General features: G+C 67.8%; 48 protein-coding genes and 1 pseudogene (1 of these 49 cut by a window edge). 17 read left to right on the forward strand and 32 right to left on the reverse strand.

What is annotated here, in order from left to right:
• From cofG to selA, 9 genes are all read right to left on the reverse strand, one after another.
• Window positions 1-1,486, reverse strand: a 1,486-nt coding sequence (gene cofG, locus M622_RS33435; protein ID WP_021250039.1) for a 7,8-didemethyl-8-hydroxy-5-deazariboflavin synthase CofG, incomplete at its 3' end; no start/stop codon positions are given.
• Window positions 1,483-2,547 (reverse strand): phosphotransferase family protein, encoded by a 1,065-nt coding sequence (locus M622_RS33440; RefSeq protein ID WP_021250040.1) that lies wholly within the window; start codon window positions 2,545-2,547, stop codon window positions 1,483-1,485. The genes M622_RS33440 and cofG, both read right to left, overlap by 4 nt.
• Before the next feature lie 20 nt (window positions 2,548-2,567).
• The gene (locus M622_RS33445) at window positions 2,568-4,184 is read right to left on the reverse strand and encodes an AMP-binding protein (protein ID WP_021250041.1); all 1,617 of its coding nucleotides are present in this window, start codon (window positions 4,182-4,184) and stop codon (window positions 2,568-2,570) included.
• Window positions 4,185-4,195: 11 nt separating this feature from the next.
• Window positions 4,196-5,395, reverse strand: a complete 1,200-nt coding sequence (locus M622_RS33450; protein ID WP_021250042.1) for a thiolase family protein — start codon at window positions 5,393-5,395, stop codon at window positions 4,196-4,198.
• Window positions 5,396-5,415: 20 nt separating this feature from the next.
• Window positions 5,416-6,204: a nitroreductase family protein gene (locus M622_RS33455; protein WP_021250043.1), complete on the reverse strand. Its 789-nt coding sequence runs from the start codon at window positions 6,202-6,204 to the stop codon at window positions 5,416-5,418.
• An 82-nt stretch (window positions 6,205-6,286) separates the two neighbouring features.
• Window positions 6,287-7,501, reverse strand: coding sequence for an acyl-CoA dehydrogenase family protein (locus tag M622_RS33460; RefSeq protein WP_021250044.1), 1,215 nt, complete (start codon window positions 7,499-7,501; stop codon window positions 6,287-6,289).
• Between the two features lie 155 nt (window positions 7,502-7,656).
• Window positions 7,657-8,250, reverse strand: coding sequence for a TetR/AcrR family transcriptional regulator (locus tag M622_RS39405; RefSeq protein WP_021250045.1), 594 nt, complete (start codon window positions 8,248-8,250; stop codon window positions 7,657-7,659).
• A gap of 167 nt (window positions 8,251-8,417) precedes the next feature.
• Window positions 8,418-8,540: a hypothetical protein gene (locus M622_RS40730; protein ID WP_021250046.1), complete on the reverse strand. Its 123-nt coding sequence runs from the start codon at window positions 8,538-8,540 to the stop codon at window positions 8,418-8,420.
• Window positions 8,537-9,946, reverse strand: a complete 1,410-nt coding sequence (selA, locus tag M622_RS33470) for an L-seryl-tRNA(Sec) selenium transferase (protein ID WP_052028727.1) — start codon at window positions 9,944-9,946, stop codon at window positions 8,537-8,539. Before selA ends, M622_RS40730 begins: the two co-directional genes overlap by 4 nt.
• A 314-nt stretch (window positions 9,947-10,260) precedes the next feature.
• Here selA and M622_RS33475 point away from each other — a divergent pair, with 314 nt between their 5' ends.
• Genes M622_RS33475 through M622_RS33485 form a run of 3 tightly spaced genes read left to right on the forward strand, consistent with a single transcriptional unit; the run spans window position 10,261 to window position 13,387 of the window.
• A complete protein-coding gene (locus M622_RS33475) occupies window positions 10,261-11,415 on the forward strand; it encodes a DUF1214 domain-containing protein (protein ID WP_052028731.1) in 1,155 nt (384 codons plus the stop codon).
• Window positions 11,399-12,565, forward strand: coding sequence for a sulfotransferase family protein (locus M622_RS33480; protein WP_021250050.1), 1,167 nt, complete (start codon window positions 11,399-11,401; stop codon window positions 12,563-12,565). Before M622_RS33475 ends, M622_RS33480 begins: the two co-directional genes overlap by 17 nt.
• 33 nt (window positions 12,566-12,598) lie before the next feature.
• Window positions 12,599-13,387 carry an SDR family oxidoreductase gene (locus M622_RS33485; protein ID WP_021250051.1) on the forward strand — a complete coding sequence of 263 codons (789 nt, stop codon included), beginning with the start codon at window positions 12,599-12,601 and terminating at the stop codon, window positions 13,385-13,387.
• Window positions 13,388-13,489: 102 nt separating this feature from the next.
• Here M622_RS33485 and M622_RS33490 read toward each other — a convergent pair whose 3' ends face one another.
• From M622_RS33490 to M622_RS33510, 5 genes are all read right to left on the reverse strand, one after another.
• Window positions 13,490-15,118 carry a DUF1302 domain-containing protein gene (locus M622_RS33490; RefSeq protein ID WP_021250052.1) on the reverse strand — a complete coding sequence of 543 codons (1,629 nt, stop codon included), beginning with the start codon at window positions 15,116-15,118 and terminating at the stop codon, window positions 13,490-13,492.
• Between the two features lie 25 nt (window positions 15,119-15,143).
• Window positions 15,144-16,526 (reverse strand): DUF1329 domain-containing protein, encoded by a 1,383-nt coding sequence (locus M622_RS33495; RefSeq protein WP_031347159.1) that lies wholly within the window; start codon window positions 16,524-16,526, stop codon window positions 15,144-15,146.
• Between the two features lie 186 nt (window positions 16,527-16,712).
• Window positions 16,713-17,045: a 4a-hydroxytetrahydrobiopterin dehydratase gene (locus M622_RS33500; protein ID WP_021250054.1), complete on the reverse strand. Its 333-nt coding sequence runs from the start codon at window positions 17,043-17,045 to the stop codon at window positions 16,713-16,715.
• A 46-nt stretch (window positions 17,046-17,091) separates the two neighbouring features.
• A complete protein-coding gene (locus tag M622_RS33505) occupies window positions 17,092-18,792 on the reverse strand; it encodes a class I adenylate-forming enzyme family protein (RefSeq protein WP_021250055.1) in 1,701 nt (566 codons plus the stop codon).
• Window positions 18,793-18,808: 16 nt separating this feature from the next.
• The gene (locus tag M622_RS33510) at window positions 18,809-19,882 is read right to left on the reverse strand and encodes an MBL fold metallo-hydrolase (RefSeq protein WP_021250056.1); all 1,074 of its coding nucleotides are present in this window, start codon (window positions 19,880-19,882) and stop codon (window positions 18,809-18,811) included.
• Between the two features lie 246 nt (window positions 19,883-20,128).
• Between M622_RS33510 and M622_RS33515 the strand changes: the two genes are divergently transcribed.
• Both M622_RS33515 and M622_RS33520 read left to right on the forward strand, forming a co-directional pair.
• A complete protein-coding gene (locus tag M622_RS33515; protein WP_021250057.1) occupies window positions 20,129-21,238 on the forward strand; it encodes an aromatic ring-hydroxylating dioxygenase subunit alpha in 1,110 nt (369 codons plus the stop codon).
• A 138-nt stretch (window positions 21,239-21,376) separates the two neighbouring features.
• Window positions 21,377-21,670, forward strand: coding sequence for a hypothetical protein (locus tag M622_RS33520; protein ID WP_021250058.1), 294 nt, complete (start codon window positions 21,377-21,379; stop codon window positions 21,668-21,670).
• Between the two features lie 47 nt (window positions 21,671-21,717).
• On the opposite strand, the gene M622_RS33525 is transcribed toward M622_RS33520, so the two are convergent.
• The 5 genes from M622_RS33525 to M622_RS33545 all read right to left on the reverse strand — a co-directional run bounded on the left by M622_RS33525 (window position 21,718) and on the right by M622_RS33545 (window position 27,350).
• On the reverse strand, window positions 21,718-23,148 hold the full coding sequence (locus tag M622_RS33525; protein WP_031347165.1) for an aldehyde dehydrogenase family protein: 1,431 nt from the start codon (window positions 23,146-23,148) through the stop codon (window positions 21,718-21,720).
• A 37-nt stretch (window positions 23,149-23,185) separates the two neighbouring features.
• The gene (locus M622_RS33530; protein WP_021250060.1) at window positions 23,186-24,790 is read right to left on the reverse strand and encodes a GMC family oxidoreductase; all 1,605 of its coding nucleotides are present in this window, start codon (window positions 24,788-24,790) and stop codon (window positions 23,186-23,188) included.
• A gap of 1 nt (window position 24,791) precedes the next feature.
• Window positions 24,792-25,478 carry a nitroreductase gene (locus tag M622_RS33535; RefSeq protein WP_021250061.1) on the reverse strand — a complete coding sequence of 229 codons (687 nt, stop codon included), beginning with the start codon at window positions 25,476-25,478 and terminating at the stop codon, window positions 24,792-24,794.
• 71 nt (window positions 25,479-25,549) lie between these two features.
• Window positions 25,550-26,341, reverse strand: a complete 792-nt coding sequence (locus M622_RS33540; protein ID WP_021250062.1) for an enoyl-CoA hydratase-related protein — start codon at window positions 26,339-26,341, stop codon at window positions 25,550-25,552.
• 298 nt (window positions 26,342-26,639) lie between these two features.
• Window positions 26,640-27,350 carry a TetR/AcrR family transcriptional regulator gene (locus M622_RS33545; RefSeq protein ID WP_084520757.1) on the reverse strand — a complete coding sequence of 237 codons (711 nt, stop codon included), beginning with the start codon at window positions 27,348-27,350 and terminating at the stop codon, window positions 26,640-26,642.
• A 204-nt stretch (window positions 27,351-27,554) separates the two neighbouring features.
• Here M622_RS33545 and M622_RS33550 point away from each other — a divergent pair, with 204 nt between their 5' ends.
• From M622_RS33550 to M622_RS33590, 10 genes are all read left to right on the forward strand, one after another.
• Window positions 27,555-28,832, forward strand: coding sequence for an anaerobic sulfatase maturase (locus M622_RS33550; RefSeq protein WP_021250065.1), 1,278 nt, complete (start codon window positions 27,555-27,557; stop codon window positions 28,830-28,832).
• Window positions 28,833-28,919: 87 nt separating this feature from the next.
• Window positions 28,920-30,479 (forward strand): arylsulfatase, encoded by a 1,560-nt coding sequence (locus tag M622_RS33555; protein ID WP_021250066.1) that lies wholly within the window; start codon window positions 28,920-28,922, stop codon window positions 30,477-30,479.
• Window positions 30,476-31,528, forward strand: coding sequence for an AAA family ATPase (locus M622_RS33560; RefSeq protein ID WP_021250067.1), 1,053 nt, complete (start codon window positions 30,476-30,478; stop codon window positions 31,526-31,528). The genes M622_RS33555 and M622_RS33560 overlap by 4 nt, the downstream gene beginning before the upstream one ends.
• Before the next feature lie 62 nt (window positions 31,529-31,590).
• Window positions 31,591-32,601 (forward strand): DUF58 domain-containing protein, encoded by a 1,011-nt coding sequence (locus M622_RS33565; RefSeq protein ID WP_169375142.1) that lies wholly within the window; start codon window positions 31,591-31,593, stop codon window positions 32,599-32,601.
• Window positions 32,591-33,220, forward strand: coding sequence for a DUF4381 domain-containing protein (locus M622_RS39780; RefSeq protein WP_157282072.1), 630 nt, complete (start codon window positions 32,591-32,593; stop codon window positions 33,218-33,220). Before M622_RS33565 ends, M622_RS39780 begins: the two co-directional genes overlap by 11 nt.
• Entirely contained in the window at window positions 33,220-34,293 is a 1,074-nt protein-coding gene (locus tag M622_RS33570; protein WP_021250070.1) for a VWA domain-containing protein, read from the forward strand. The genes M622_RS39780 and M622_RS33570 overlap by 1 nt, the downstream gene beginning before the upstream one ends.
• The gene (locus M622_RS33575) at window positions 34,286-35,992 is read left to right on the forward strand and encodes a VWA domain-containing protein (protein WP_021250071.1); all 1,707 of its coding nucleotides are present in this window, start codon (window positions 34,286-34,288) and stop codon (window positions 35,990-35,992) included. Before M622_RS33570 ends, M622_RS33575 begins: the two co-directional genes overlap by 8 nt.
• Window positions 35,989-37,455, forward strand: coding sequence for a BatD family protein (locus M622_RS33580; RefSeq protein ID WP_021250072.1), 1,467 nt, complete (start codon window positions 35,989-35,991; stop codon window positions 37,453-37,455). Before M622_RS33575 ends, M622_RS33580 begins: the two co-directional genes overlap by 4 nt.
• 189 nt (window positions 37,456-37,644) lie before the next feature.
• On the forward strand, window positions 37,645-38,325 hold the full coding sequence (locus M622_RS33585) for a chromate transporter (protein ID WP_021250073.1): 681 nt from the start codon (window positions 37,645-37,647) through the stop codon (window positions 38,323-38,325).
• Between the two features lie 33 nt (window positions 38,326-38,358).
• Entirely contained in the window at window positions 38,359-38,907 is a 549-nt protein-coding gene (locus tag M622_RS33590) for a chromate transporter (RefSeq protein WP_021250074.1), read from the forward strand.
• 30 nt (window positions 38,908-38,937) lie between these two features.
• Here M622_RS33590 and M622_RS33595 read toward each other — a convergent pair whose 3' ends face one another.
• The 5 genes from M622_RS33595 to M622_RS33615 all read right to left on the reverse strand — a co-directional run bounded on the left by M622_RS33595 (window position 38,938) and on the right by M622_RS33615 (window position 45,523).
• The gene (locus M622_RS33595) at window positions 38,938-40,278 is read right to left on the reverse strand and encodes a sigma-54-dependent transcriptional regulator (RefSeq protein WP_021250075.1); all 1,341 of its coding nucleotides are present in this window, start codon (window positions 40,276-40,278) and stop codon (window positions 38,938-38,940) included.
• Window positions 40,275-42,074 carry a sensor histidine kinase gene (locus tag M622_RS33600; protein ID WP_021250076.1) on the reverse strand — a complete coding sequence of 600 codons (1,800 nt, stop codon included), beginning with the start codon at window positions 42,072-42,074 and terminating at the stop codon, window positions 40,275-40,277. The genes M622_RS33595 and M622_RS33600 overlap by 4 nt, the downstream gene beginning before the upstream one ends.
• Window positions 42,075-42,084: 10 nt before the next feature.
• Window positions 42,085-42,468 (reverse strand): DUF1850 domain-containing protein, encoded by a 384-nt coding sequence (locus M622_RS33605; RefSeq protein WP_021250077.1) that lies wholly within the window; start codon window positions 42,466-42,468, stop codon window positions 42,085-42,087.
• The gene (locus M622_RS33610; protein WP_021250078.1) at window positions 42,465-44,498 is read right to left on the reverse strand and encodes a TRAP transporter permease; all 2,034 of its coding nucleotides are present in this window, start codon (window positions 44,496-44,498) and stop codon (window positions 42,465-42,467) included. The genes M622_RS33605 and M622_RS33610 overlap by 4 nt, the downstream gene beginning before the upstream one ends.
• 74 nt (window positions 44,499-44,572) lie before the next feature.
• Complete coding sequence (locus M622_RS33615) at window positions 44,573-45,523, reverse strand: TAXI family TRAP transporter solute-binding subunit (protein WP_021250079.1); 951 nt, start codon at window positions 45,521-45,523, stop codon at window positions 44,573-44,575.
• Between the two features lie 335 nt (window positions 45,524-45,858).
• Here M622_RS33615 and M622_RS33620 point away from each other — a divergent pair, with 335 nt between their 5' ends.
• Complete coding sequence (locus tag M622_RS33620; RefSeq protein ID WP_031347181.1) at window positions 45,859-46,971, forward strand: NAD(P)/FAD-dependent oxidoreductase; 1,113 nt, start codon at window positions 45,859-45,861, stop codon at window positions 46,969-46,971.
• 38 nt (window positions 46,972-47,009) lie between these two features.
• On the opposite strand, the gene gabT is transcribed toward M622_RS33620, so the two are convergent.
• The 6 genes from gabT to M622_RS33650 form a co-directional block, all read right to left on the reverse strand.
• On the reverse strand, window positions 47,010-48,311 hold the full coding sequence (gabT, locus tag M622_RS33625) for a 4-aminobutyrate--2-oxoglutarate transaminase (RefSeq protein ID WP_021250081.1): 1,302 nt from the start codon (window positions 48,309-48,311) through the stop codon (window positions 47,010-47,012).
• A gap of 37 nt (window positions 48,312-48,348) precedes the next feature.
• Complete coding sequence (gabD, locus tag M622_RS33630) at window positions 48,349-49,809, reverse strand: NADP-dependent succinate-semialdehyde dehydrogenase (RefSeq protein WP_021250082.1); 1,461 nt, start codon at window positions 49,807-49,809, stop codon at window positions 48,349-48,351.
• Window positions 49,810-49,885: 76 nt separating this feature from the next.
• Window positions 49,886-50,710: an ABC transporter permease gene (locus M622_RS33635; protein WP_021250083.1), complete on the reverse strand. Its 825-nt coding sequence runs from the start codon at window positions 50,708-50,710 to the stop codon at window positions 49,886-49,888.
• Between the two features lie 11 nt (window positions 50,711-50,721).
• The gene (locus M622_RS33640; RefSeq protein ID WP_031347183.1) at window positions 50,722-51,996 is read right to left on the reverse strand and encodes an ABC transporter permease; all 1,275 of its coding nucleotides are present in this window, start codon (window positions 51,994-51,996) and stop codon (window positions 50,722-50,724) included.
• 105 nt (window positions 51,997-52,101) lie between these two features.
• Window positions 52,102-53,142, reverse strand: a complete 1,041-nt coding sequence (locus tag M622_RS33645) for an ABC transporter substrate-binding protein (RefSeq protein WP_021250085.1) — start codon at window positions 53,140-53,142, stop codon at window positions 52,102-52,104.
• Between the two features lie 84 nt (window positions 53,143-53,226).
• Complete coding sequence (locus tag M622_RS33650; RefSeq protein ID WP_021250086.1) at window positions 53,227-54,333, reverse strand: ABC transporter ATP-binding protein; 1,107 nt, start codon at window positions 54,331-54,333, stop codon at window positions 53,227-53,229.
• Between the two features lie 120 nt (window positions 54,334-54,453).
• Between M622_RS33650 and pdxR the strand changes: the two genes are divergently transcribed.
• Entirely contained in the window at window positions 54,454-55,938 is a 1,485-nt protein-coding gene (gene pdxR, locus M622_RS33655; RefSeq protein WP_021250087.1) for a MocR-like pyridoxine biosynthesis transcription factor PdxR, read from the forward strand.
• A 72-nt stretch (window positions 55,939-56,010) separates the two neighbouring features.
• Here the strand turns inward: pdxR and M622_RS39785 are convergent.
• Window positions 56,011-56,118 (reverse strand): annotated as a pseudogene (locus M622_RS39785) (electron transfer flavoprotein subunit alpha/FixB family protein); the annotation flags it as partial.
• Window positions 56,119-56,158: 40 nt separating this feature from the next.
• A protein-coding gene (locus M622_RS33660) for a CaiB/BaiF CoA transferase family protein (protein WP_021250089.1) crosses the window boundary here: on the reverse strand, window positions 56,159-57,304 show its 3' portion. The gene runs 78 nt beyond the window's last position; the window shows 1,146 of its 1,224 coding nt (coding positions 79-1,224); its start codon lies off the right edge, out of view; the stop codon is at window positions 56,159-56,161.

Below are 57,304 nucleotides of genomic sequence, written 5' to 3' on the forward strand. Positions count from 1 at the left end.
CCACGGCGCGCTCCACGGTGCTGCGCAAGCCGGGCGACAGGCCCTGCGCGCGCGCCGGTCGCCACGCCGCCGCTGCGGTGGGCAGCGCCTGGGCGGCGCCGGCAAACCAGCCGTCGGCGCGCACGCGGCCAAAGCTGTCGAGCTGGCGCAGTACCGCGGGGCACAGGCTGGCGTCCACCCAGCGCTCGGCCTGCTGGGCGTGGCGCGGCGCGATGGCCAGGCGCTCGGCCAGGTGGCGGCCGGCCGCGCGGGTCTGTTCGGCCAGCGCGTCCAGGTGCGGCCAGGGGGCCTCGGGGTTGACGTGGTCGGGCGTGACCGGCGACACGCCGCCCCAGTCGTTGACACCGGCCTCGATCAGCGCCGCCAGCTGCCCCTGCTGCAGGTTCGGCGGCGCCTGGATCGACATCCCGGCGCCGAAGATCAGCCGCGCCGCCGCGATCGTCCACTGGTGGTCTTCCACGCTCGGCTCGGGCGAGTCGGCCATGCGCGTGCCCGGCTTGGCGCGGAAGTTCTGCACGATGATTTCCTGCAGGTGGCCGAACTCGTCGTGCAGCTCGCGCAGCGCGAGCAGCGCCTCGATGCGTTCGCGCCGCGTCTCGCCGATGCCGATCAGCAGGCCGCTGGTGAAGGGCACCGCCCGTTCGCCGGCCGCACGCAGCGTAGCCAGGCGGGCTGCGGGGTGCTTGTCGGGCGAGCCCCAGTGCGGGCCGGACTTCTCGCATAGCCGCGGCGAGGCCGACTCCAGCATGATGCCCATCGACACCGACACCCGGCGCAGCCGGGCCAGGTCCTCGGCGGCCATCAGGCCGGGGTTCAGGTGCGGCAACAGGCCGGTCTCCTGCCACACGAGGCGAGCCATCGCCTCCAGGTAGCGCAGCGTGCTGTCGTAGCCCATGGCGTCGAGCGCAGCGCGGGCGGCGGGGTAACGCGCCTCGGGCTGGTCGCCCAGCGTGAACAGCGCCTCGCGGCAACCGGCGGCCTGCCCGGCGCGGGCGATGCTCAGCACCTGCTCGGGGCTCAGGTAGGGCGCGGCAAGGCCGCGCGGCGCCTGGGCGAAGGTACAGTAGTGGCAGACGTCGCGGCACAACTGCGTGAGCGGAATGAACACCTTGCGCGAGTAAGTGACGATGCGCCCGTGCCCGGCGAGGGTGAGGTCCTGGGCGCGCTGCAGCAGCCCGGGCAGGTCGGCAGCGCCGCCATCGGCCAGGGCCAGGGCCTCATGGACCGACAGGCGCGCGCTCAACGGGTCGCTCACAGCGTCACCGTCGGCTGGTTCGGAGCGGGTGGGGTGGTGTGCCATGGCAGACTCCTCGGATGGGGGGGAAGGAAACGGAGCGCCGTGATCGGTCTCGACCTGGAGGTCGATGCGAGGCTCGCCGCGGGTGGCGGCCGGGCGGATCAACATTGGCAGATCGGCAGGTTCGTCGACGTTGAAGGCCGGGCTGGTGCCGCCGAGCACTCCGATGGTGCGGGCGTCCGGGCTCATGCGGGCACCTTGGGGGCGGGAAGGTCGGGGGTATCGGAGAGTGCGCCGGCGGCCAGGGCCTCCAGCGCAGGCAGCTCGGCGGTGAAGCAGGCGAACTGCTGGTGTGCGAAGCCGGCGTCGAAGCCGAAACGGCAGCCCTCCAGCATCATCTGCAGGGCGCCGCGGGCCTGGTAGGCGCGGCGGCGCCACAGCGCGTCGGCCGGCAGCGCGGCATCGGCCAGGCAGCGGCCGTAGCCGGCCCAGAAAGCGGTGGGCAGGTCCAGGAAGCCGAAGATCCACTCGGCCGACGGATCGCCGAAGAAGGCGCGTTCGGCGTCCAGCAGCGCACTGATCACCCAGCCGTCCGGGCCCTGACGCACCAGCACATTGCGGGTCCACAGGTCACCATGCACCAGCCGCGGCGCCTCGCCCGGACGCAGGGCAGCGTCGAGCCGGCCACGCTCGCGCCGCAGCCGGGCCTGGAAGTCGTCCAGTCCTGGCACCGCCACGCCCTGTTCGGCGAGGTCGGTGGCCAGACCGTCGACCAGCGCGATGAACCAGGACGACACCGAGCCGTGCGCTGAAGCTGGCGCCGGGAAGCCACAGCGATCCCCGCGCAGCGCGTGCAGGCGGGCGACGAGTTCGCCGTACTGCCGCCACAGGCGCTGCTGGTCGGTGGCGGGGATGCGCGGCAGGACGCTCTCCCACACCTCGCCTGGCCGGCATTCGAAGACGGCCCAGTCGCGCGGCACCTGGCGCCGGCCGGTGTCGAGATGCAGCAGCGCCGGGATCACCTCGCCCAGCGTGCGCAGCAGCGGCAGCACGCTGCACTCGCGCTGCAGCAGCGCGCGCTCGTGGCGCCACAGCCGGGCACCCTCAGGCGGACCCAGGCGCAACACCACCGGGGGGCGCCCGGTCAGATCGAGCCGGTAGCTGGTGTTGAAGTGGCCGCTGCCCATCAGTGCCGCGCAGCTCAGCTCCACCGGCTGGCCCAGCGCCTCGCGACACAGGGCCTGCAACAGGGCGGGCTCCACCTCCTGGCGCAGCACGGGTGTCCGGCGATCGACGGCCACGAAGTGCATGCTCCGGCGCTCCCCTTCGGTCACGCGGCGGCCACGAGGTGCGCGCCGCCCGCGCAGAAGTCCTGCAGCAGGAGGCGCTCCTGCGGTTTCTCGGAGGCGGTCTTCGGAATCTCGGCCAGCACCTGCAGCCAGCTCGGCACCGCGTTGGCCTCCAGCGCCGCGCGGCAGTGCGCGAACACGGTCGCGGCGTCGAAACGGGCAGCGTCCACCGGCACCACCGCGGCCACCAGGTCGCGCTCGCCGGTGGCGCCCGAGGCGGCCGGCACGCCGTAGATGTACACGTCGTCGACCTGCGGGTGCTCGGCCACCACGCGCTCGACCACCGCCGGATTGATGAAATCGCCGTTGCGGCGGATGCCGCCGCCCTTGCGGTAGTCGTAGTACAGCCAGCCCTCGGCGTCGCGGTGGCCCATGTCGCCGCTGCGGTTCCAGCCCGCCACGATCTTGCGCTGCGAAGCCTCGGGGTTGTTGTGGTACTCCACGCGAGCCGCGCTGCCGTCGCCGGGGCGGCAGCAGATCTCGCCGATCACGCCGGGCGAGCATTCGTTGCCGTCGTCGTCGAGCACCTTCATCTGCACGCCGAACACCGGCTTGCCGAACGAGCCCACCGGCCCGTGGCCGGGCGGGTTGCAGGCCATGCCGCCGCCGTCGCTGGCGCCGTAGATCTCGAACAGCTGCACGCCGTAGCGCTGCTCGAAGGCGCGCCACAGCACCGCCGGCATGCCCGAGCAGATGATCAGGCGCACCGGGTTGTCGCCATCGTCGGCGCGCGCGGGCTCACTGTAGATCGCGGTGGCCATGCCGCCCAGCACCGCGAAGGAAGTGCAGCCATACCGGCGGGCGATGTCCCACAGCCGCGACTTGGTGAAGCGCCGGCTGATCACCGCCCGGTAGCCGAACTTCAGCGCCGGCAGCAGTGCGGTGGTCTGCGCGTTGTTGTGGGTGAACGACAGGCCGGTGTAGGGCCGCTCGTCGGCCTGGTAAGCGAAGAGCTGCGCAACGTAGGGCGTGCTCCCCAGGCGCCGGTGGTCGCCGACGATGCCCTTGGGGTCGCCGGTGGTGCCCGAGGTGTAGATGATCTGGATCGGGTCGTCGAGCTGCACATCGGCGGCCTCGACCTCGGGACCGTCGGTGGCCAGCGCCGTGGCGATGTCTTCCACGCCCTCGGCGCCTGCTACCGCAGCCAGCCCCGGCTCGCCGCTGTCGATGGCCAGCAGCCACTGCACCGAGGGCGCCGCGGTGCGCGCGGCCAGCACCTCGGCGAGCGCGTAGTCGGCGGTGATCACGCCGCGGCAGGCCGAGTCGTGCAGCATGAAGGCCAGGCGCGACGCCGGGGTACGCGGGTCGATCGGCACGAACACCGCGCCGAGCAGCGACGCGGCGACCATCGCCTCGACGAACTCGGGGTGGTTGCGCATCACCAGCGCGAAGCGCTCGCCGCGGCCCAGGCCCAGCGCCGCCAGCCGTGTGGCCAGCCGGTTGCCACGGCGCCACAGGTCGGCGTAGGTGCGCACTTCGTCGGGCGTGGCGCCGCCGTCGAGGCTGAAGTGTTCGAAGGTCAGCACATCGCGGTGGGGCTGTTCGGCCGCCTTCAGCGCGATCAAGTCCGACAGGATCAGTTCATTTCGTGTGCGCATGAGCAGCCTTCTCAGCGCACCAGCACTGCGATGTTCATTGCAGCCACTTCGCCGCGGATGCTGCCGCCGCCGTTGTGGGTCAGGCCCACCTTGGCGCCGTTTACCTGGCGCTCGCCGGCACGGCCCTGCAGCTGGCGGGTGATCTCGAAGACCTGCGCCAAGCCGGTGGCGCCCACCGGATGGCCCTTGCGCAGCAGCCCGCCGGAGGTGTTGACCGGGACGCGCCCGCCCAGCCGGGTGTGGCCGTCCCGCAGCAGGGCCACGCAGTCTTCGGGCCGGGCCAGACCGAGGTGATCGTAAGTCAGCAGCTCCGTGATGACCGAGCTGTCGTGCAGCTCCACCACGTTCAGGTCCTCGGGGCCCACGCCGGCGTCGGCGTAGGCTTGGGCGATGGCGAGCGTGGTCACGGTCTCCTCGGCCTGGGGCGGGTGCTCGAAGTACGAGTACACCACGCTGGAGACCAGCCGCACCGGCTTGCGCAGGCCCAGCTGGCGCGCCTTGCGCTCGCTGACCACCACCGCCGCTGCGCCGCCGTCGCCCAGCGGGCAGATCATCGGCCGCGTCAGCGGGGCCGAGACCACCGGCGCGGCCAGCACCTCGTCCACGCTCATCACCTTGCGGAACTGCGCGTTCGGATTCAGGCTGCCGTGCAGCGAGTTCTTGACCGTGACCAGGGCGAAGTCCTCCAGCGTCGAGCCGTAGGTGGCCATGTGCTCGCGCGCCAGCTCGCCGTAGAAGTCGACGAACATCGAGCGGTTCTGACCCGAGCCCTCGGTGTGGTCGGCCATGAAGCGGTCGCGCTCCTCCACATCCACCGCGCCGCCCAGCGCCGCGTAGCTCACCGCCTTGTTCTCGTGGTAGAGCTTCTCGAAGCCCATCGCCACCACCACGTCGTAGTAGCCGGCCGAGACCATCATCGCCGCCTGGTTCAGCGCGGTGGAGCCACTGCCGCAAGCGTTCTCGATGTTGATGATGGGCACCCGGCCCAGGCCGATGTCGAGGAGCGCGACCTGGCCACGGATCGACTCCTGGCCGGTGACCAGGCCGGCCGCGCAGTTGCCGCTGTAGACGGCCTCCACGTCGCCCAGGCCCAGCCCGGCGTCTGCCAGCGCGGCCAGCACCGGCTGGCCGGCCAGCCATTTCAGGCTCTTGTCCAGGTGCTTGCCGAAGGGCGTCATGCCGACGCCGGCGATCACTGCGTTGAGTCGCATCTCGATTTTCCTCCGCTCAGTCAGAGCATGCCGCTGCGCGGCAGGTTGTAGCGCGCGCGGATGGCCTCGACCTCCGCCTCGCGGCCCGGCAGCGGCGCGGCGACCTGGATCATGCCGCTGGCCTGCAGCTCGGCCGTGACCGCAGGGTCTCGCGGGAAGGGCTGATCATAGCTGTTGAGCTGGAACAGCTGCTCGAACGGCAGGCGCGGGCGCTGGCCGCCGCCGTCGGCGCTTTCCACCGGATAGCCCAGCGTTTGCGCGGCGGCGATGCGGCAGGTGTCGGGCAGCTTGAAGGCCTTGCGGGTGCGCTCCCAGTTGGGCGAGCCCTGCAGGCACATGCCCAAGCCCAGCTCGATGCCCACCAGCGTGGCCTGCGCGATCGCCTGGCCGAGATCCATGTCCACCAGGCCGGGGGCCTTCAACGCATCGGCGCCCTTGGTGAACATCGGCACCAGCGTGCGCTCCAACTCGTCGTGGCGGTCGGGGCCGTAGCCCAGGGCGCCGACGGAGACCAGCTCGCGCAGACGCTGGCCGGCGTCGTTCATCGCCAGCGTCTCGATGTACCAGAGGATCACAACCGGCGCCTGCTGGATCTGGAAGCCGCCCACCGGCGAGGGCAGGCACTCGAGCTGCTCGGCGCTGGCGGTGGCGCGGTTCACCACCAGAGCGCGGGCGGCGTTGTTGTTGCCGAAGTGCGAGGCCAGACGGGCGGCTTCGAGCATCTTCTGGATCTTCCACATCTCCACCGGGCGGTCCGGGTCGAGGTAGCGTAAGGAGCGGCGGGCGCCGATGGCTTGCTGGAGTTCCATGCGTGTCTCCGTGGAGCTAGGGTGAGGGGGAAAGCTGGGCGTCGACCAGGAGCGACGACGCCGGTCGTGAAAAAACGGGGGATCAGAGCCGCGCAGCGGCCATCAGGCTGAGGACGTAGTTCTCGCCGTCCTCGATCATCGAGGTGCGGGCATCGCGGAACAGCTTCTCGACCGGGTACTCGTAGGTGAGGCCGTTGCCACCGAGCATCTGCAGCGCCTCGCTGGCCACCTCGAAGGCGGTCTGGGTGGCGTAGACCTTCACGGTCGCCGCCTTGGCATAGGGCAGCATGCCGCCGGGCGCGGTGGCCGCGGCGATGGACATGCGGCGCACGTGCGAGCGCATCACCTCCACCTTCTGGAACATGCCGAACAGCCGCAGCTTGACCGCCTGGTGTTCGATGATCGGGCGTCCGCCCTGCACCCACTGCCTGGCGTAGTCGCGCGCGCACTCGTAGGCGGCGCGCGCCACACCGACGAGCTGTGCGCCCATGTGCACGTTGGCGCCGGTGAAGAGGGCCTCCCAGATCATCGGGTAGGCCTGCGGGCCCTCGGCGATCAGGAAGCGGCGCGGCACGCGCACGTTGTCGAAGAAGATCTCGCCCTGGTTGAGCGCGCGCTGCCCCAGCTTCTCCAGTGGCTTGCCGCGACTGATGCCGGGCAGGTCCAGCGGCATCATGAAGGCCGCCCCGTCCGCCAGGCCGACCGGCGAATCCTGGAAGCTGGCGAACACCGCACCTGAGCCGGCGATCGTGCCGCAGGACACCCAGGCCGACTTCTGGCCGTCGAGCACATAGTCGTCGCCGTCGCGCCGCACCTTCAAGGTGGGCTTGATGCGGGGGTCGCGGTAAGCCGGTTCGGTGAAGGCGACGTGGTCGCTGCCGTGCGAGGGCTCCGTGACGGCCAGGCAGCCCAGTTCGTCGCGGGCGGCGAAGAACTCCGCCAAGTCCTGGCGGCCGAACGACGCGGCGAAGGTCGGCATCATCTGGTGCAGTGCACAGGTGACGAACAGGCCCACGTCGCCGGCGGTCAGCTCCTCCAGCACGATACAGTGCAGCAGCGCGTGCTGCGCCGGACTCAGATCCGGCGCGGCGATGCTGGCGCCACCGCCGAAGCCCAGCGCCTTGTACCGGGCCAGCACGTCCCACAGCTCGGAACCGGGGGCGATCGCCTGCTCGGCCGACAGCCGGTCCAGTCGGGCGCCAGCGGGTCGCAGCACCTCCGTGGCAAAGCGCCGGCAGGTGTCACGGATGGTGCGCATTTCGTCGGTGACGCCGACATCGTTGTCCAGATCGTCCATGGTCTCAACGGGCCCCGGTAAACGTGATGAAGGAGAAGTGACTTGATTTCAGCATCAATTGATCAGCAAGTCAATTAACTTCCAGCATAAATTGATCAGTGGGTTAATTAACGACGAACCTCGGACATTCCCGTATCCGAACGGACGATGCAGCGTCAGGTCACCGAGGGCGGCACGCGCATCAGGCCGCCGCGCAGCATGCGCTCGAAGGTGCGCATGCTGCGCGCGAACTCCTCATGCGACGCTACCTCGCCGTGCATGCCGGCGAGCCGGGTCATGCAGGCCGAGAGCACCCTCACACCGGCATCGATGTCGACGTCCGGGTCGAGCTCACCGCGGCGATGAGCGCGTTCGAGCAGCTCGCGGAACAGCATCGGGAAGGCTTCGCTGCCTTCGTCGCGGCTGATCCTGAGTTCCGGGTGTCGCAGGATCTCGCCTACGGCCAAGCCGGCAAAGCGCATCACTTCGGGCCGCTGCCCGGCGAATTCGATGGCCCGCTCCACCCCCAGGCTCAGCTGCTGCATGCTGGGGGCGTCGGGCGCCTCCAGGGCGCTGGCTCGGTAGAGATCGAGCAGCTTGAGGTTGACATCCATGACCGCCGCGCGGAACAGCGCTGCCTTGTCATCGAAGTAGTGGTACAGCAGGCTGCTGGTCACCCCGGCGAAAGCGGCGATCTCGCGGTTCGTCGTGGTGGCGTAGCCACGCGCCGCGAAGCAGTGGATCGCGGCATCCACGATGGCCTGGCGCATGTCGCCGAGCTGTTCATCGGCCGGAGGTCGGCCAGGCCCGCGCTGCCTGCGCGGTTTGACGGCGTTCGTTCTTGATGCGGTGAGCATGGTGCGCTGAGCCTCGCGTTGGGGGGCTGCGGGATGGTTTGGACGAGTATGGATTGCAAGCCGGAACCCCAGGCTGCAGCTTAGCGGATCGTGGCCGGGCGTGCCTTGATGACTACCTCCAGGCGATCCGCGCGCGCCCCGGTCAGCTGCCGCACCAGGGAGATCCTGCCGTGATCCACATGGCCGGCGGTGGCGACGATCATGTCAATGCCTCCGGCAAGGCGATCCACTGCACGAGAAAATCGCCTTCGCTTTCCAGGCAGCGGCAATCCAGCAGCAGGCGGCCACTCGAGAGGCGCCCGATGATGGGTAGCGGCAGGCCACGCAGCGCTGCTGCCAGGCTGCGCAGCTCGCCGTCATCGCCCGACAAGGGCGCGATCTCGAGGGCGGCGCTGGGCAGGGTCTCCACTGGCAAGGCGCCGCTGCCGATCAGGCTGTGACAGGGCACCACCGTGAGCCGGAAGCGCGCGCCCAGCGCCGCAGCGATGGCTGGCTGCACACGCCTGGCCTGAGCCTCGATGTCAGCCAGCGGCCGGGTCAGCAGGCGCAGGGTGGGCAGACGCTCCTTGAGCGTGGCGGGATTGCGGTAGAGCTTGAGGACTTCGGCCAGGGCCGCGAGATTGAGTTTGTCGAGGCGCAGCACCCGCTTCAAGGGATTCTTGCGGATGCGCTCGATCAGCTCCCTGCGCCCGGCGACGATGCCGCACTGCGGCCCACCCAGCAGCTTGTCGCCGCTGAAGGTGATCACGTCCGCGCCCTGGGCCACGGTGGCGGCCACGGTGGGCTCGGCGGGCAGGCCGAGGGCGGCGAAATCCACCAGGCTGCCGCTGCCCATGTCCACCACGAAGGGTAGCCTGCGCTCATGCGCCAGGGTGGCCAGGGCTTTTTCATCCACGCTGTGGGTGAAGCCCTCGACGCGATAGTTGCTGGTGTGCACCTTCATCAGCAAGGCCGTGTGCTCGCCGATGGCACCCGCGTAGTCCTTCAGATGGGTGCGATTGGTGGTGCCCACCTCCACCAGGTGACAGCCGGCGCGGGCCATGATCTCGGGCACCCTGAAGGAGCCGCCGATCTCCACCAGCTCCCCGCGAGAGGTGGGCACTTCGCGCCCCAGAGCCAGGGTATTGAGGACGAGGAAGATCGCCGCCGCGTTGTTGTTGACCACGGTGGCCGCTTCGGTGCCGGAGAGCTCGCAGATCAGGGCTTCGACGTGCTTGTCGCGCTCTCCGCGCTTGCCCTGGGCCAGATCGAATTCCAGGGTGGATGGAGCCGTGGCCACCGCCACCATGGCCGCCACCGCCTCAGCGGGCAGCAGGGCACGGCCGAGGTTGGTGTGGAGCACGGTGCCGGTGAGGTTGAACACCGAGCGCAAAGTGGGCTGGTGACGAGCCTGCAGTTCAGCCTCCACGCGCTGGCTGAAAACCTCGTCGGCGACCAGCGCCGGACGGCCGTGATCGAGTTGCTGCCGCAGTTGCGCCTGCACGCCGCGGATTGCCCGACTGACCTCGCCATGACCATAGCGCGCGACAGCGTCACTCATCTGCTGCAGCATGGTTTCGACTGAGGGTAGGGCTCGACGCGGGTCCGGGGCCGGCATGGGGGCGTTCATGGCTGTGCGGTATCTCCGTCCCTGATCGGCGCGCCTGTTGCGGCCACCTTTTTTCTGGCCAAACCGCGGAGGCACTTGCTGGAGGTGCTCGGCCAGAATCTGCTCTGCAGCGAGTATATCGCCCACAAGCTCAAGTTCGAAGCCCAACTGAATGAGGATGTGGACAGGCCTTGCCGCCACCGCAAGCCATAGCCACAACTGCCGCCCCCGACGCGTTACGATCTGCAACGAGCTTGGCTCTCCACTGAACAAGCTGCAGCCCTCCCTGGATCAGGAACGCAGCGCTGAAATACGCATTGCTGAAGGAGATGATGATGACCGCGAAATCGCCACAAGGCGCCTTGGATATTGAGGATGGCCTTGTTTCAGGACGCCTCTGGGACGAGTACTGCGACGCGATCAAGCGCGTTGGCCGCCACCTGTTGAGGCCGGAGGCCCCCCGTGACGCTTTCAACCAGGCCGAGGGCGTGCGCTATCTGACAAGGATGGTGCGCGCCGGGCTCGAATTGATGGTGGAAGCGGGCACACCCGAATTCCCACGCTTTTCCGACCCTGCCGGCGGTTTCATCAAGATCGGCGGCGACAACCCCGACAACCTTTACCTCAGCACCCCGATCAGCGGCGAGCTGGAATACCGCATTCACGGCCAGCGCGGCGACGCACCGACGATCAACTTCGCGACCAAGAACGGGGGCTACCAGAAGCCGGGGGCCAAAATGCTGGGCACGGGCTTTCTCGACGGACGTGAGCTGGAAGTCGATGAAGGCGGGAATTTCGAGATCCTGGTCTCGGCCAGGCGCCCGCCATCAGGAAACTGGTTGCCGATGGAGCCCGACAGCAATCTGCTCCTCATCCGTCAGACCTTCCACGACCGGCGCAGCGAGCACGCCGCACAGCTGCACATCGAGCGCCTCGGCAGCACCGACGCCCCGCCAGCGCTGGACCCCCAGGCCTTCGTGGGCCAGCTCATGGCCGCAGCCCGCTACACCGAAAACACGGTGAAGCTGTTCACCGACTGGGCAGCGCACTTCAAGCGTGAACATCACAACACGCTGCCCCTGGGCGAGCAGAGCATGTTCCAGGCTGCGGGCGGCGACCCCAACATCACCTACTACCACGGCTACTGGGAGCTCGCCGACGACGAGGCCATGGTGATCGAGGCCAGCCTGCCACCCTGCGAGTTCTGGAACTTCCAGGTCGATAACTTCTGGATGGAGTCGCTCGACTACCATTGCCAGCGCATTCACCTGAATTGCCATGGCGCCCGCCTCAACCCGGACGGCAGCGTCACGATCGTGGTCGCGCACCGCGATCCGGGACATCCGAACTGGCTCACCACCGCTGGCCACGCGCTGGGCACCAGCCTGTTCCGTCTGATCGGGGCGCAAGACAGGCCTGCGCAGATCAAGGTCCGGATCGTCAACTTCGATACGCTGACGGGAGGGCGCGAGCATGGATCTCAAGCTTGACGCCCTGCTGAACGAAGCGAGCCGTCGCGCTGACGGACTGAGCGATTTCGGCGATGAGCGCTTCCGCGCGCCGGCGCAGGTACTGCTCGACGCCATGAACCGCGAGGGCGGACTATCTGCGGCCGGACGCCAGATCTGGCATTCACGCCTGGTCGAGCTGCTCAGGAATCGCCTGCTGATGGAGCAGTTCTTCAAGCTTCATCCCGAGATCGAAGACGAAGAAATCGGCGGCCCCATCGTCATCGTCGGCCTGCCGCGGACGGGCACCACCTTGCTGCAGCGCATCCTCGGCTGCGACCCCCGCTTTCATTCCATGTTCTATTGGGAAACGCGCTTTCCCGCGCCCCTGACCGAACCCGGCACGCCCGGCCCAGACCCCCGCATCGCCCTGGCCGAAGCGGAAACACAGGCCATGATCGCGGCCAACCCTGCGCTGCTCTCCATTCATCCGCTCGACGCGCGCGAGGCCGACGAGGAGGGCATGCTGCTTGAGCATTCCTTCCAGAGCTTCTTTGATTGCTATGCCGACATCCCGAGCTACACGCAGTGGATGTGGAGTCACGATCAGCAAGCCGCCTACGAGCATCTCCAGCGCATGCTGCGCTTCATTCAGTGGCAAAAACGTCTGCGCGGAGAGGTGGGCCGTGACTGGGTGCTCAAGACCCCTCATCACCTGCGCCAGCTCGACGTCCTGCTCAAGGTCTTTCCCAAGGCGCGCGTGATCCAGACCCATCGCGATCCACTGCAGACCATCCCCTCCATCGCCAGCTTCATCTACAACCTGTGGAAAATTCACATGTCGCAGCCGGACCCGTTACGGGCCGGTCGCCAGTGGTCTGCAATCTGGGCGCGCGGAATCGAACACAGCATGGCCGTGCGCAATGAAATGCCGGCGGAGCGCTTCTTCGATGTCTGGTTCTCCGACACCCTGGACAAGCCGCTCGAGGTCGTCAGAAGCATCTACGACTATCTGAACATCAGCTTTCCTGCGGACACCCGGGAGCGCATGCAGACCTATCTCGACGCGCACAGCCGTGAGAAACGCCCGGTGCACGAGTACGGCCTCGGGCACTATGGCCTGTCCGAGGAGCAGATCAAGGCCGACTTCGCAAGTTACCGGGAACGTTACGTCCTGCACCGCAGCCGCTGAAACCCGAACACGACAATGAGAGGTACTACATCCATGTTGCTCAAGAACAAAGTCATCATCATCTCCGGCATTGGTCCGGGCCTGGGCGTCAAACTGGCCATCGAGGCGGCGCGCGAGGGCGCGCGCGTCGTCATCGCCGCGCGCACCCAGGCCAGTCTCGACGACGCCGAAGCACGCATGCTCGAAGTCGCACCGCAATGCACCGTGCTCAAGCAGACCACCGACATCACCGTCCCCGACCAGTGCCGACGCCTCGCACAGCGCGCGCTGGAGCGCTTCGGGCGTATCGACGGCCTGGTCAACAGCGCCTTTCTGCACGGCGGCCCCGCGCGGCTGGGCGAGGGCAGCCTGGACGAGCTGCGCGCAGTCTTCGAGACCAATGTGCTGGGCACATTGAACATGACGCAGGCGGTGGTTCCGGCGCTGAAACAAGGCGGCGGGGGCGCCATCGTCATGGTCAACACCATGGCCACGCGCCTGGCGAACGACTTCGAAGCGGGCTACGCCGCATCCAAGGGCAGCTTGAGCACAGCGGCCAAGTACCTGGCCCTTGAGCTCGGCCCGCACAACATTCGCGTCAACAGCCTGCTGCCCGGCTGGATGTGGGGCGTCCCCGTGCAGGGCTATGTGAAGCACGCGGCCAGAACCGAAGGCGTGACCGAGAAGGCGGTCATCGCACGCATCGCCGCGAACATCCCGCTCGGCCGCATCATCAGGGATGAGGAGTGTGCCCGTGCCGCGCTCTTCCTCGTCTCCGACCATGCAAGCGCGATCACCGGCGCTCAGCTCGACGCCAATGGTGGCCAGTTCATGGCGGGTTGAAATCGGGCAGACAGACTCGATGTGAGAGCTCGAGAACGCAATTGAAAAGGCCCGCAGTGCGTAACACACTGCGGGCCTTTGGCTTCCATGGGCGAGAAAGCCTCAGAAGGTGTACTTCACCACCATGGACAGCTGATCACGGTCGGTCAGCTGACGATTCTTGACTGAATCGAGGCTGGCATCGCCAAAATAGCCCAGGTAGGTCAGGCCGATCTGCAGGTTGCGCCGGTAAGTCATCGTCGCGCCCACGCTCAGGCGGTGATCACCCTCACCCATGCCCAGGTTGCCCTGCAGCGTACGGCCCTTGAGCTGACGCGAGTAGCTGATCGGCACACCCAGTTCCCAGTTCTCGATGATGCCCGGGTAGGTCAGACTGAGCGTCGAGGCAAAGGCCAGGCCATAGCTGCCGAAGCTGAGCGAGTCAGACGCAAGCGTAGGAACGAGACCCAACGAAGTATCACCAGTGGCACCCGGCACGCGTCGTGCGTCGGGGTTACGCACGTCCGTATAAGCCAGCTCCGCAAGGAAATTGGCCTGCGGTGCGAGGAAAGTCCGTCCGAGGTTGATGAAAGTGTTGACGTTAGTCTGAAGTACGTCGGCCTTGGTAGCCGTAGGAATAGGAGTTGCGCCTGCAGGTCCCAAACGTGTCTTCACCAGCGCTGGCGCATCCTTGCGGTAGGAAACTTCCGCTCCGAGCGTCGCAATCCCCAAGCTGGTGCTGAAGGTCGCACCGAGCATCTTGATGTCTTCAAAGTAGCGATGGCGGAAGTTTGGGGCCCTGGGATTAGAGACATAGTCGATATCGACCATCGGCGCGCGATCATGGTAGTTCAGGTAGATCAGGCCGACTTCGGTTTCATCGGTCACCCGATACTTCGCACCCACACCCCACTGCCCAGTCTTGCCCGGAGCTTCATCCTGGGCACGGGGCGTCGTGCACACACGCTGACCGCCGATCATGGCATATCCGAGGCAGCTTGCCCCCGGGCCGACAATGTCCGAGGTGCTCATGAACGAGCCGGGCGCGTTGACGATCGTCTTGTGCCAGTTGTATTGAACGTGCGCCATCAGCGACAGCTTGTCGGTGGCTTCGTACAGCATCGAGATCTGGTCTTCCGGCAGCAACTGATCCTTCACCTCGGTACCGGGCACACCCGCCTTGGTGCCGTCGGCAGGCCCTTGCGCACCTGAGATACCCGGAATGAAGAGGGTCTCGCCCCAGGAAACCACGTGCTTGCCCAGGCGCAGGGTCGCACGCCCCTGATCACCGACGTCAAATGAAGTGTAGCCATAGACGTCCAGCAAGCGACTGTAGCCCCCGTGGTAACGCTTGGTGTCGCTCGAGAAGCGATTTGCCGGGCCACTCTTGTTCGGGTAGGTGGCGACGCTGTTGTCGTTGCTGCTGTGATACACATCATCGTAGAAGGTACTGGCCGACACGATGAAGCCGGAGGCCCCCTTCTTGAAATGCGTGTCAAGCAACAGGCTGACGCGGTTCGATGTGAGCGCGCCCTTGTCGAAGTTGTTGTTGCCGTCGTTGCCCGAAGCATTGCCAGCCAGCAGCTTGTCTCGGCCTTCCAGGCGGGTGGACAAGGTGTAGGTGGAGGTCAGGCGTGACTCGAACACCGCGCCATTGGCAAACTCGACCGCCTCGAAGGCCATCGCCGGCGCCATCGCGCCCATCCCGATCACGGCCAGCGCGATGGGCTTGATCTTCTTGTGCAGCTTCATGATTACTTCCTCAAAGTCGATGTGATCACTGGCCCATGGCGCGCAGCGCGGCGGGGGTATACATGTCCGGGGTCAGACCACCGGCATTGAGAACGTAGGCCTTTTCGCGCTCCTGGATGAGGTTGAAACCGACATAGGTGCCCGAGTTGAGGTCGTGATAGAACGAGGTGCCCGCCTGCCAGGCATTGAGGTCGAATGCGTAGTAGTGGTTGATGAAGGCGTGCTGCCACAGCTCACCGCGGGTGTCGTAGTAGTCACCCACCGAGGCATGCCAGTTGTCTTCGTCAATGAACATCACGCGCTTGCCGTAGGCGTGGCGATAGCCTTCCTTGAGCGAACCTTCGAGCACCCACACGCGGTGCAGCTCGTAGCGCAGCAGGTCGGGGTTGGCGTGACCCTTTTGCAGCATGTCGGCGTACTTCACGTTCTTGCTGTGCAGGCGATAGGAACTGGCCGGGATGTACATTTCCTTCTTGCCCAGCAGCTTCCACTCATAGCGACTCGGGTCGCCGTTCATCAGACGGTCCTGATCGATCGTCATCTTGCCCGAGGTGGCGCCCATGGGCGAGTCGAAGCCGTAGGTGGGCAGCTGGCGCACGCGGCGGGTGCCCGGATCATACTGCCAGGCCAGGCGCTTGTTCCGGGCAAAGTTGACCGGCTCCTGCGACCCAGTGAAGCTGCCGCGGTCGCGCTCGGGCAGCAAGGTGCCCGACAGCGAATAGGCCATCAGCCCTTCCATCGGCTTGCCGATTTGATCCGGCGAAGTGACGACGTTGAGGTTCTTGTTGATCTGGCGACCCCAGGTGATGGCGCCGTCCGAGCCGATGTCGGCGATGTCGCGCACGATTTCCTCGGTATAGGCGCGGTAGGGGAAGTTCATGTTGGCCAGGACTTCCATCGGTGCCTTCGGAATCGGGAAGCCGATCGAGCCCTTGTAGCCGGTATACCCCAGCCCGTCATCGATCAATTCAGCTTCAAGAGCGTTCTTCTTGGCAATCTCGCAGATCTGATCCGGGTAACGGAAGTCCCGGTGGGTCTGATAGACCGGGATACGGAAGGTATCCGGGAAGCGCTTGAACATGGCCTGCTGACCCGGGCTCAGCTTGTCGGCGTACTGAGCCATGTTGGCCGCGGTGATCTGAAACAGCGGCTTTTCTTCCGGATAGACATCGACCGGATGCTGGCCGACGTGCAAGGTGTATTCAACGTGGGGGGGCTTGCCCAGCCACTTGCCGGAGAAGGCGGGAATGCTGCCATCGGCGTTGCCAGCGACTTCGGCGCCGACGCAGGTCAGCTCCTTGCCCAGTTTGGCCGCTTCAGCTTCGCTCACCTTGGCCATCACGGTGCTCGTCATCAGTGACAACGCAATCGTCGTCATGACCGGTACCCAGACGCGGGTTTTAATCATTTAAATCTCCTTATTGGCGGGCATTGGTCTCCCCCGATTTATGCAGCAAACTCGACATCGAGAGCGTGTGATCTCCCTCCATCACCCCTCGATATCGGCTTGCATTATTTTGTTACCGTTGCAAGCGGCACATCGTCCGATAGGACTAAGTCGGCGATCGACTCAGGCACTTCTACCCCACCGCGCTCATTCACACCCGGGGTGAAGCTCATCCACGCGAGCCGCGCAGATGAAATCCTTGCGCGACAGCCCCGCGCAGTCATGGGTCGTATACTCGACGCGGCAGCTACCGTAGCGCACGACCAGCACCGGGTGGTGGTCGCAGCCGTGGGCAACCCCGGCCACCGCATTCACAAAGGCCATCGTGTGGTGGTAGTCGGCAAACGCAAAGTCGCGCACCAGCCGCCCACCCTCCCGCCGCCACGCCGGCACCTGATCCAGCAGCGCGCCGATTTCGGTCTCGCTCAGCGCGGCCGCAAGCTGCCCACGACCGCAAGGCTCTTGTGCCAGTGTCACCATGGCATTGCCCTCCTGACGACAATGGCCACGAGTGGCCATGGGGGGATCAGCTCAGCTGCCCATCGACAAAGGCACTGCGCAGCTGGCGCTTGAGCAGCTTGCCCGCCGGATTGCGCGGCAGCGCCTGGGTGACGACCTGCACCACCGCCGGCACCTTGTAAGCTGCCAGATGCGCGGCGACATGCGCGCGCACCGCTTCGGCATCGAGCGTGCAGCCCTCGCCCACCGACACCACGGCTGCCACCATCTCGCCCATGTCCTCGTCCGGCACGGCGAACACCGCTGCCTCGAGCACATCGGACAATTGCAGCAGGCAGGATTCGACCTCGGCGGCAGCGATTTTCTCGCCACTGCGGTTGATGACGTCCTTGATGCGATCGACGATGAAGAGGAAGCCTTCGTCATCCAGGTAGCCCACGTCGCCGCTGCGGAACCAGCCCTCGCACATGGCCGCCGCCGTGGCGTCCGGATCGCGCCAGTAGCCCTGCATGATGGTCACCCCGCGCAGCCACACCTCGCCCTGCTCCCCGATGGGCAAGGACTGACCCATGGCGTCTGCGATGCGCACATCGATGATGGGCGAGAGCACGCCGGCGCTATGCGGTTTGTAGGCAAACAGGGTGCCGGAAGCGGCAGCGCCGACACCGTTGGTCTCGGTCAGGCCGAAGCCGACGCCTGACAGCGAATTCGGACGCCGGCGCTGCAATTCGTCGATCACGCGCTGGAACAATCCCGCCCCGCCAAAGCCCAGGCCCGACAGGGTGCCGGTCAGCGCCGGGTCATCGAAGCCGGGCTGCGCAAGCAACTGCATGACCATGGACGGCGCGCCGTTGAACTGCGTGATGCGCTCGGCCTGAATGACCTCGATCGCCTGCACAGGATCCCAGCGGCTGACAAACACCAGACGGCGGCCGTTGCGCAGCGCGCTGAGCAATTGCGCATGCAGGCCGCTGACATGGAACAGCGGCACCGCGGTCAGCGTGGTCGGCGGCAAGCCGCGTGCCATCAGCGCCGCGACGGCCTCGGGCGAAGTCAAGGCCGACAGCGCGCCGATGAAGTCGATGTTGAACAGCGCCTGACACACACTGCGCTGCGATGAGAGCGCGCCCTTGGCGCGGCTGGTGGCGCCAGAGGTGAACAGGATCAGGGCGGGGTCATCGGGTCCGAGTTCGGGCAGCACCGGCGGCTCGGCAGCCTGACTGACCACGGCCTGGTAGTCGGCAGCGCCTGCCGGCAGCTCGGTCGCGCCCACGCACAGAATGCGGCAACCCGCGACCCGGGTGTCGCCGCCGATACGCGTAAGACGGTCGCTGTCGCAGGCGAACACGCAAGGCTCGACATCGGCCAGCGCCGCATGCAGCTCCTCGCCCAGCCCGAAGCTGTTGAGCGGGGCCGGCACCGCGCCGATGAGGCCGGTCGCGACCAGCACCACCGCCCACTCGGGGCGGTTGCGCATGGCGATGGCGACACGATCACCGGGTTTCACGTCCCAGGCACGCAGCTGCGCGGCTACCGCATCGACCTCGGCGAAGAAGCGATCGAAGGTCCAGGTCTCGCCCAGATAGCTGATGAAGGGCTTGTCACCGTGCGTGCGCGCGCTCGACAGCAACTCGGGCAAGGTGCGAAAGGCATTGCGATACACCCGCAGCGCGCGCCCATCCACGACCTCCTCGGCGAGCTCGAACGGCGCGCCGGGGGCTGTGAGCTGGGCGCGAATCTTGTGGGCAAGTTCAGAAAGCTGGGACATCAATCACTCCTAAGAATCAGTTTGCAAGGCTGAAGCGATACAGCCCGTCATCATCCAGCACACGCCTCACCTCGCCCGCATAACGCAACCAGGACAGATGAGCAATGGTCTCGCCCAGCGCCATCATGTCTTCGACAGCACTGCGCACCTTGGGAAATTGCCTGATTTTGGTCTCGAACGCGGTGGCCGAGCCCACCTCGCGCAGATAGCTGCGCACGATCTCGAACTGCTGCGCGTGATGCGCATGCAACTCGGTCACGCGCGGGAGAAGACCACGAAATACGCGTTCATGCGAGGGCAGCACCAGCGTATCCGGCGCCAGGGCGGCGAGTCGATCGAGCGACTCGAGCCACAGCTGCAGCGGATTGGCCTCGGGCTCCATGTCGGTCACCAGCACGTTCGAGGTGATGCGTGGCAACAACTGGTCGCCGGCAATGAGCAGACGATCGTTCTCGCAATACAGGCAGGCGTGCTCGGGGGAATGCCCCTCGCCGATCACCACTCGCCAGTCGCGCCCGCCGATGTTGAGCACCTGGTCTTCGCGCAGCCGGTTGAAGGCGTTCGGTTGCGGCGGCATGAAAGGGTCGCGGCGCAACTTGGCGAACATCTCCTCGATACGGGCAAGTGGCATGCCCGCGCGCAGATAGAACTGTATCAAGGACTCGGGCAAGGGCTCGGGCAGGGGTCCGCCCAGGGTGCGCATGGTGAAGTACTCACCATAGGTCATGTACAAGGGCACATTGAAGCGTTCGGTGAACCATGCTGCCAGCCCGGCATGATCATAGTGAAAATGGGTGCAGATCAACCCCTTCAGCGGCAAGCCCTCGAAGTGGCGGTCGACGATGGTTTCCCACAGCGCGCGCGAGTTCGCCAGATTGAGCCCGGTGTCGACGACAAACCAGCCATCGGTGTCGCGCAGCAGATAGACGTTGATGTGGTCGAGCTGCATCGGCATCGGCTGGCGTGCCCACAGCACGCCAGCCGCCAGGGTGACGACTTCGCCATCGGGCTGGGGCGGGACGAAGGGAAACTCGATCTGGCGCCCGGCGTCAGGCACTGCCGCTGCGGCGGGCAGACTGGTTGCGGCCATGGGGTCTCCGTCATTATGTATTGTTAGAGCCTTACCTTATGCGGGGCCGTTTCGTCCGGACACGTCCAAAAGGACGATGTCTGCAAAGGACACCGCACCGACGATGCAAGGCCATCGTCCGAATAAGGGATGTGGATCAACGCAGCACTCGACAAAATCGGTAAGAATCAGGGTCATTGCCGTCGTTTTTGCTGTTCCTGGCCCGATGAATCGCATACAGACTCATTACGAAGAGGAGGCCCCCCCATGGCCACAACAAAAGACTATCGCCTTGGTGAATTCACCTTTCCGCGCGGCTGGTTCATGATCGCGGAAGCGTCCGAGCTCGACACTCACAAGCCCCTTTCGGTGCGCTTCTTCGGCCAGGATTTCGCACTCTACCGTGGCCGCGAAACCGGCAAGGTGGTGTTGCTCGACGCCTACTGTCCGCACATGAAGACGCACCTTGCCGCACCCAACACCACCTCCTACGTCGTCATCGACGGCGGTGGCTCCAACGTCGAGGGGGACGACATCCGCTGCCCCTACCACGGCTGGCGCTTTGGCGCCGACGGCAAGTGCAACGACATCCCCTATCACGAGGGTCAGATCCCGGCCGCCGCGAAGGTCAAGTCGTGGACGGTGGTCGAGAGCCTGGGCGCGATCTGGGTGTGGTACGACCCCGAAGGCGGCGAGCCGGAATGGGAGCACCCCAGCCTCAAGGAATGGGACGATCCGTCCTGGGTGCGCTGGAAGTTCGATCACCTCGGCATCCTCAACCAGCACCCGCAGGAAGTCATCGACAACATCTGTGACTACGGCCACCTGAGCCCGATCCATGGCTCGACCGTGCAGAAGTATGAGAACGAGTTCCAGGGCCACCACGCCATTCAGCGCCAGTGCGGCCCGCACCGCACCCTGGTGGGCGAAAACGGCGTCAGCCCGGTGCTATCCACGGTCACCGTCTATCACGGTCCGGGCGTGCTGATTTCGCACCTTGGTGGCCTGTACGAAGCCGTGCTGTTCATCACCCACACCCCGGTCGAGGACGGATCGATCAAGGTCTGGCATGCCCTGCTCGTCAAGTCACCCAGCGGCAGCGCAGTGACCACCCGCACCGACATGATCGCCGCCCGTCAATTCCAGGAGTCCAGCCGCCTCGCCTTTGCGCAGGACTTCGAGGTGTGGACCAACAAGGGCCCGTGCCTGAACGGTCTGTTCATTCCCAGCGACGGCCCCTTCATGAAGGCGCGCATCTGGTACAAGCAGTTCTTCAACCCGCGCGCCAAGAAGCACGAATACCTCGAGCAGTGCGAAGGCTTCTACGTGCCCAAGGGCATCGCGCCCTTCACTGACGACGCGCCCGCAGCAGCCTGAATCTGCCGCGCGCCACCCGGTGTGAATGCGGTCTGTCCTTGCGGACAGGCCGTATTTTTTCTGTCAGCGCCCCCTTCCAACGCTCGCGCTCACGCATGGCGTCGGTCGTCGACGCCATGCAGCAACCCGGAGCAGACAATGAACTTTGCACAAATCGCACCCTGGGTCGGACTCATCGGTCTGATCGGACTTGCCGGACTGGCGGGCATCCGCAAGCCCGCGCTCAAGACCCAGCCCGGCGCCCTCATTCGCCTGCTGGGCATCGCCGGTCTGGCCGGCATCAGCGGCTTCTGGATCGAGGGCGCAGGCGCAATGGGCGCTTTCGGCGCGCTCGGCCTGTGGAACCATCAATCCCCCACGCTCGCGCTATGGGGCAAGCTGGGCTGGGCGGGCGTGGTCGGCGTGCCTTTCGCCATCGCCGCCCTCATGTGAACAGGCAGGCCGTGGGCTCGGCCCACGGCACCGGCACGCGCTGCGCCCTACACACGCAAGGTCTTGAGCAAGCGCGCATGGAGCTGCTTGGGGTAAGGCCGCGCCAGGCCCAGCGCCTTGCGCGGATCCCACCAGCCGCTGCGATACAGCGTGCGCGCATGGCTGAACTCGGCAAAGCCCTCACGACCGTGGTAGGCGCCCATGCCCGAAGCACCAATGCCGCCAAACGGCGCATCGTGCGCGGCCACGTGCATGATCACGTCATTGATTGCGACTCCGCCCGAGACCGTGCTGCGCAACACGCGCTGCTCCTCGTCACGATCGCTGCCGAAGTAGTACAGCGCCAGCGGCCGCGGCCCCGCATTGATGCGATCGATCGCTTCGCTCACATCTGCGTAGCACTCCACCTGCAGCACGGGACCAAAGATCTCCTCCTGCGCCAGCATGCTGTCCGCAGGCGCATCGACCACCAATCGCAGCGGCAAGCGCGCATCGGCAGCCGGCAGGCCCGCGCCGCAATCGACGATGCGCCCACCACGCGCGCGCGCATCGTCCACATACGACTCGATGCGCATTTGATGGCGCTCATTGATGATGGCGGTCAGCGCCGCCACGCCATCAGCGGGCGGAAACATCTGACGGTGAGCCTCCTGGCAGGCGGCCACGAACGGTTCGAGCAGCTCTTGCGCGACATACACGGTGTCGGGGCTGACGCAGATCTGGCCACCGTTCATCGCCTTGCCTTCGACGATGCGCTGCGCCGCCAGGCGAATATCCGCGCTACGACCAATGATCACCGGCGACTTGCCGCCCAACTCCAGCGTCACCGGCACCAGGTGCTCGGCTGCTGCCCGCATCACACGCACGCCAGTGGCCGAGCTGCCGGTAAGCACCATGTGATCGAAGGCCAGCGCACTGAAGTCACTCGCCAGGCCGGCATCGCCAGTAAACACCGCCACCTCGTCCGCAGCAAAATAGGCCGCGATCGTCTGCTGCAGCAGCGCCGATGTACGCGGCACCAGCTCGGACGGCTTGATCATCGCGCGATTGCCTGCCGCCAGCACGAAGCCCAGTGGCGCCAGCGTGGTGAATAGGGGTACGTTCCAGGTGCCGAGCACACCGACCACACCCTTGGGGATATGACTCACCTCAACGCGCGCGCCGAACAGATTGAACGGAAACACCCCCTTGCGGCGCTCGGGCTTCATCCAGCCGCGCAACTGAGCACGCGCATACTTGACCGAGTTGAAGCTGGACATGACATCGTTCATCAAGGACGCATCACGCGGCCGACCGCCAAAGTCCGCGTCGAGCGCGGTACAGAAATCGTCGGCACGCTCGCGCAGAAGGTGCAGCAGGCGCGTGAGGCGGTCGATGCGCAGTGCGGCATCGGGCGCACCGCCTTGGGCTTGCGCCAGCTTCATCGCCGCCAGGGTGGCCTGCAAGGCGGCCTCATCGCTGTGCTTCATGTTTGTCATCCTCGCGCTGCCAGCGCGGCAAAAACCTTGAGCACGATCAGGCACGCGCCGCGCGCACGAACTCGGCCACACGCTCGCCGATCATGATCGCGGTGGCATTGGTGTTGCCGGAGATCAGCCGCGGCATCACCGAGGCATCGGCCACGCGCAGACCATCGACGCCGCGCACCGCCAGCCGGGTATCGACCACCGCGGCCTCGTCCTCGCCCATCCTGCAGGTGCCCACCGGATGGTGGCCGGTGGAGCCGGCACGGCGCGCATAGTCGATGAGCTGCTCGCGCGTGCTCGCCGAACTACCCGGATAGACCTCACTGGCCGTGATCGCGGCCAGTGCTGGCGCGGCTGCGATGCGGCGCGCCCACGCCATGCCCGCCAGGGTGGTGTCGATGTCGTCGGCGGTGGTGAGGTAATTCATCTGCAACAAAGGCCGCGCCGCCGCATCCGCCGACGCCAGCGCCAGCCGGCCGCGCGAACTGGGCCGGCACACATTGGGTGCCAGGGTGTAACCGGGGAAGGGGTGCAGCGCCTTTTTCACGCCTTCGAGCTCACCCGACAGCGGCAGCAGGTGAAACTGCAGGTCGGGGCGCAGCAGCTCGGGCCGGCTGCGCAGGAAGATGCCGACCTCGGCCGCCGGCATGGTCATCGCGCCGCGCTTGCGCAGCAGGTAGTTCAGCACCTCGAGCACCACCCGCATGCCGCCCAGACGCTGGTTCATCGACGCCTGGCCGTCCTTGAGCCGCCACATCAAGGGCACCACCAGATGGTCCTGCAGGTTGGCACCCACCTGGGGCGCATCCACCTTCAGCGCAATGCCGTGACGGGCGAGCTCGGCGGCAGGGCCGATCCCCGACAGCATCAATATCTGCGGCGAGCCGATCGCCCCCGCGCACAGCAGGACCTCGGCACGCGCACGCGCGACGCGCTCCTGCCCATCCACCCGATAGCGCACGCCGAGCGCACGCCCGCCCTCGATCAGCACCTCGGCGACCACGGCCCCGGTCTGGATCAGCAGATTGCTCCGCCCGCGCGCCGGCTTCAGATAGCCGTGCGCCGCCGAACAACGGCGCGCGCCCGTGAGTGTGGCCTGATAGAACCCCACCCCTTCCTGGGTGGCGCCATTGAAATCCCGGGTGCGCGGAACACCTGCCTGTTCGGCGGCCTGAATCATCAGCTCGGCCAATGGCGTGGGGTCCACCAGATCGGACACCGCGATCGGGCCGTCCTGGCCGTGATGCGCATCGGCGATACCCAGATTGCGCTCCATGCGCCGGAAGTAAGGCGCCACCTCGGCCCAGCCCCAGCCCGGCGCTCCTGCGTCCACCCAGTCGTCGTAGTCCTGATGCTGGCCGCGAATGTAGATCAGGCCATTGATGGCCGAGCTGCCGCCGAGCACCTTGCCGCGCGGCAAGGGCACGCGCCGGCCACCCAGACCGGGTTCGGGCTCGGTCTCGAAGGCCCAGTTGAAGGCGCTGCCGGGGTCCTGGGTCTTGCCCCAGCCCGCCGGCATGTCGATCATCAGATTGTCGTCACCCGCACCGGCCTCGAGCAACAGCACGCGGCAAGCGGGGTCTTCGGACAGGCGCGCCGCCGCCGCGCTGCCCGCGCTGCCCGCGCCGACGACGATGTAGTCGAAGCGGTCCATCTCAGTCCTCCCGGATCTGCGTGCAGCGCGCGAGATCACGTGGCACGCGCACGCGGTTGACCGCCGCCGTCGTGTCGATACGGCCGAAGGACACCCCGAACAGCAATTGCGACTCCGGCGCCAGATCGAACTCGGCGCGCACCAGATCGGGATGGAAGCTGAGTGAAGTCTGCGGGCAGCTACCGTAGCCCATGCTGGCGAGCGCGAGCATGAAGCTCTGCGCGCACATGCCCAGATCCGCCGCTTCGCGCGCGCCACAACCGGCCGGCAAGAAGAAGAAGGCGACATGGGGCGCGCCAAAGAAAGCGTAGTTCTCCATGAACTGAGCCTGGCGCCCGGCCTTGTCCTCGCGCGCGATGCCCAGCGTGGCGTACAAGGTCTCAGCCGCGGCAATCTGGCGCTCGCGGTGCAGCCCTTGATAGCGGCCGTCATAGGGCAGGTCGGGCTTCATTCGGCCCGCCATCATCTGCGCGCTGATGCCGGCGGCGAGGCGGTCGCGCACCGCAGCCGAGGCCACCGCGATCATCCACGGCTGGGTGTTGCAATTGGACGGCGCACGGCAGGCCAGGGCGAGCGCACGCTCGATGTCCGCACGTGGCAGCGGGTCGGGGAGAAACGCACGGGTGGAAACGCGTCGGTCGACGATGTCGGCAAAAGCGGTGGCGTGGTCGATGTCAGGCAGTTGCATGGTGATTCCTGTGCGGCGTGTGCCGGAAAAGGGGTTCGAAAGCCCGTGAGCACGGGCGTCGCGCAGCGGCGTCAGCGCCCTTCCCAGACCGGGGCGCGCTTCTCGTTGAAGGCCATCACGCCCTCGATCACGTCGCGGCTGCTGCGCATCGCCTCGATGCCGGGGTAGCCGCCTTCATCCTGGCGGCGAATGGCCTCGTACAATGGCAGCGCCAGGCCATCGCGCACCGCGGCCTTGGTCGCCCGCAGCGCGAGCGGGGCGTTGGCGCACAGCAGCGCGCACCAGCGCGCAAGCGCCGCGTCCATGCCGCCCTCTTCCACCACCTCGTTGATCAGCCCCCACTCGGCAGCCTGCTCGGCGCCGATGCTGCGCGCGCTCAGCAGCAACTCCATCGCGCGCTTCATGCCCACCTGACGCGGCAGCCTATGCATGCCGCCGGCGTAAGCCACGGCACCGATGCGCGGCTCGGGCAGGGCAAAGGACGAAGCCCGCGTCGCCAGCACCAGGTCGCAGGCCATCGCCACCTCGAAGCCGCCGCCCATGGCGATGCCTTCCACCGCGGCGATGACGGGCTTGTCCAGATCGAAGCGGCTGGTGAGGCCGCCGTAGCCGGTGGGCGGAGTCGTGTACGGCGCGCCGCCTTCAAGCGCGGCGCGCATGGCGCGGATGTCGCCACCGGCAGAAAACGCCCGCCCGCCGGCACCGCGCACGATGGCCACCCACAGCGCATCATCGGCGGCGTAGGCGTCGAAGGCCGCAGACATCAAGGTCTGGGTCTCCGGGTCGAGGGCGTTCATGGCCTCGGGACGGTTGATGGTGACGGTCAGCACGTGACCGTCGATGTGGGTCAAAACCTTGCTCATGGGATCGGGCTCCTTGGTGGTCCGGGTGAGGCGAGGCCGCCACGACGAACTCAGCACCAGGCGCCCCGCGCAGCAGCGCTCTGTGCTGTATCCGCCCGCAGTGCAGGGGGCTCGTGATTGATGTCTGGATCCGGCAACCAGCCATGTGCCGGGACGCAACCAGTATAAAGAGCCCGAAGCGGCACCGTGATTCGCATTGAACGGTTCCGAACAACGGCGCCAAGGCATTGTTTATGAACGACAAGATAATCAACGCGCGCACCCCGACAGGGCGTTGTCACGTTTGCAGCTTGCGCACTCAGCGCACCCGGGCGGGCAGATCGGGGTCGAGCACACCCAGCGCCATGGCTCGCAGGCAGTCCACAAAGACGGGCTGTTCAACCCGCTCCGGCGCGTCTTCCAGCGCAGTGCGAATGGCGGAACGCATCGCCATGCACAACATGTAGGCCGCCATCTCACGGCGCTCGGGCGCGAGCTCGGGCACGTAGAGGGCGACGAAGGGCAGCCAGGCGTCGTCGACGTATTCGCGTGAATTGGCGTAAGGGCCGATGCGCATGCCCATCTGCAGTGCCGGGTGGTATTTGAGGTGAAACTCGCGATGCAGCCGGTGCAGGCGCAGCTCCATTCTCACCATGTTGCGCAGGATCGCGTCCAGCGCCGCGCCCAGCGGCAAGCCGGTGATAGACGCTCGCAGGGCGGGCACATGAACCGTCGCCTCTTCATGCAGGACGTGATCGAAGGCCAGCCCGACCACCGCTTCGATGTTGGGGAAGTACTGGTAGAAGGACCCCACGCCGACGCCGGCCACCTCCGCCAGGCGGTTCACGGTCAAGGCCTCCACGCCTTCCTGCTCAAGAAGCTGAATGCAGGCTTCACGCAACGCAGTGACGAGCGAACGCGAGCGCGACTGCGACGGCTGCTTGCGCAAGGCGGGCAGGCGAGCGTCGCGCTCGGCGCGCTCGGGAACAGGCGCAGGCGGAGAGACTGGAACGTGCTTTCTATGGCTCATGCAGAACGTGAGGCGAGGGCAGAAAAGCGCCCACTACAGCCTTTTTTCCCTTTTAAATGAATGACGTGAACGACATGCACAGCGCCCGTCAATGCGAATACCGGGTGTACACCGGGCTCCCTATACTCTCATGGTCGCAATCCTTCAGCGCTTCGGCACAGACCGCGCCCCCAGGACCAAGGCCAACGAGGAGACAAACGAGACGTGAGCCCGCCTGCCATCCACACCGAGGACCTGCACGGCGCACCGAGTTGCAGCCTGCCACCGCTGCCCCCGGGCCGTCTTTACCGCTACCACGTCATGGTCAAGCCCGCCGGCGCGCTGTGCAATCTGGACTGCCCCTACTGCTTTTACCTGCACAAGACCGATCTGCTGGCGCACGAGCGCAACGCGCGCATCGACGACCGCCTGCTCGAGACCCACATCCGCCAGTACATCGAAGCCCAGACCGGCGACGAGGTCATCTTCTCCTGGCAGGGGGGCGAACCGACGGTGATGGGGCTGGGCTTCTTTCGCCGCGTGGTCGAGCTCCAGGCGCGTCATCGCAAACCGGGCCAGCGCATCGAGAACGACCTGCAGACCAATGGTCTGCTGCTCGACGATGAGTGGGTGGCCTTCCTCAAGACACACGGCTTCGTGGTCGGTCTCAGCGTGGACGGCACGCGCGAACTGCACGACCGCTACCGCCCCACCAAGGGCGGCGAGCCCAGCTTCGACCGCACCCTCGCCGCCGCCGCCAGGCTGGCCGCAGCCGAAGTGCCGTTCTCCTTGCTGTGCGTGGTCAATCGCGACGTGGCGCGCGCCCCGCTCGAGGTGTATCGCAGCCTGCGTGCCATCCCGGGCAGCTTTCGCATCCAGTTCACGCCTTGCGTGGAAACGCGCGACTTCAAGCTGCGCGCACCCGGCCTGGCGCGCAGCGCCGACATGCCATTGCTGGGTACGCCGCGCAGCCGCCCCGGCCATCCCCTGGCTATCGTCACCGAGTGGTCGGTGGATGCGCGCGACTACGGCGAATTCCTGTGCACGCTGTGGCGCGAATGGCTGACGCAGGACTTCGGCCGCCTGCACATCAACGTGTTCGAGACCGCGGTGGCGCAGGCGCTCGATCTGCCGGCGCAGATGTGCACCAGCGCGCCGGTGTGCGGCAAGGCGATGGCGCTCGAGCATGACGGTGAGCTGTATTCCTGCGACCACTTCGTCTACCCCGAATTCCGCCTTGGCAACATCCGCGATGTACACCAGGGCGATCTGGCCTTCTCGCAGCAACAGACGCGCTTCGGCCTCGCCAAGCACGACAGCCTGCCCGGCTGCTGCAAGCGCTGCCCACAGCTGAAGCTGTGCTGGGGCGAGTGCCCCAAGAACCGTCTGCTGCGCAGCGCCGAGGGCGAACCCGGTCTGAACTACCTGTGCGAAGGCCTGAAGCGCTTCTACGCCCAGGTGCAGCGCGACATGCCTGACATCCGGCAACGCCTGGGGCGCTGAGCACTGAGCCCCGCGCCACCCACAACTCAAACCCCTGCCAGCCCCTGAGCCGGCACCCCCACCAAAAAATACAAAGGAGACGCCACCATGACTCAATCCACCCTGCACCCATCGCCGCCGCGCTGGCGCCGCCTCGCGCTCGCCGCCGCCCTCTCCAGCCTGGGTGCTGGCGCGGCCAGCGCTGATGCAAGCCCTAAGCAGCCCGGCGCGCGGCCCAACATCCTGGTCATCATGGGTGACGACATCGGCTACGCCAACGTCGGCCTCTACAGCCACGGCATGATGGTGCCCACGCCCAACATCGATCGCATCGGCCGTGAAGGCATCCTGTTCACCGATCATTACGCCCACCCCAGCTCCACCGCCGGGCGCGCCGCCTTCATCACCGGCCAGCTTCCGATCCGCACCGGCATGACCACCGTCGGCCTGCCCGGCTCGCCGATCGGCATCGACGAGCGCGACCCCACCCTGGCGCAAGTGCTCAAGGAGCAGGGCTATCGCACCGGCCTGTTCGGCAAGAACCACCTCGGCGATCGCAACAACCACCTGCCCACGGTGCATGGCTTCGACGAGTTCTACGGCAACCTCTACCACCTCAACGCCGAAGAAGAGCCCGAGTTGCGCATGTGGGGCAAGGACGCCGGCTTCAACGCGCGCTACCGCCCACGCGGCGTCATCGACAGCGTCGCCACCCAGGAGGACGACGCCAGCGTGGATCCGCGCTTCGGCAAGGTGGGCAAGCAAAAGGTGCGCGACACCGGCGCGCTCACCCGGGAGCGCATGGAAACCGTGGACGAGGAATTCCTCGACCGCACGAAGCGCTTCATCACCCAGTCGACAAAGGCGAGCACGCCCTTCTTTGCCTACTTCAGCCCCACCCGCATGCACATCTACACCCACCTCAAGCCGGCCTCGCGCCACCTCGCCAGCGACATCTCGAGCGAGTTCGACGTCTACGGCAGCGGCCTGATGGAACACGATGGCCACGTCGGCCAGCTGCTCAAGCTGCTCGACGAGCTGAAGATCGCCGACAACACCATCGTCGTGTACACCACCGACAATGGCGCCCAGGTGGCGTGGTGGCCGGACGCAGGCACCACGCCCTTCCGCGGCGAAAAGGCCACCACCTGGGAAGGCGGGGTGCGCGTGCCCATGCTGGTGCGCTGGCCGGCAAGGATCCCGGCGGGCAAGACCTCCAACGGCATCCAGACCCACGAGGACATGTTCACCACCCTGGCCGCAGCCGCCGGCTATGCCGACGCCCCCGCCAAGCTCAAGGAGCGCAACAAGGTGTGCATCGACGGCGTGGACAACCTCGCGCACTGGACCGGCAGCGCGCCTTCGGCGCGCAATGTCGTGTACTACTACAACGAGAGCGAACTCAGCGCGGTTCGCATCGGCCCGTGGAAGTCGCACTTCAAGACCCGCGAAGGCTTCTTCGACAGCCAGAAACAGAGCTCGCTGGTATTCAACCTGCGCATGGATCCATATGAGCGCCAGGACGGCCAGAAGAGCAATGATCTGGCGATGAAGATGGGCGTGGGCTTCGGCGGCCAGGTCGCGGATGCCGTGGGCGCCCATATCGCCTCTTTCCGCGAATGCGCACCCCGCCAGAAGGGAGGTTCGCTGCGGATGGGAGACCAGTGAGCGCCAGCGCGCTGCAAGCCTTCGCCGCGCTGCGCACGCGCCTGGGCGCGGCCGTGATCGGCCAGCCCGCGGTGGTCGAGGCGCTGCTGATCGCGCTGCTGGCCGACGGCCACCTGCTGCTCGAAGGCCTGCCCGGTCTGGCCAAGACGCGCGCCATCAAGGCCCTGGGGCGTGAGCTGGGCCTGAGCCTCGCGCGCATCCAGTTCACCCCCGACTTGCTGCCCTCCGACCTGCTGGGCGCCGAGATCTATCGCCACGATGGCCAGGGCAAGGGCCACTTCGTATTCCAGCCCGGACCGCTGTTTGCGCCCCTGGTGCTGGCCGACGAGATCAACCGTGCGCCGGCAAAAGTGCAGTCGGCCTTGCTCGAGGCGATGGAAGAGCGCCAGGTGACGGTGGCAGGCCAGACCCATGCGCTGCCCCAGCCTTTTCTGGTGATGGCCACGCAGAACCCGATCGAGCACGAAGGCACCTACGCCCTGCCCGAGGCCCAGACCGACCGCTTCCTGATGAAGGTGGTGATCGGCTACACCGAGCGCCACCTCGAAGGCGAGATCCTGCGCCTGGTGCGTGCAGAAGAAGTGCGCAAGCAGGCTGGCCTCGAGAACTCGCAGAACCCGGCGCCAGGCACAAGCGCTGTGCCCGATGAGCCGAACATGGCCGCGGGCGGCGCCCCGCAGTGGGGCAGCGCGGCGCTGCAGGCGCTGGGTGTCGCCCGCCAGGCAGTCAGCAGCGTTTATGTGTCGCCCGCGCTCGAGGATTACCTGGTGGATCTGGTGCACGCGACCCGTAGCGCACGCGAGCTCGACGCCGAGCTGGGACGCTGGATCGAGGTCGGCGCCAGCCCGCGCGGCACCATCGCACTCGATCGCTGTGCACGCGCCCACGCCTGGCTGCAGGGCCAGGATTTCGTCAGCCCCAGCGATGTGCACGCGGTGCTGCACGCCTGCCTGCGCCACCGCCTGATGCTGAGCCACGAAGCACTCGCGGCCGGGGTGAGCGCAGACCAGGTGATCGATCGCGTGAAGGCGCTGGTCGCCGCACCATGATCTCCAGCCTGCTCCACTCTCGTCCTTCGTGGTGGCCGTGGGCAGGGGGCAGCGAACGCAGCTTGAATTCAGGCCAGGCTCCCGGCCCTGACCGCCTGCCGGGCGCAGTACCCGGTGTATACATCGACTTGCCGCAGCTGCTGGCGCTGGAGCACCCGGCGCGCCAGCTGCGTTGGCCACCGGACATGGCTCCGGCCCACAGCCTGTTGGGCGGACGGCATCGTTCACGCGTGCGCGGCCGCGGCCTGGACTTTGTCGAACTGCGGCCCTACCTGCCCGGCGACGACACCCGCAACATCGACTGGCGCGCCAGCGCCCGCAGCGGCAAACCCCAGCTCAGGGTGTATGCCGAAGAGCGCGAACGCCCCACCTGGCTCATTGTTGATCAGCGCATCGCGATGTTCTTCGCCCGCCGCGGCGCACTGCGCTCGGTCGTTGCCGCCGAAGCCGCGGCGATCTGGGGCTGGCGAGCCCTGGCCGGCGGCGATCGCGTCGGTGGCATCGTGTTTGGCGACGACGGCATCGATCAGGTGACCCCGCGCCGTGGGCGACGTGCCCTGCTCCACTTGCTGAGCCGGCTGGTGGCGCGCAATCAGGCGCTGCGCGCGGACTCCGCCCCACCCGGCGCGCCCACACAACTCGACGCCGCGCTGGCGCTGCTGGCAAAGCAGGCGCCGCGCGAGGCCATCGTGGCCATCTTCTCCGCCTTCGACGGTCTTGGCCCCGCCACGCGCAGCCGCCTGCTGGCCTTGTCGCGCCACAACGACCTGGTGCTGCTACCGGTGTGGGAAGACCCCGCCACCCTGCGCCCGGCGCGGATCGTGGTCAGCGATGGCCAGCTGCAAGTGCCGGTCGACCACGCTTATGCCGAGGTGCGCGCGCGCCTGGCCACCGCGGCACAGACCCGAATGCAGGACGTGCTGGATCTGCGCGCCGAACTCGGCTGCGCCGTCCTGCCCCTGCTCACGTCCGCGCCCACGCTGGTGCAGCTCGCACGCGGGCTGGACGGCCGCGCCACTGTGCCCAGGTTTCCCGATGTGCCCGGCGAGCACAGCACCGACCATGATCGATAGCGCCACGCCGTTGCTGCCGCCAGCGCAAGCCTCGATTCAGGCATCGACCCCGGCATCAGCTCAGGCTGTGCTCGAGCAGCTGCACCCGCTGCTGCTGCCCCCGCCTCCAGCATGGACACCGCAGACACCCGCCTGGGGCGTGCTGACCGTGCTCGGGCTGATGGCGCTGCTGTGGGCAGCATGGCGGAGTGGACAGCGCTGGCGGGCGGCACGCTTCCGCCGCCTGGCCCTGGCTGAACTCGAGCGCCTGCGCGCTGAACTGCACTCGTCCCAGCCCGCTGCCACCCGCGTGGCGGCCGCGCGCCAGCTGCCCGCGCTGGTGCGCCGCCTCGCCCTGGCGCACGCAGCACGCCAGGAGGTGGCGAGCCTGCAAGGGCCAGCGTGGTGCATCTGGCTTGACCAGACTCTGGAGCGCAACCCGGATCACAAACCCGCTCTCAGCGCCAGCGCGCCGCCGCAGGCTTTCACCCAGGGCGTCGGTCAGCACCTCGGCGCCTGGGCTTATCTGCCGCCCGCGCAGCTGCCGTGGGACACGCTGCCGGCGCTGTTCGATCTGCTCGAACACTGGATTCGTCAGCATCGCGTGCCTGGCACCGCTCCCGTGCAGAAGCTCAAGTGATGAACCCATGGCTTGATTGGGCGAAGCTGGACGCGCTGAGCGCGCTCGCCCACATCGAATGGGCGCAGCCCTGGGTCGCCCTGCTATGGCCGCTGGCCTTGCTGATGCCGCTGTTGCCACCCCACCGCCACACGCACACGGCCTTGCGCATTCCCTTCTTCGCGCTCGCCGTCGCTGCCACTGGCGAACGCCCGCGCCCGGGTGCGACGGTGCTGAGGCGCGGCATCACGGGCTGGATCGTGCTCGGCCTGGTCTGGAGCGCGGGAATCCTCGCCGCGATGCAGCCGCAGTGGCTGGAGGCCCCACTGCCGCGCACTCAGCCCACGCGCGACTGGCTATTGGCGATCGATCTGTCACCATCGATGCAGGTGCGCGACTTTCGCGATGCGCAGGGCAAGGCGGTGGACCGCCTGACGGTGGTGCGCGAGTTGGTGGACGAATTTCTCGAGCGCCGGCCCGAAGACCGCATCGGGCTGCTGCTGTTTGCCGAACAAGCCCATGTGCAAGCGCCCTTCACCCTGGACCATGGCGCGCTGCGTGTGCTGCTGGCCGAAGCGCGCATCGGCATGGCCGGCTCACGCACCCTGATCGGCGACGCCATCGGCCTCGCAGTGCGCGTGTTCGAGGCCTCACCCGCCCCCCAGCGCACCCTGGTGTTGCTCACCGACGGCGCCGACACCGCTAGCCGCGTGCCGCCGGCGAAAGCAGCCGAAATCGCCGCGCAGCGCGGCGTGCGCATGCACACCGTCGCCATCGGCAGCGCCGACTCCGCCGCCGGCGAACGCCCTGACCTGGAAGGCCTGCGCGCCTGGGCCAAGCTCACCGGCGGGCGCGCCTTCAGCGCGGTCGATCGCAGCAGCCTGGAAAATATCTATCACGAGCTGGATGCGCTGGAAACACAGGAGCACGAGACGCGCTCGGAGCGCCCGCGCCGGCCGCTGTTTCACTGGCCGCTCGCAGCGGCAGTGGCGCTGCTCGGGCTCTACCTGCTCAGTGGCGTACTGGGTGCAAGGCTGAAACCCGGGCTGGCGACGCGGCGCGAACGCGCTGCAGGGGAAAGCGAGCATGGCTGACTGGCTGAGCACGCTCTTGCCACTGCACTGGCTGCGCCCCTGGGCGCTGCTGCTCCTGCCAGTGGCCGTGCTGCTCGCGGTATTCGGGCGTCGCGCGCACGGCGAGGCGTCCTTGCGCGGACTGATTGATGCCCACCTGTTGCCCCACCTGCTGGTGGGTGGCAACAAACGCAAATGGATCACACCCGCCGACACCCTCGCCTTGGCCCTGGCCTGCTTCAGCGTGGCACTGGCCGGGCCCGCGTGGGAGCGCGAAGCGCCGCCGCTGGCGCGCGAACAGGCGGCGCTGATGCTGGTGCTGGATCTGTCCGCGGCGATGGACGCGGTGGACCTGGCGCCCAGCCGGCTGGAACGTGCTCGTCTGAAGCTGCAGCAGTTGCTGGAACGGCGCGGCGACGCCCCGACCGGGCTCATCGTCTACGCCGGCAGCGCGCATCTGGTGCTGCCGCCCGCGCAAGACCGTCAGCTGCTGCTCACTTACCTGGACGCCTTATCCACCGCCCTCATGCCCGAGGCCGGCAGCAGCCGTCCGGCCAGCGCGCTGAAGCTGGCGCACAGCTGGCTGGATCGCGCGGCCGTGCCCGGCACCGTGCTGTTCCTGAGCGCAGACTGGCCCGCCAGCGAGCTCGCCGCCAGCGTGCGCGCCCAGGCCGGATCCCGCCACCGCCTGGTGGTGTGGGCAATCGGCACGGTGGAAGGTGGGCTGATCCGTGCCCCAGCCGCAGGCGCTGCGGACGATGAGCCCGATCAGCCCGGCCCGGCACGCCTGGCGCGCCTGGACGTGGCCGGCCTGAGCGCGCTGCGCGATCAAAGCGCTGCCGAGCTGGTCGCGGTGAGCCAGGACGACAGCGATGTAGCGCGCGTACAGACCTTGATCGCGCAGCATCACGCTGCCGCCAGCGCGCAGGACCCCAGCCTGCGCTGGCGCGATCAGGGCGTGGGCTGGGTATGGCCGGGCCTGCTCGCCCTGCTGCTGTCCTTTCGCCGTGGCTGGGTGCTGCGCTGGCCGACTGCCTGCGCGCCGCTGCTGATGGCCGGCCTGGTGTTGGCGATGCTCGTGGAGCCTGCGCCCGCGCTCGCCCAGGACAGCGCACCTGCGCCCTCACCCTCGCTGCGTCAGCGCTTCATCGACTACTGGCTGACCCCCGACCAGCAGGGACGCTGGTGGCTGGAACGCAATGCGCCCGAGCGCGCCGCCGCCCATTTCGACGATGCGCTGTGGCGTGGCGCAGCGCACGCACGCGCACAACAGTGGCAGGCCGCGGCCGACGCCTTTGCACAGCTCGACTCCGCCGCTGGCTGGTTCAATCAGGCGCAGATGCTGGCCCGGCTCGGTCGTTACGCCGACGCCGTCGCCGCCTATGAGGAAGCGCTCACCCGCGCACCGGGCTGGCCCGCCGCGCTCGCTGACCAGGCGCGCGTGCGCAGCCTGATCCCGGCCGAGCTCGAGCCCACTCCGGGCGAAGTTTCTGCCACCCCCGGGGAGCGTGCGGGCAAGCCCGCGCCCCGTCAGCCTCGCTCCCTGTCCGAGCACGAAGTCGCCGAACTCTGGCTACAGCGCCTGGACACCAGCCCGGCCGCCTTCCTGCGCCGCAAGTTCGCACTTGAAGCCCAGGCCCTGTCCGCCTCTGCGCCACCCGCGCCCGACTCGCCGCTTACACCCACCCCCGCTTCGGCTCGGGCCCCAGCTGCACAATGACGCCCGCCCGCCCCACCGCGATCAATCTTCACCGGCGCAGAACGCTGCGCCTTGCCGCCGCCGGACTGGCTCCGCTCGGCCTGCTTGCCGGGCTGCAGCGCGTATGTCTGGCACAGGCCGATGCGGCAAACGCAGAACCCAAGCTGCGCGTGCGCTGGGGCGTCGATGGCAGCAGCAGCGACGACAACCCCGCCAGCGCCAGCCACCCGCTGCAGTTGAGCGACACTCTCATCGTGCGTCTGGAGGTGTGGGTGTCGACCTGGTTTCTGGCGCCGATCGACTTCCCCGCCACCCTGGCCAGCACCACCGCGCTGAGCGAAGCGGTCGAGGGCTCGCCCGAATCGGCCTTCGAGGAACACGCTGGCCAGCGCTGGACCGGCCTGATCCGGCGCTACCGGGTGCAGCCGCTGCAGCCCGGCGAGCTGCTGCTCGAGCTTGCGAGCGCGCTGGAGATACTGCCCGGGCGCGGCGAGGGCCAGACCCAACACGTGCGCCCGCCCGCCGCCTTGAGACTGCAGGTGCAGGTGCCGGCTGGTGCCGAAGGCCTGCAGCCCTTTGTCGCCGCGCGCCGGCTCGAACTGCATCAGCAATGGCAGCCCGAATTGCAGCCAGAGGCACGCTGGCAGGTCGGCGACGCGATCCGGCGCGACCTCGAGTTGATCACCGACAGCCGCTCGCCGCTGCTGCCGACGCCGGATTTCGGCCGGCCTGCGGGCGTGGAGCTGCGGATTCATGATGGCATCCGCAAGCAACAGCAGGACCCGACTCAAAGCGCGCTTCAGCGCTTTCAGTACGGCGCCACCCATGTCCTGCATGACGCCGGCACGGTGGAGCTACCCGCGATCGAGCTCGCCTGGTGGGATCTGGAACAACAGCGTGTGCGCATCAGCCGCCTGCCCGGCATCACCCTGGAGGTGGCAGCCGCTGCCGCCCGCCCCGATCCCTTCCTGTCCGCCGCGCCGCCGTCCGCCCTGCCCACGCTTGGGGCGGACAGTCCATCGCCCTCCTCGCCCTTCAGTTCGACAGCGAGCGCCCGCCCCGCATCATGGGCTCTTGCGGCCCTGCTCGGCCTGGTTCTCGCACGCTGGGGCTGGCACCGACGCAAGCCAGCCATGCAAGCCCTGCAGCAGCGCTTGCAGAAGACCGGTGTGGATGAAGTGCGGGCACGCTGGCAGCTGCGCCGCGCCTGCTTGCGCGACGACCCCGTGGCCGCGCAAGGTGCCCTGTCCGTCTGGCTGGAGCGGCTGCCTGGCGCAAGGCGGGAGGCGATTCATGCCGATCCCGCCTGCGCCGTGGCCATGCGCGCGCTGGCGCGCCAGCGCCATGGTCCTGCCACGCCCGGCAGCGCTGACGGGTGGACGGGGCGCGCGCTGTGGCAAGCGGTGCGCAAGGCCTTGCCTACCCGTGCACAGAGCGCACGAAAGCGCGCTCACAACACCCAACTCCCGACCCTGAACCCCTGAGTCCACCGAATGCCCTGAAGGTGAGCGCTGCGGCCACGTTGCTGCGACGCGCACCCGGGTCGCAGCCGTGGGCGAGCGCTGCACTCGCTAGTCGGCGATTTCAGAGCCGGATTGCCCATGCGTGCGGGAAACTTTTCCGGGACAATCTCGCTTCTTTCCAGCCACCCATTCAGCCTGGCCCCGCCCCGCATGAGCGACCCCGCCACCCCGCGTCCTGTTGTCCAGCGTCCCGCCATCCCGCGTCAACACCCAGCCTCGCCGCTGGCGCTCTTCATCGCTTTCAGCCTGCTCGCGCTGCAAGGCTTCGGTGGCGTGCTCGCGGTCGCGCAGCGCGAGCTCGTGGACCGGCGCGCCTGGCTCACCCGCACCGAGTTCGTCGAGTTGTATGCGATCGCGCAGATGCTGCCCGGACCCAATGTGGTGAACCTGTCGCTGATGATCGGCGATCGCTACTTCGGCTGGCGCGGCGCGCTGGCGGCGATCGCGGGCATGCTGCTGGCACCCTTCCTGATCGTGATCGCGCTCGCCGCCAGCTATGAGCGTCTGGCCGAATTCCCTGCGGTTGCGGGCGCGCTGCGCGGCATGGGCGCGGTGGCGGCGGGACTGATTCTGGCGATGGCCTTCAAGATGCTCGCCACCCTGCGCGGCAACCTGCTCGGGCCCTGGCTGTGTGCGCTGCTCGGGCTGACGGCCCTGGTCGCGATAGCGGTGCTGCGTCTGCCACTGGCCTGGATCGTGATCGGCCTCGGCCTCAGCGGCTGGGGCCTCGCGCGCTGGCGGGTGGCGGTGCTCGACGCACAGGCCAGGCTCTGCCCGGCTTCAGCCGATACCCCCACGCCCTCAGACCCGGCACCGGGCGCACAGCCCTGACAGGCGGAATATGGACGCGGAGTCGGTCTCGTGATGAACACCCTGCCGGTGGGCGATGTGCTCGATCTCTTCGTGCACTTCCTGACGCTGTCGCTGCTGTCGATCGGCGGCGCGATGTCGACCGCGCCCGAGATGCAGCGCTACTTCGTCGTCGAGCGCGGCTGGATAGGCGAGACCGACTTCAGCACCGCGATCGCGCTCGCTCAGGCCGCACCCGGACCCAACGTGTTGTTCGTGCCGGTGCTCGGCTTTCAGGCCGCGGGCCTGCCCGGGGCGGCGGCGGCGCTGGTGGGCATTCTGCTGCCGTCCACGCTGCTGTCGCTCGGCGTCAGTCGCTGGGGCGCGCGCCGGCGCGACACCGCGCTGGTGCGTGCCTTCACCGCCGGGCTCGCACCGGTCACTGTGGGCCTGGTGTTCGCCACCAGCTGGCTGCTCGCGCTGCCCTTTGTCAGCGCTGCGGCGCACCGCAACGGCGCGCTGCTGCTGATCGCGCTCACCGTCCTGGTGACGCTGCGCACCAGGCTGGCGCCGATCTGGATGATCCTGGTCGGCGCCGCACTGGGCGCGGCAGGGCTCGCCTGAACCAGCTTGTCTGAACCACAGGGCGCAGGCTCAGGGCGCCCGGTAGGCGCCGATGGCGATGCCAAAGCGGGCGATCTTGTCGTACAGGGTCTTGCGCGGTAGCTGCAGGCGCTCGGCCGCCACGCCGACATCGCCGCCACACTCACGCAAGGCGTTGTCGATCAGCACCTGCTCGAAGGCCGCCACGCGCTGCGCCATGCCGGTTCCGGGCTCGACCGCGACTTCCGCGCCCGGCCGCCACACACCGAGAACGAAACGATCTGCGGCATGTTGCAGCTCGCGCACATTGCCCGGCCACTCCTGCGCCATCAGCCACTCGAACAGCGCCGGGGAGCGCTCCGGCAGCGCACGGCGGAAGCGCTCTGCGGCCTGCAGACAGAAGGCGTTGAACAGCAGCGGGATGTCCTCGCGGCGCGCGCGCAAGGGCGCGAGCGGGATCGACACCACGTTGAGCCGCCAGTAGAGGTCTGCGCGGAAACGTCCGGCTGCCGCCTCGGCCTTGAGGTCGAGCTTGGTCGCGGCCACAACGCGGCAGTCCACCGCCACCAGCCGGTTGGAACCCAGGCGCTCGAGCACGCGCTCCTGCAGCACGCGCAGCAGCTTGGCCTGCAGCGGCAGCGCCATGCCTTCGATCTCGTCGAGGAACAACGTGCCCCCATCGGCGTGCTCGATCTTGCCTGCGCGGCTGCGGGAGGCCCCGGTGTAGGCGCCCGGTTCGACGCCGAACATCTCGCTCTCGAACACGCTCTCGGGCAGCGCGGCACAGTTGATCGCGACGAAGTTGCCGCCCCGCCGCCGACCGCCGGCGTGCAGCGCCCGCGCCACACACTCCTTCCCGGTACCGGTCTCGCCCTCGATCAGCACATCGACATCGGTGTCGGCGAGCTCGGCGATCAGCCGGCGCACCCCGGCCATCGCAGCGCTGTTGCCGATCAGTCCGTCACCGCCGTCGGCGCGCTCCAGTTGCGCCCGCAAGGCGCGGTTCTCGAGCACCAGACGACGCTTGTCGATGGCGCGCCCGACCACCTCCAGCAGATGCTCGGGGGCGAAGGGCTTCTCGATGAAATCGTAGGCGCCGGCGCGCATCGCCTCGACCGCCATCGTCACGTCACCATGGCCGGTGACCAGGATCACCGGCAGGTCGGGGTCGATCTCCTGCGCCCGGCGCAGCAGGCCGATGCCGTCCAGCCCGGGCAGGCGCACATCGGTGACCAGCACCACTGGCCGATCCATGCCGAGCTCAGCGATCGCGGCCTCGGCGCGGGCGAAGTCGCGCACCTCGATGTCGGCGAGCGCAAAGGTCTGGCGGCCTGCGGCGCGCACTGCGTCGTCGTCCTCGACGTAGATGATATGGATCGAATCGTGGCTCACCTGTCGTGCGCCTCCTCGGACTGCGCTGGCCAGCAAGCGCGCACCAGCGCACCGCCGCGCGGGGATTGGGCGATTTCCAGCCGTCCGCCGGAGGACTCGACGAGATCCGCCACGATAGACAGACCGAGTCCCAGGCCCTGGCCGAGCGGCTTGGTGGAATAGAAGGGCTGCAGGATACGCTCGCGCAGCTCGGAGGAGATGCCCGGTCCGTCATCCGCGACTTCGAGGCAGCGCTGTCCGGCACGTTCGCAGGTGCGCAGCTCGATGCGCCCGGCACCTCTGCCGGCGAGCGCATCGAGCGCATTGCCGATCAGGTTGGACAGCAGCTGCTCGAGCGCCTCAGCCTGCAAGGGCAGACTGAGCCCTGCGTCGTCGAGCTCCAGCTCCACCCCGGCGGCGGCCAGACGTTCGCGAAACCAGCCCGCGACCACCTGCATCGACTGCGCCGCCGGCGTGTGTCCGCCCGCACCCCGGCGGCGGGAGGCGAACACCTTGAGCTGGGCGGTGAGCCTTGCCATGCGTTCGACCAGGCCGATGATGTGCGCGAGGTTGTCCTTCAGCGGCTCCAGCTGGCCGCGCTCGAGAAAGGTGAGCGCATTGCCGGCGAAGCTGCGCATCGCCGCCAGCGGCTGGTTGATCTCGTGCGCCACACCGGCCGCCATCTGTCCGAGCGCGGCCAGCCGGTTGGCCTCGATCAGCGCGCGCTGGGCGCCGCGCAGCTTGTGCTCCGCAGCCACGCGCTCGGCGACCTCACGCTGCAGACGCCGGTTGCTCGCGGCGAGGTCGGCGGTGCGCTCGGTGACGGTGCGTTCGAGCACCGCCTGCGCACCCAGGCGCTCACGCAGGCGGCGCGCACGCTGCACCCAGTACAGCGCCACCGCCACCATCACGCACAGCAGCAGGCCGGCGACGGTGGCCGTCCACGCCGCGTCGGCGTGCGCCGGCGCGGTATCGAGCAGCATCAGCATGCGCCAGTCCAGCCAGTCGAGCTCGCGGCTGCCGACCACGAACTCGCCGCCGCCAATGCGCGCCCGCGCCTCGTCCTGCCAGAGCAGCGGCAGGGGGTCCAGGGTCTCGGTGTAGTACTGCCGCGTCTGCGCCAGCTCGGCGCGCGACTCCAGCGACAGGGACGACAGCACGCCGAATTTCCACGCCGGCTCCGACGACAGCGCCACCACGCCGTGGCGGTCCACCACCATCACCGATTCGCCGCTCTCGGCCCAGGTATGTTCGAGCTGGGTCAACTCGATCTTGACTGCGAGCACGCCCGCCACGCCTGCTGCGTCGCGCACCGGATGGGCAATGAACATGCCGGGAACGCGGGTGGTGGCGCCGACAGCGAAGAACTTGCCGGTGCCGCCTGCGAGCGCGGCGCGAAAATAAGGCCGGAAGGCGTAGTTCTCACCGACGAAGGAATCGGGCCGTCGCCAATTGCTCGCTGCCAGCGTGTTGCCGTCGGCGGCGATCAGATACAGCATGGCCGCGCCGGTGCGCGCATTGACATCCTCGAGCAAGGCGTTGGCCTGCGCGCGCAACTGCGCATCGTCCGGGTTCGCGAGCAGCGCCGGCAGCACCGGATGACGGGCGAGCACCGAGGGCAGGCTCTCGAAACGCAGCAACTCAGCATCCAGGCTGGCCGACAACAGCGCCAGGCGCTGGCCGGCATGACCGCTGAGCTCATCGAGACTACCCGCAAGCCGCCAGGCATGGCTCGCCCACAACAGCAGGCTGGCGAGCACGAGCAGCGCCAGCACGCGCACATCACGCACGAACAGGCGACGCGGCCCGACGCTCATCCTGCGCTGCTCAGCGCGGGTCTGCCGCGGGGCAGACGCGCAGCTCGGTGACGCCGCCGTCAGAGGCGATCAGCGCCGACATCGGCACGCACGGCGCCTCACCCTCGCACCACTCGTAGTCGGCGGTATAGGGCGAGCGCGTCAGCCGCAGCAGCGCGTGCCGCGTGTGCGGATGCCACTCCCACACCCCGTCACGCAGCACCGCAGCGGCGGCCGGCTCCATGCCCGCCGCGTGACCGCGCACACGCACGGTGTCAAGTACCAGTTCGCCCCCATCCACCCGCCAAACCTCCTCCCAGCGCACGCGTTCGATCGAGTGCATCCACGCGAGCGTGAAATCGCCAGCGGCGAGTGTCACCGCCGCCAGCGTGTTGACCAGGCAAAGCGCCATCATAGGGTAAGCGCTTGCGTGCTGCGCGAACGCCAGATGTGCCAACCAAGGACCAGCGCGGCGAGGCCGAAGCCGAGCTCGTCGGTGAGCGGCAGCGCCACCACCAGCAGCGCGGCGGCGCCAAAGGCGAGCACGCGCTCGAGCAGGTTCATGGGCGAACGCAGGTGGCCGACCACCGCCGTGCCCCACAGCGTCACCGCGAGCAGCGCCTTGAACACCACGTAGAGGGTCGCGTCCATGCCCTTGTCACCCTGCAGCATCAGCTCGGGTGCATACACCGCCATGTAGGGCACGACGAAGCCGGCGATCGCGATCTGCACCGCACGCACGCCGATCTTCAGACCGGTCTCCTTGGCGATCGGTGCCGCGGCGAAAGCGGCGAGCGCCACCGGCGGGGTGAGGTCGGCCATGATGCCGAAATAGAACACGAACATGTGCGAGACGATCAGCGGCACGCCGAGTTCGAGCAGCGCGGGCGCGGCGATGGAGCTGGTGATGATGTAGTTCGGGATGGTCGGGATGCCCATGCCCAGCACCAGGCAGGTGAGCATGGTCAGGAACAGGGACACGAACAGGCTGTCGTCGCCGATCTGGATGATGTAGCCGGCAAAGGCAGTGGCGCCGCCGGTCAGCGTCAGCGAACCGATGATCACGCCGACCAGCGCACACGCCACGCCCACCGGCATCGCATGCAGCGCACCCTCGACCAGCGCCTTCACCGCCAGGCGCAGCGTGCCGCGACCGTCGGCGCGCGGCGCCAGCAGCACCGCGAGCACGGCCACCACCGCCACCACCGCGACGATGCCGAAGCGGGCGAAGGCCGAGCATGCGAGGCCGAGCGCGATCCAGAACAGCAGGCGCAGCGAAGTGCCGTTGAGATGGCGCGCGAGCGTGCTACCGAACAGCAGCACCACGGTGAGCGCCAGCCCGACCATGCCGGCGAACATCGGCGTGAAGCCGGCGAACAACAGGTACACCAGGCCGGCCAGCGGCAGCAGCAGGTACCAGCGCTCGCGGATCGCCACCCACGGGTCCGGGCATTCGTCCTTGGGCAGGCCCTTCAGCCCGGCGCGCCCGGCCTCGAGGTGCACCATCCAGAACACGGTGAAGAAATAGAGCATCGCCGGGATCGCCGCCGCCTTGGCGATCTCGACATAGGGCACGTTGATGGTCTCGGCCATGATGAAAGCCACCGCCCCCATCACCGGCGGCATGATCTGCCCACCCATCGAGCTGGTGGCCTCGACCGCACCTGCGAAGGCCGGGGTGTAGCCGAAGCGCTTCATGAGCGGGATGGTGAACTGGCCGGTGGTGACCACGTTGGCCACGCCCGAACCGTTGATCGTGCCCATCAGGCCGGACGACACCACCGCCACCTTGGCCGGGCCGCCCTTGGTGTGGCCGACGGTGCCGAGCGCGAAGTTGGTGAACAGGTCGATCATGCCCGCCTGCTCGAGGAAGGCGCCGAACAGGATGAACAGGAAGATGTAGGACGAGGACACATAGGTCGGCGTCCCGTAGATACCTTCAGTGCCGAAGGCGAGCTGGCCCACCACCTGGTCCAGACCATAGCCACGGTGGGCGAGGCTGCCCGGCAGGTACTCGCCAAACAGCGCGTAGGCGAGAAAGCCCAGGCAGATCAGCGGCAGCGCCGGCCCCATGACGCGGCGCGCGGCCTCGAACACCAGCACCAGCGTGATCACGCCAACCGCCATGTCGGACTGCGTGAGCTCACCGGCGCGTTCCACCAGATCGGCCTCATAGATCCAGTGGTAGCCCGACAGCAGCAAGGCGCCAAAGCCCACCGCCTTGGTCAGCAGGCTGGTACGCCCCTGCCCGCCCTGCAGGGGGTGGAGCAGGAAGGTCAGCAGCAGCAGGAAGCCGACGTGCAGCGCACGCACGACGGTGCTCGATATCGGGCTGAACGCCGAAGTGACGAGCTGGAATACAGAGAACAGGATGGCGCTGTAGAAGACGACGCGCAGCATGCTCTTGCCGGCTTCAGCAGCAGGCGAGTGGAGGGACGAGCTCATGGCGGTTCCAGAGAGGGAGACAAGGAAAACCGCCCGCCACGCTTCGTGCGTGTGCGGGCGAACCGGCACAGGGCTTACTTGATCAGGCCCTTCTCGCGGTAGAACCTCTCTGCGCCCGGATGAAGCGGGATCGGCAGGCCCTCGGTGGCGTGCTCGAGCTTGATCTCGCGGCCCGCAGAGTGCGAATTGCCCAGGCGCTCGAGGTTGTCGAAGATGCCCTTGGTCATCTGATAGGCCACCTCATCGCTCACCTTTTCGTGAGTCACCAGCAGATTGTTGATCGCCGCCGTCGGCACCTCGTCGCTCTGGCCCTCGTAGGTATTGGCCGGCAGGCCGACAGCACGGTAGGCCGGGTCACCGACCTTGGCGACCACATCGACCGGGATCGGCACGAAGTTCACCTTCACCGCTGCCGACAGGTCGCGCAGCGCCGCCACACCCAGGCCGGCCGACTGCAAGGTGACGTCGATCTGGCGGTTCTTCATGAGCTCGACCGACTCGCCGAAGGGCAGATACTCGACCTTGGAGAAGTCCTCATACGACAGGCCCGCGGCTTTGAGGATGGCACGCGCGTTGATCTCGGTCCCCGAGCGTGGCGCGCCCACCGAGATGCGCTTGCCCTTGAGATCGGCGAGCGACTTCACATTCGCGTCAGCGAGCGCGACGATCTGGATGTAGTTGGGATACACCGAGGCGATCACCCGCAATTTGTCGAGCGGCTTGGGGAAACCGGCATCGGCCTTGCCCTTCCAGGCGTCTGACACCGAATCGGCGAGCGAGAAGCCGATTTCGCCGCGACCGGCCTGGAGCAGATTGAGGTTCTCCGCCGAAGCCTTGGTGGCCTGCACCTGGACCTTGCTGTCGGGAATCATCTCGCCATAGAGCTGCGACAAGGTGACACCAAGCGGGTAATAGACCCCGCTCGTCCCGCCCGTCAGCACGTTGACGAAGGTGACGGCCGAAGCCGCGGTGGTGATCGCGACAAGCACGGTGCCGAGTGCACATTTGCGGATCAAGGATTTCATTGAGCGCTCCTCCATTTTATAAATCCTGATTATTTGTCCATTAACGGACCGCCAAGCTTTAGCAACTGCCGTGCCAGCTCCGCAGCGCTCGGGAGATCGACGTTTTCCCTGATATCTCAAGGCTTTCCGCCCATGACGCAATGATCCTGGACGACCGCTACGCGACATCCCGGACTGTGCGATCCGAGCCCTTCCGGGAATCCGCACGAACGCCGTAGTCACCGTGCAACGGCCGTGGATCGCCCCCTTCCCACGGGCAGCGGCGATCTGGTACAACCGCTTCCCCACATTCCAGCCGGCGGTCGCGTCACCACGCGCTGGGCCGGCCCATGACGATGGATACAGTCGACACCGTAGTGATAGGCGCCGGGGTGGTCGGCCTCGCCTGCGCCCACAGCCTCGCCCGCGCCGGCCGCGAGGTGATCGTGATCGAGCGTGAAACCGCCTTCGGCACCGTCATCAGCGCACGTAACAGCGAGGTGATCCACGCCGGGCTTTACTATCCGCCGGGCTCGCTGAAGACGCGTCTGTGCGTGGCGGGCCGCGATCTGCTGTACGCGTGGTGCGCAGCGCACGGGGTGAACCACGCGCGCTGCGGCAAGCTGGTGGTCGCGAGCACCGCGGCGCAGATGCCCGCGCTGCAGGCGATCGCCGAGCGCGCGCGCGCCAACGGCGTGGACGACCTGCGCTTGGTCGACGCGGCCGAGCTCGCCGCACTCGAGCCGGCGCTGGCCGCTCACGGCGCACTGCTGTCGCCCTCCACCGGCATCGTCGACAGCCACGGCCTCATGCTGTCCCTGCTCGGCGAGGCCGAGCGCCACGGCGCGATGCTCGCGCTCGGCAGTCCGGTGCTGGAGGGGCGCGCGGAGGCCGACGGCATCGTGCTGCGCATCGGCGGTGAGGTCGCCACCGAGTTGAAGGCGAAGCGGGTGGTCAATGCCGCGGGGCTGGATGCGCCCGCGCTCGGGCGCGCGATCGCCGCCCCCGCGGCCGTGCACGCGCCACAGGCGCACTTCGCGCGCGGGGTGTATTTCAGCTACGCCGGCAAGGCGCCATTCTCGCGCCTGATCTACCCGATCCCGGAGCCGGGCGGGCTGGGCGTGCACCTGACCCTGGATCTGGGCGGGCAGGCGAAGTTCGGCCCCGACGTGGAGTGGATCGCCGCACCGGACTACAGCGTGGATCCCGCGCGGGCGGAGCGCTTCGCCAGCGCGATCCGGCGCTGGTGGCCGGACCTGGACGCGCAGCGCCTGCAGCCGGGCTACGCCGGCGTGCGCCCGAAGATCGTCGGCCCCGGCGCGCCTGACGCCGACTTCCGCATCGACGGCCCGGCGACGCACGGCACGCCGGGGCTGGTGCATCTATACGGCATCGAATCGCCCGGCCTCACCGCGGCGCTGGCGATCGGAGAGCACGTCGCGGCGACGCTCGCCGCCGGGGGGCGCTGAATCCGCAGCGCCCCCCGGCGCGCGCACTGCGGCCCCGCTCAGGCCGCGGCGTCCATCGCCGCGGCGAGGAGGTCGAGGCCTTCGTCGAGCACAGCCTGCTCGATAGTCAGCGGCACCATGAGGCGCAGCACGTTGCCGTAGCTGCCGCAGGACAGCAGCAACAGGCCGCGCTGCAGGGCGGCGGCGATCACCGCCTTGGCGATCTCCGGGGCCGGACGCGCAGGGTCGCCGTCATGGAAGAACTCGACTGCCACCATCGCGCCCAGGCCGCGCACGTCACCGATGCACTTGTGGCTCGTGGCCATTTCGCGCAGGCGGCGCTGCATGTGCTCGCCGATCGCGAGCGCGCGCTCGCAGAGCTTCTCTTCTTCCACGACATCGAGCACGGCGAGTGCGGCGGCGCAGGCCATCGGCGCGCCGGCGTAGGTGCTGCCCAGGCCGCCGGGGGCGAGCGCGTCCATCACCTCTGCGCGACCGACCACCGCCGCGACCGGGAAGCCGCCACCCAGGCCCTTGGCGAGCGTGATCAGATCAGGAGCGACACCCGCATGCTCGACCGCGAACATCTTGCCGCAGCGCCCGATGCCGGTCTGGATCTCGTCGGCGATCAGCAGGATGCCGTACTTGTCGGCGAGCGCGCGCAGGCGCTGCAGGAACTCGGCCGGAGCGGGGTAGTAGCCGCCCTCGCCCTGCACCGGCTCGACGATGAAGGCGGCGACGCGGCGCGCCTCGATGTCGTTCTTGAACAGCAGCTCGACGCCGTGGATCGCATCATCCACGCTGATGTCGTGCAGCGCGCAGGGATAGGGGGCGTGGTAGATCTCACCCGGGAAGGGGCCGACGCCGAGCTTGTAGGGATCGACCTTGCCGGTGAGGCCGAGCGCGAGCAGCGTGCGGCCGTGGAAGGCGCCGTTGAAGGCGATCACGCCCGGGCGGCCGGTGAAGGCGCGCGCGATCTTGACCGCGTTCTCGACCGCCTCCGCGCCGGTGCTCACCAGCATGGTCTTCTTCGGTGCCTCGCCCGGGGCGAGCGCGTTGAGGCGCTCGGCCAGGCGCAGGTAACCGTCGTAGGCCACGACCTGGAAGCAGGTGTGGCTGAAGTGGGTGAGCTGGGCCTGCGCCGCGGCGATCACGCGCGGGTGGCAGTGGCCGGTGTTGACCACCGCGATGCCGGCAACGAAGTCGATGAAGCGGCGGCCTTCGACGTCCCAGACTTCGGCGTTGAGCGCCTTGGTGGCGAACAGCGGGTGGGCCTGACCGACGCCGCGCGGCAACGCGGCGGCACGGCGGGCCATGAAATCGGCGTTGTGCAGGCCGGGGGGCAGGGTGTTGGCGTTCATGGGTGTCTCCTGTCGATGCGGTTGGGGGGGCGGGGGCTCACTGCACGCCGCCCATGCACAGATACTTGACCTCGAGGTAGTCCTCGATGCCGTACTTGGAACCTTCGCGGCCGAGGCCGGAGGACTTCATGCCGCCGAAGGGCGCGACCTCGGTCGAGATGATTCCGGTGTTGATGCCGACAATGCCGTACTCGAGCGCCTCGCCGACGCGCCACACACGGTTCATCGAGCTGGCGAAGAAGTAGGCGGCCAGCCCGAACTCGGTGTCGTTGGCCATGCGGATCGCCTCAGCCTCGTCCTTGAAGCGGAACAGCGGCGCCACCGGACCGAAGGTCTCCTCGCGCGCCACCTTCATCGCCGGGGTCACGTCGACCAGGATCGTGGGCTCGAAGAAGCTGCCGCCGAGCGCGTGGCGCTTGCCGCCGGCGAGCACGCGCGCGCCCTTCTCCACCGCGTCGGCGATGTGCTCCTCGACCTTGGCCACCGCGTTCATGTCGATCAGCGGGCCCTGGGTGCTGCCTTCGGCCAGGCCGTTGCCCACCTTCAGGCCCGCCACCGCGGTGGCGAGCTTGGCGGCGAAGGCGTCGTACACGCCGTCCTGCACCAGCAGGCGGTTGGCGCACACGCAGGTCTGCCCGGTGTTGCGGTACTTGGAGGCGAGCGCGCCCTCGACCGCGGCATCGAGGTCGGCGTCGTCGAAGACGATGAAGGGGGCGTTGCCGCCGAGCTCGAGCGAGAGCTTCTTGATGCTGGGCGCGCACTGCCCCATCAGCTTGACGCCGATCTCGGTGGAGCCGGTGAAGGTGAGCTTGCGCACCATCGGGTTGGCGGTGAGCTCGCCGCCGATCTCGGCCGCGCCGCCGGTGAGCACGCTGAACACACCCTTCGGCACCCCGGCGCGCTCGGCGAGCACCGCCAGCGCGAGCGCCGAGTACGGCGTCTGCGTGGCGGGCTTGAGCACCATCGTGCACCCGGCCGCGAGCGCCGGGCCGGCCTTGCGCGTGATCATCGCCGCCGGGAAGTTCCACGGCGTGATCGCCGCGCACACGCCGATCGGCTCCTTGGTGACGACGATGCGCTTGTCGGGCTGGTGGCCGGGGATCACATCACCATAGATGCGCTTGCCTTCCTCGGCGAACCACTCGATGAAGGAAGCGGCGTAGAGCACCTCGCCGCGCGCCTCGGCGAGCGGCTTGCCCTGCTCGCTGGTCATCAGCACGGCGAGGTCCTCCTGGTTGGCGAGGATGAGCTCGAACCAGCGCCGCAGGATCTTCGCGCGCGCGCCGGCGGTGAGCGCGCGCCACGCCGGCCAGGCCGCGTTGGCGGCCTCGATGGCGCGCCGGGTCTCGGCCGCACCCATGCGCGGGATGGTGCCGAGCACCTCGCCGTTGGCCGGGTTGCGGATGCTCACGGTGGCGCCGTTGTCGGCGTCGATCCACTGCCCGTCGACGTAGCAGCGGGTGCGGAAGAGGTCGGGATCTTTCAGGTTCAGGCTCATGGTCGGGTTCCGTAGGGTGTTCGGGGGAAAGCTTCGGTGTCTTCGTGGCAATGCCGGGGTGGTGTGATCGCGTCGCTCAGCTGCGCGCGCCGCGCATGCGCTCGGCGCGCCGGCGCAGCCATTCGAGGGTCATCAGCATCAGCGTCGACAGCACGATGAGGATGGTGGCGACTGCGGCGATGGTCGGGCTGATGTTCTCGCGGATGCCAGCGAACATCTGCCGCGGCAGCGTGGCCTGCTCGGGGCTGGCGAGGAAGAGCGTGACCACGACCTCGTCGAAGGAGGTGGCGAAGGCGAACAGGCCGCCCGAGATGATCCCGGGCGCAACCATCGGCAGGGTGACACGAAAGAAGGTGGTGAGCGGGTTGGCGCCGAGGCTGGAGGCCGCGCGCACCAGGTTGAAGTCGAAGCCCTGCAGGGTCGCGGTGACCGTGGTGACGACGAAGGGCACGCCGAGGATGGCGTGCGCCAGCACCAGGCCGGTGTAGCTGCCGGTGAGGCCGAGCGGGGCGAAGAAGATGTACATCGCCACGCCGATCACCACCACTGGGACCACCATCGGCGAGATCAGCACCGCGGTGAGCAGGGCCTTGCCGGGAAACTCGGCACGCACCAGGCCGATCGAGGCCAGGGTGCCGAGCACCATCGCCAGCAGGGTGGCGAGGGGCGACACGATCAGGCTGTTCATCAGCGCCTGCCGCCAGGCCGGTGAGGTGGCGAACTCCTCGTACCAGCGCAGCGAGAAGCCCGACATCGGGTACATCAGGAAGCTGTCGGCATTGAAGGACAGCGGCACGATGACCAGGATGGGCAGGAACAGGAAGGCCAGGATCAGCCCGACCAGCCCGCGCATGCCGTAATACCATGCCCGTTCCACGGGCGAAGCGTAGGGTTGCAGCATCGTCGTCGTCCTCAGCGTGCCTTCATGTACTTGACCCGGGTCGGCCCGAGGTAGCGGGCATAGACCATGTACAGCAGCAGGGTCGCCGCCAGCAGCACCGCTGAGAGCGCGGCCGCCATGCCCCAGTTGATCGTCTGGTTGGTGTAGAAGGCGATGAAGTAGCTCAGCATCTGCTCCTTCGGACCGCCGAGCAGCGCGGGCGTGATGTAGTAGCCCATGCACATGATGAACACCAGCAGGCCACCGGCGCCGATGCCGGGCAGCGTCTGCGGGAAGTAGATCTTCCAGAAGCTGCGAAAGGGCGGGCAGCCGAGCGAGAGCGCGGCACGCATGTATACCGGCGAGATGCCCTTCATCACCGAGTATAGGGGCAGCACCATGAAGGGCAGCAGGATGTGGTCCATCGCCACATACACGCCGAAGCGGTTGAAGAGGAGCTGGAGCGGGCTGTCGGTGAGGCCGAGCCACATCAACAGGCGGTTCACCAGGCCCTCGTTCTGCAGCAGCACGATCCACGCCGCCACGCGTACCAGCACCGAGGTCCAGAACGGCAGCAGGACGAAGATCATCAGCATGTTGCTGTGGCGGGTGGACAGGCTGGCCATGAGGTAGGCCACCGGGAAGCCGAGCACCAGGCAGCACACGGTGACGATCAGGCTCATCCAGAAAGTGCGCAGCAGCACGTCCACATAGATGCGCTCCTCCTCGGGGGCGACGACGATGTTGCCGTCGGCGTCGATCATGCGGTCGATCGAGGCGAGCAGGTAGAAGGGTGTCAGCGCGCCGCCGGCGCGGTGGATCGCCTGCCAGGTGGCGAGCTCGCCCCACTGCGCATCGATCGCCACCAGCGCCTCGCGCGCCGGCACGGCGGCATCGAGCGGCAGCTTGCGCGCGGTCTTCATGACCAGGCTGCGGTAGCCCGCGTTCTCGCGGTTCAGGCGCTTGGCGATCGCGGCGATCGCCGGCGAGCCCTTGGCCGCAGTGAGCTCGTCGGCGAGTGCACGGTAGGCGGTCTCGGCCGGCGGCGCGCTGCCGTTCCAGTCTTCGAGCACGGCGAGCGTGCGCGGCAGGTTGTCGTGGATCTCGGGGTTATCGACGCCGATCGTCAGCAGCGAGCCGATCGGCCAGATGAAGGCTACCAGCACCACCAGTGCGAGCGGCAGGATGAGGGCGCCGAAGAGCAGGTTGCGGCGACGCTCGGCGCGGCGCAGGCGCTTCTTCAGCGGCGTGCCGTCGCCCGCGGCGGGCAAGGGTAAGGCAGCGGAGGTGTCGACGGCAGTACTCATGGACTGGTCCACTCGGTCAGATAGGGACGGTGGCCGCGCGCCGCGGACCGGACGCCCGTGGCGGCGCAGGCATGCCCGCGCACGGGCATGCGACGAAGGCAGCGCTCAGCGCGCGGCCCAGGCGTTGAAGCGCTGCTCAAGGTTCTCGCCGTGCTCGACCCAGAACTCGGTGTCGGTCTCCATCGCCCCCTTCATGTTCGCGGGCGCGGTCGGCAGGCCGGTGGCGACCTTGGCGTCGATCGCCGGCACGGCCTTCAGGTTGACCGGGCCGTAGGCGATCTCGCCGGAGAACACCGCCTGGTTTTCCGGCTGGCTGGCGAAACGGATGAACTTCAGCGCCTCGGCCTTGTTCGGTGAGCCCTTGGGGATGGCCCACGAATCGACGTCGTAGATGCTGCCGTTCCACACCACCTTGAGGTTCTTGCCTTCGACCTGGGCGGCGGAGATGCGGCCATTGTAGGCGGCACTCATGACCAGGTCGCCCGAGGCGAGCAGCTGCGGCGGCTGCGCGCCGGCTTCCCACCACTGGATGTTCGCCTTGAGCTTGTCGAGCTTGGCGAAGGCGCGGTCGACCCCGGCCGGGGTGGCGAGCACCTTGTAAACATCGCTGGTCGGCACGCCATCGGCGAGCAGGGCGAATTCGAGGGTGTACTTCGCGCCCTTGCGTAGACCGCGCTTGCCGGGGAATTTGTCCACGTTCCAGAAGTCTGCCCAGGAGGTCGGCGCCTCCTTGAGGCGGTCGGCGTTGTAGGCGAGCGCGGTCGACCACACGAAGATGCCGACGCCGCATTCGTTCGCCGCCGCCGGCACGAAATCGGCCTTGTCGCCCACCTGTGCGAAGTCGATCTTCTCGAACAAGCCTTCCTCGCAACCGCGCACCAGCTCGGGCGACTCGACCTCGAGCACATCCCAGGTCACGTTGCCTGCCTCGACCATGGCTTTCACCTTGGCCTGCTCGCCGTTGTATTCGCCGGCGACGACCTTGACCCCGGTGGCCTTGGCAAAGGGCTCGTAGTAGGCCTTGTATTGCGCCTTCTGCGAGGCGCCACCGAAGGAGATGACGGTGATGTCGGCTGATGCGGTACCGACGGCACCGCCGAGGGCGACGAGGACGGCGGCGCGAAGAAAGGATGCGGCGTGCTTCATGATGTGTCTCCGGTTCTGGTTTTATGGGTGTTGCGAGGAAGGCCGCCGAGCGGCCGGGATTGCGGATATGTCGGCGGGGCTGCCTCAGTGCGCAGCGGGCACGTCGAGCGCGCGGGTGTGCGCCGGATCGAGCCCGAGGCGAATGGCATCGCCGGGGCGCAGCGAGCGGTCAAGCTGCGAGACGGGTGCCTTGATGGTGAACTCGTGCTTGCCGGCGAGCTCGACGCGCAGGCGGATCTGGTCGCCAAGGTAGATCAGCTCACGCACGGTGGCATCGAGCCGGTTGGTGCCCTCCGCCTCGCCGGCGAGCTGCACGCGCTCCGGACGCACCGCGATGCGAGCGCGGCCGCCGGCACCGACGTTGCCGGTGCGCGCACGCAGCACCGTGCCGCAGTCGAGGCGCACCTCGCACTCCTCGCCCGCCACCGCCACCACGGTGCCGTCGAGGGCGTTGTTCTCGCCGATGAAATCGGCGACGAAGGAGTTTGTCGGGTATTCGTACAGCGCCTCGGGAGCATCGATCTGCTGGATCACGCCCTGATTGAACACGGCGATGCGGTCCGACATGGTCAGCGCCTCGCTCTGGTCGTGGGTGACGAACACCACGGTGATGCCGAGCTTCTGCTGGATGTGCTTGATCTCGAGCTGCATGCGCTCGCGCAGGTTCTTGTCGAGCGCGCCGAGCGGCTCGTCCATCAACACCAGCTGCGGATCGAACACGAGCGCACGGGCGAGCGCGATGCGCTGCTGCTGGCCGCCCGAGAGCTGCTGCGGATAGCGGCTGCCGAAGGCCTCGAGCTGCACCATGTCGAGCGCGCGCTTGACCCGCGCCTCGACCTCGCTGGGCGCCAGCTTGCGCACCCGCAGCGGAAAACGCAGGTTGTCGGCCACCGTCATGTGCGGAAACAGCGCATAGTTCTGGAACACCATGCCGATGTTGCGACGGTAGGGCGGCACCCGGTTGATGACCTCGCCGTCGAGGCGGATCTCGCCGCCGGTAGGCGTCTCGAAGCCGGCCAGCATCATCAGGCAGGTGGTTTTCCCCGAGCCCGACGGACCGAGCAGGGTGAGGAACTCGCCGCGGCGAATGTCGAGATTGAGGTCCCGCACGATCAGGGTTTCGCCGTCGTAGGTCTTCTGGACGTTGCGAAAGCTGACGTGGGGCGCCTGCCTGTTATGGACCGCTTCCATCTGTCTCCGTCTCCTGCAAGGGGCGCTGAACGCTCTGGCGAACGAATCCTAGGCCACGAATTGGCCCGGGCTTGATCCAATTACTTATACTTTCATAGAACCAATTTTTGCTGCACTGCAATGGATTGCCGACTCAGCTGCGAGCTCATCGCCCACGCCTACGCGGATCAGGCGCCCTCTTCCAGCGCCCGCGCGCGCCTCTATCTCGCCATCCGCGAGGCCATCATCGCGCGCCGGCTCGCGCCCGGTACCGCCCTGCCGCCCACCCGCACCCTGGCGGCAGAGCTCGCGCTGGGGCGGAACACCGTGGTGCGGGTGTACGACCAGCTCATCGTCGAAGGCTACCTGGACAGCCGGGTGGGCTCGGGCACCTTCGTCTCCGACGCGGTGACCGCCACTGCACCGCAGCAAAAACCACGGCGCATGGTCGGTGCACGCAGCGAGGGACTGTCCAGAAGGGGGTGCCGGATCGCCTCCGGTGCGCTGTCGAGCCGGGTACAGGCGGGCGCCTTCATGCCCGGGTTCCCGGACGTCAGCCATTTCCCCTTTGCCACCTGGCGCAAGCTGGTCGCCAAGCAGATGCGGCTCGAGCAGCGCCACCTCGCGCAATATGGCTACGGTGGCTACGGCCCGCTGAAGCTGGTGCTGGCCGAATACCTGCGCGTGACCCGCATGATGTCGTGCAGCCCGCAGCAGATCCTGATCCTGAACGGCTCGCACCAGGCACTCGACCTGTGCGCGCGCATGCTCGCCGACGTCGGCGACGTGGCGTGGATGGAAGACCCGGGCTACTGGGGGGCACGCAGCGTGCTCGCGGCCTCCGACCTCGCCATCCATCCGGTACCGGTGGACGCCCAGGGCATCAACCCGCAGGCGGCCGACTGGGACCACCCGCCACGCCTGATCTTCGTATCGCCCTCCAGCCAGTACCCGACGGGGGCGGTGATGTCGCTCGAACGGCGCCTGCGCCTGCTCGAATACGCCGAGAAGAACCGCATCTGGATCATCGAGGACGACTACGACAACGAGATCCGCTACCACGGCCACCCGGTGGCCTCGCTGTTCGGCCTGTCGGCGGCACAGCGGGTGATCTACGTCGGCACCTTCAGCAAGGTGATGTACCCCGGCCTGCGCCTGGCCTATCTGGTGGTACCGGAAGATCTCGTCGAGGCCTTCACCACCGGCAACGCCGAGCTCTACCGCGAGGGCCGCATGCTGGAGCAGGCGGCACTGGCCGAGTTCATCGACGGCGGCCACTTCACCACCCACATCCGCCGCATGCGCGGCATCTACGAGGAGCGCCGCGACCGCCTCATCGAGGTGCTGCAGCGCCACCTCGCTGGCATCGCCACGCCAGCCGGCGGCCTCGCCGGCCTGCACATCCCGGTGCACTTCGAGCGCCCGCTCGACGACGTGCTGCTGGCCGCCAGGGCGCTGCGCGAGGGCGTGGTGATGCGACCGCTCTCACTGTATGCGATCGATCCGGCAAACCGGCGCGCAGGCATGAACCTCGGCTTCGCAGCGGTGCCGGTGGAGCAGATCGAGGCGCCCGCCCTCAAGCTGGTGCGCCTGATCCACGACCTGCTGCCGGCGGCAAGCCGCTGAGCACGGGCAAAAAAAAGCGGCCGCCGGTCGATTCGGAGCGGACCCGCCGCGAGGGGGAGAGGCGGGTAGGACTCAGGTCGCCGCGACGAGGGCAGGGACGGCGTCGAAGAGCTCGGCCACCTGCAAGGTCGGCGCTTGCGGATCCTTGTTGATCGCCACGATCACCCTGGAGTCCTTCATGGCGTTCCCTTGTGTTCGTCTTGAGGGTTCTTGTGCCGTTTCACACCACGCCGTCCGCGCGCAGGCGGGCGATCGCCGCGGCGTCGAGGCCGAGCGTGGCGGCGAGGATGTCGTCGGTGTGCTCGCCTAGCATGGGCGGCGGCAGGCGGTAATCCACCGGCGTGGCCGACAGCTTCATCGGGCTGGCCACCAGCGGCAGCTGGCCGGCGATCGGATGCGGCACCGTCACCTTCAGGCCGCGCGCCTGCACCTGCGGGTCGGCAAAGACATCGGCGAGGGTGTTGATCGGCCCGCAGGGCACGGCGAGCGCCTCCAGGGTCGAGATCCAATCCGCGGTGCTGCGCTCGACGGTGAGCTTCTTCAGCAGCGGGATCAGCACGCTGCGGTTGCCCACACGCGCGCGATTGGTGGCGAAGCGCACATCGGCGGCGAGTTCGGGCGCAGCGGCGACCTCGCAGAAGCGTGCGAACTGAGCGTCGTTGCCGATGGCCAGGATCATGTAGCCGTCGGCGGTGGGGAAGTCCTGGTAAGGAACGATGTTGGGGTGGGCGTTGCCCAGCCGCTGCGGACTGTGCCCGGTGGCGAGATAGTTCGCAGCCTGGTTGGCGAGACAGGCGACCTGCACATCGAGCAAGGCCATGTCGATGTACTGCCCCTCGCCGCTGCGCTCACGCCAGGCGAGCGCAGCAAGCACCGCGTTGGTGGCGTACAGACCGGTGAGGATGTCGGTGAGCGCGACCCCCACCTTCATCGGCCCACTGCCATCCTCGCCATCAGGGCGACCGGTGATGCTCATCAGGCCGCCCAGGCCCTGGATGAGGAAGTCGTAGCCCGCACGTGGCGCGTATGGCCCGTCCTGGCCGAAGCCGGTGATCGAGCAATACACCAGACGCGGATTCACCGCCTTCAGGCTGTCGTAATCGAGGCCGTACTGCGCCAGGCCACCGGCCTTGAAGTTCTCCAGCACCACGTCGGACTGCGCGGCGAGCTGGCGCACCAGCGCCTGGCCTTCAGCCTGGGTGATGTCGATGGTGATCGAACGCTTGTTGCGGTTGGCGCACAGGTAGTAGGCCGCCACCTCGGTGTCGGCGCCCTGTTCGTCCTTGAGCCAGGGCGGACCCCAGCCGCGGGTGTCATCACCGACACCGGGACGCTCGACCTTGATTACGTCCGCCCCCAGGTCGGC

Source organism: Thauera terpenica 58Eu (assembly GCF_000443165.1).
GTDB classification, from domain to species: Bacteria; Pseudomonadota; Gammaproteobacteria; order Burkholderiales; family Rhodocyclaceae; genus Thauera; species Thauera terpenica.

What these genes read in the sequence shown, in the direction of transcription:
- M622_RS33460 (WP_021250044.1), bottom strand. Translation starts at nt 7,501, where the DNA reads ATGGACGATCTGGACAACGATGTCGGCGTCACCGACGAAATGCGCACC.
- M622_RS33585 (WP_021250073.1), top strand. Translation starts at nt 37,645, where the DNA reads ATGAGCGACCCCGCCACCCCGCGTCCTGTTGTCCAGCGTCCCGCCATC.
- M622_RS39780 (WP_157282072.1), top strand. Translation starts at nt 32,591, where the DNA reads ATGATCGATAGCGCCACGCCGTTGCTGCCGCCAGCGCAAGCCTCGATT.
- M622_RS33440 (WP_021250040.1), bottom strand. Translation starts at nt 2,547, where the DNA reads ATGCACTTCGTGGCCGTCGATCGCCGGACACCCGTGCTGCGCCAGGAG.
- M622_RS40730 (WP_021250046.1), bottom strand. Translation starts at nt 8,540, where the DNA reads ATGATCGTCGCCACCGCCGGCCATGTGGATCACGGCAGGATCTCCCTG.
- M622_RS33620 (WP_031347181.1), top strand. Translation starts at nt 45,859, where the DNA reads ATGGATACAGTCGACACCGTAGTGATAGGCGCCGGGGTGGTCGGCCTC.
- M622_RS33535 (WP_021250061.1), bottom strand. Translation starts at nt 25,478, where the DNA reads ATGCAACTGCCTGACATCGACCACGCCACCGCTTTTGCCGACATCGTC.
- M622_RS33610 (WP_021250078.1), bottom strand. Translation starts at nt 44,498, where the DNA reads ATGAGCTCGTCCCTCCACTCGCCTGCTGCTGAAGCCGGCAAGAGCATG.
- M622_RS33500 (WP_021250054.1), bottom strand. Translation starts at nt 17,045, where the DNA reads ATGGTGACACTGGCACAAGAGCCTTGCGGTCGTGGGCAGCTTGCGGCC.
- M622_RS33605 (WP_021250077.1), bottom strand. Translation starts at nt 42,468, where the DNA reads ATGATGGCGCTTTGCCTGGTCAACACGCTGGCGGCGGTGACACTCGCC.
- M622_RS33615 (WP_021250079.1), bottom strand. Translation starts at nt 45,523, where the DNA reads ATGAAATCCTTGATCCGCAAATGTGCACTCGGCACCGTGCTTGTCGCG.
- pdxR (WP_021250087.1), top strand. Translation starts at nt 54,454, where the DNA reads ATGGATTGCCGACTCAGCTGCGAGCTCATCGCCCACGCCTACGCGGAT.
- M622_RS39405 (WP_021250045.1), bottom strand. Translation starts at nt 8,250, where the DNA reads ATGCGCCAGGCCATCGTGGATGCCGCGATCCACTGCTTCGCGGCGCGT.
- M622_RS33525 (WP_031347165.1), bottom strand. Translation starts at nt 23,148, where the DNA reads ATGACAAACATGAAGCACAGCGATGAGGCCGCCTTGCAGGCCACCCTG.
- M622_RS33495 (WP_031347159.1), bottom strand. Translation starts at nt 16,526, where the DNA reads ATGATTAAAACCCGCGTCTGGGTACCGGTCATGACGACGATTGCGTTG.
- M622_RS33545 (WP_084520757.1), bottom strand. Translation starts at nt 27,350, where the DNA reads ATGAGCCATAGAAAGCACGTTCCAGTCTCTCCGCCTGCGCCTGTTCCC.
- M622_RS33445 (WP_021250041.1), bottom strand. Translation starts at nt 4,184, where the DNA reads ATGCGCACACGAAATGAACTGATCCTGTCGGACTTGATCGCGCTGAAG.
- gabD (WP_021250082.1), bottom strand. Translation starts at nt 49,809, where the DNA reads ATGAGCCTGAACCTGAAAGATCCCGACCTCTTCCGCACCCGCTGCTAC.
- M622_RS33540 (WP_021250062.1), bottom strand. Translation starts at nt 26,341, where the DNA reads ATGAGCAAGGTTTTGACCCACATCGACGGTCACGTGCTGACCGTCACC.
- M622_RS33490 (WP_021250052.1), bottom strand. Translation starts at nt 15,118, where the DNA reads ATGAAGCTGCACAAGAAGATCAAGCCCATCGCGCTGGCCGTGATCGGG.
- M622_RS33530 (WP_021250060.1), bottom strand. Translation starts at nt 24,790, where the DNA reads ATGGACCGCTTCGACTACATCGTCGTCGGCGCGGGCAGCGCGGGCAGC.
- M622_RS33505 (WP_021250055.1), bottom strand. Translation starts at nt 18,792, where the DNA reads ATGTCCCAGCTTTCTGAACTTGCCCACAAGATTCGCGCCCAGCTCACA.
- M622_RS33520 (WP_021250058.1), top strand. Translation starts at nt 21,377, where the DNA reads ATGAACTTTGCACAAATCGCACCCTGGGTCGGACTCATCGGTCTGATC.
- M622_RS33570 (WP_021250070.1), top strand. Translation starts at nt 33,220, where the DNA reads ATGAACCCATGGCTTGATTGGGCGAAGCTGGACGCGCTGAGCGCGCTC.
- M622_RS33485 (WP_021250051.1), top strand. Translation starts at nt 12,599, where the DNA reads ATGTTGCTCAAGAACAAAGTCATCATCATCTCCGGCATTGGTCCGGGC.
- M622_RS33580 (WP_021250072.1), top strand. Translation starts at nt 35,989, where the DNA reads ATGACGCCCGCCCGCCCCACCGCGATCAATCTTCACCGGCGCAGAACG.
- M622_RS33480 (WP_021250050.1), top strand. Translation starts at nt 11,399, where the DNA reads ATGGATCTCAAGCTTGACGCCCTGCTGAACGAAGCGAGCCGTCGCGCT.
- M622_RS33635 (WP_021250083.1), bottom strand. Translation starts at nt 50,710, where the DNA reads ATGCTGCAACCCTACGCTTCGCCCGTGGAACGGGCATGGTATTACGGC.
- M622_RS33475 (WP_052028731.1), top strand. Translation starts at nt 10,261, where the DNA reads ATGACCGCGAAATCGCCACAAGGCGCCTTGGATATTGAGGATGGCCTT.
- M622_RS33455 (WP_021250043.1), bottom strand. Translation starts at nt 6,204, where the DNA reads ATGGAACTCCAGCAAGCCATCGGCGCCCGCCGCTCCTTACGCTACCTC.
- M622_RS33515 (WP_021250057.1), top strand. Translation starts at nt 20,129, where the DNA reads ATGGCCACAACAAAAGACTATCGCCTTGGTGAATTCACCTTTCCGCGC.
- M622_RS33590 (WP_021250074.1), top strand. Translation starts at nt 38,359, where the DNA reads ATGAACACCCTGCCGGTGGGCGATGTGCTCGATCTCTTCGTGCACTTC.
- M622_RS33600 (WP_021250076.1), bottom strand. Translation starts at nt 42,074, where the DNA reads ATGAGCGTCGGGCCGCGTCGCCTGTTCGTGCGTGATGTGCGCGTGCTG.
- selA (WP_052028727.1), bottom strand. Translation starts at nt 9,946, where the DNA reads ATGAACGCCCCCATGCCGGCCCCGGACCCGCGTCGAGCCCTACCCTCA.
- M622_RS33650 (WP_021250086.1), bottom strand. Translation starts at nt 54,333, where the DNA reads ATGGAAGCGGTCCATAACAGGCAGGCGCCCCACGTCAGCTTTCGCAAC.
- M622_RS33645 (WP_021250085.1), bottom strand. Translation starts at nt 53,142, where the DNA reads ATGAAGCACGCCGCATCCTTTCTTCGCGCCGCCGTCCTCGTCGCCCTC.
- M622_RS33555 (WP_021250066.1), top strand. Translation starts at nt 28,920, where the DNA reads ATGACTCAATCCACCCTGCACCCATCGCCGCCGCGCTGGCGCCGCCTC.
- M622_RS33575 (WP_021250071.1), top strand. Translation starts at nt 34,286, where the DNA reads ATGGCTGACTGGCTGAGCACGCTCTTGCCACTGCACTGGCTGCGCCCC.
- M622_RS33510 (WP_021250056.1), bottom strand. Translation starts at nt 19,882, where the DNA reads ATGGCCGCAACCAGTCTGCCCGCCGCAGCGGCAGTGCCTGACGCCGGG.
- M622_RS33450 (WP_021250042.1), bottom strand. Translation starts at nt 5,395, where the DNA reads ATGCGACTCAACGCAGTGATCGCCGGCGTCGGCATGACGCCCTTCGGC.
- gabT (WP_021250081.1), bottom strand. Translation starts at nt 48,311, where the DNA reads ATGAACGCCAACACCCTGCCCCCCGGCCTGCACAACGCCGATTTCATG.
- M622_RS33640 (WP_031347183.1), bottom strand. Translation starts at nt 51,996, where the DNA reads ATGAGTACTGCCGTCGACACCTCCGCTGCCTTACCCTTGCCCGCCGCG.